The organism is Marinobacter sp. P4B1 (assembly GCF_001447135.1).
Classification (GTDB): Bacteria; Pseudomonadota; Gammaproteobacteria; order Pseudomonadales; family Oleiphilaceae; genus Marinobacter; species Marinobacter vinifirmus.
Map to the genome: position 1 here is coordinate 57672 of NZ_LLXM01000002.1, position 56490 is coordinate 114161.

Annotated in this window: 55 protein-coding genes (2 of these 55 running past the window's edge); 31 read left to right on the forward strand and 24 right to left on the reverse strand. The window is 59.4% G+C overall.

From position 1 onward, the window contains the following. From AQ621_RS01100 to gmk, 3 genes are all read right to left on the reverse strand, one after another. Window positions 1-1528, reverse strand: the 5' portion of a protein-coding gene (locus AQ621_RS01100) for a RelA/SpoT family protein (protein WP_058340010.1). Its footprint begins 614 nt before the window's first position; 1528 of the gene's 2142 nt are visible here — the first part of the coding sequence; its start codon is at window positions 1526-1528; the stop codon falls past the left edge of the window. Between the two features lie 175 nt (window positions 1529-1703). Continuing rightward, window positions 1704-1916, reverse strand: a complete 213-nt coding sequence (gene rpoZ, locus AQ621_RS01105; RefSeq protein WP_022988808.1) for a DNA-directed RNA polymerase subunit omega — start codon at window positions 1914-1916, stop codon at window positions 1704-1706. Between the two features lie 106 nt (window positions 1917-2022). After that, a complete protein-coding gene (gene gmk / locus AQ621_RS01110) occupies window positions 2023-2655 on the reverse strand; it encodes a guanylate kinase (protein ID WP_058339912.1) in 633 nt (210 codons plus the stop codon). A 148-nt stretch (window positions 2656-2803) separates the two neighbouring features. Here gmk and AQ621_RS01115 point away from each other — a divergent pair, with 148 nt between their 5' ends. The 3 genes from AQ621_RS01115 (at window position 2804) to AQ621_RS01125 (ending at window position 4466) form a co-directional block, all read left to right on the forward strand. Next, window positions 2804-3682 carry a universal stress protein gene (locus tag AQ621_RS01115; protein WP_058339913.1) on the forward strand — a complete coding sequence of 293 codons (879 nt, stop codon included), beginning with the start codon at window positions 2804-2806 and terminating at the stop codon, window positions 3680-3682. 146 nt (window positions 3683-3828) lie between these two features. After that, window positions 3829-4122, forward strand: coding sequence for a type II toxin-antitoxin system RelE/ParE family toxin (locus tag AQ621_RS01120; RefSeq protein WP_058339914.1), 294 nt, complete (start codon window positions 3829-3831; stop codon window positions 4120-4122). Window positions 4123-4136: 14 nt separating this feature from the next. Beyond that, on the forward strand, window positions 4137-4466 hold the full coding sequence (locus tag AQ621_RS01125) for a HigA family addiction module antitoxin (protein WP_058339915.1): 330 nt from the start codon (window positions 4137-4139) through the stop codon (window positions 4464-4466). 15 nt (window positions 4467-4481) lie between these two features. On the opposite strand, the gene AQ621_RS01130 is transcribed toward AQ621_RS01125, so the two are convergent. Continuing rightward, complete coding sequence (locus AQ621_RS01130) at window positions 4482-5351, reverse strand: YicC/YloC family endoribonuclease (protein ID WP_058339916.1); 870 nt, start codon at window positions 5349-5351, stop codon at window positions 4482-4484. Between the two features lie 146 nt (window positions 5352-5497). Between AQ621_RS01130 and rph the strand changes: the two genes are divergently transcribed. After that, window positions 5498-6214, forward strand: coding sequence for a ribonuclease PH (gene rph, locus AQ621_RS01135; protein WP_058339917.1), 717 nt, complete (start codon window positions 5498-5500; stop codon window positions 6212-6214). Between the two features lie 158 nt (window positions 6215-6372). On the opposite strand, the gene AQ621_RS01140 is transcribed toward rph, so the two are convergent. Then, a complete protein-coding gene (locus AQ621_RS01140; protein ID WP_058339918.1) occupies window positions 6373-7179 on the reverse strand; it encodes an exodeoxyribonuclease III in 807 nt (268 codons plus the stop codon). An 82-nt stretch (window positions 7180-7261) separates the two neighbouring features. Between AQ621_RS01140 and pyrE the strand changes: the two genes are divergently transcribed. Together pyrE and AQ621_RS01150 are read left to right on the forward strand one after the other, a co-directional pair. Beyond that, window positions 7262-7900: an orotate phosphoribosyltransferase gene (pyrE, locus tag AQ621_RS01145; protein ID WP_022987603.1), complete on the forward strand. Its 639-nt coding sequence runs from the start codon at window positions 7262-7264 to the stop codon at window positions 7898-7900. A 3-nt stretch (window positions 7901-7903) separates the two neighbouring features. Further along, entirely contained in the window at window positions 7904-8596 is a 693-nt protein-coding gene (locus AQ621_RS01150; RefSeq protein WP_058339919.1) for a DUF4124 domain-containing protein, read from the forward strand. Window positions 8597-8628: 32 nt separating this feature from the next. Here the strand turns inward: AQ621_RS01150 and AQ621_RS01155 are convergent, their stop codons facing one another. Both AQ621_RS01155 and AQ621_RS01160 read right to left on the reverse strand, forming a co-directional pair. Further along, window positions 8629-9045, reverse strand: coding sequence for a hypothetical protein (locus AQ621_RS01155; protein ID WP_058339920.1), 417 nt, complete (start codon window positions 9043-9045; stop codon window positions 8629-8631). Window positions 9046-9188: 143 nt separating this feature from the next. Continuing rightward, window positions 9189-9527 carry a DUF2782 domain-containing protein gene (locus tag AQ621_RS01160; protein WP_058340011.1) on the reverse strand — a complete coding sequence of 113 codons (339 nt, stop codon included), beginning with the start codon at window positions 9525-9527 and terminating at the stop codon, window positions 9189-9191. Window positions 9528-9612: 85 nt separating this feature from the next. On the opposite strand from AQ621_RS01160, the gene polA reads away from it, so the two are divergent. Beyond that, window positions 9613-12342 (forward strand): DNA polymerase I, encoded by a 2730-nt coding sequence (polA, locus tag AQ621_RS01165; protein ID WP_058339921.1) that lies wholly within the window; start codon window positions 9613-9615, stop codon window positions 12340-12342. A gap of 86 nt (window positions 12343-12428) precedes the next feature. Continuing rightward, window positions 12429-12791, forward strand: a complete 363-nt coding sequence (locus AQ621_RS01170; protein ID WP_058339922.1) for a hypothetical protein — start codon at window positions 12429-12431, stop codon at window positions 12789-12791. 37 nt (window positions 12792-12828) lie between these two features. Here the strand turns inward: AQ621_RS01170 and AQ621_RS01175 are convergent, their stop codons facing one another. The 3 genes from AQ621_RS01175 to AQ621_RS01185 form a co-directional block, all read right to left on the reverse strand. Continuing rightward, window positions 12829-14313 carry an OmpP1/FadL family transporter gene (locus AQ621_RS01175; RefSeq protein WP_082640825.1) on the reverse strand — a complete coding sequence of 495 codons (1485 nt, stop codon included), beginning with the start codon at window positions 14311-14313 and terminating at the stop codon, window positions 12829-12831. A gap of 143 nt (window positions 14314-14456) precedes the next feature. Then, window positions 14457-15578, reverse strand: coding sequence for a PilT/PilU family type 4a pilus ATPase (locus AQ621_RS01180; protein WP_022987596.1), 1122 nt, complete (start codon window positions 15576-15578; stop codon window positions 14457-14459). 17 nt (window positions 15579-15595) lie between these two features. Continuing rightward, window positions 15596-16630 (reverse strand): type IV pilus twitching motility protein PilT, encoded by a 1035-nt coding sequence (locus tag AQ621_RS01185; protein WP_058339923.1) that lies wholly within the window; start codon window positions 16628-16630, stop codon window positions 15596-15598. Between the two features lie 52 nt (window positions 16631-16682). Here AQ621_RS01185 and AQ621_RS01190 point away from each other — a divergent pair, with 52 nt between their 5' ends. From AQ621_RS01190 to AQ621_RS01235, 10 genes are all read left to right on the forward strand, one after another. Further along, entirely contained in the window at window positions 16683-17396 is a 714-nt protein-coding gene (locus tag AQ621_RS01190) for a YggS family pyridoxal phosphate-dependent enzyme (RefSeq protein ID WP_058339924.1), read from the forward strand. A gap of 61 nt (window positions 17397-17457) precedes the next feature. Further along, complete coding sequence (gene proC, locus AQ621_RS01195) at window positions 17458-18291, forward strand: pyrroline-5-carboxylate reductase (protein ID WP_058339925.1); 834 nt, start codon at window positions 17458-17460, stop codon at window positions 18289-18291. 22 nt (window positions 18292-18313) lie between these two features. Then, entirely contained in the window at window positions 18314-18898 is a 585-nt protein-coding gene (locus tag AQ621_RS01200) for a YggT family protein (RefSeq protein WP_022987592.1), read from the forward strand. Between the two features lie 218 nt (window positions 18899-19116). Next, the gene (locus AQ621_RS01205; RefSeq protein ID WP_058339926.1) at window positions 19117-21081 is read left to right on the forward strand and encodes a dynamin family protein; all 1965 of its coding nucleotides are present in this window, start codon (window positions 19117-19119) and stop codon (window positions 21079-21081) included. A 174-nt stretch (window positions 21082-21255) separates the two neighbouring features. Next, window positions 21256-22404, forward strand: coding sequence for a homoserine O-succinyltransferase MetX (metX, locus tag AQ621_RS01210; RefSeq protein WP_058339927.1), 1149 nt, complete (start codon window positions 21256-21258; stop codon window positions 22402-22404). Further along, the gene (metW, locus tag AQ621_RS01215) at window positions 22401-23003 is read left to right on the forward strand and encodes a methionine biosynthesis protein MetW (protein ID WP_022987589.1); all 603 of its coding nucleotides are present in this window, start codon (window positions 22401-22403) and stop codon (window positions 23001-23003) included. The genes metX and metW overlap by 4 nt, the downstream gene beginning before the upstream one ends. After that, window positions 23000-23449 (forward strand): DUF4426 domain-containing protein, encoded by a 450-nt coding sequence (locus tag AQ621_RS01220; protein WP_145840229.1) that lies wholly within the window; start codon window positions 23000-23002, stop codon window positions 23447-23449. Before metW ends, AQ621_RS01220 begins: the two co-directional genes overlap by 4 nt. 4 nt (window positions 23450-23453) lie before the next feature. Next, window positions 23454-24053 (forward strand): RdgB/HAM1 family non-canonical purine NTP pyrophosphatase, encoded by a 600-nt coding sequence (gene rdgB / locus AQ621_RS01225; RefSeq protein ID WP_058339928.1) that lies wholly within the window; start codon window positions 23454-23456, stop codon window positions 24051-24053. A gap of 4 nt (window positions 24054-24057) precedes the next feature. Next, window positions 24058-25206: a radical SAM family heme chaperone HemW gene (hemW, locus tag AQ621_RS01230; protein WP_058339929.1), complete on the forward strand. Its 1149-nt coding sequence runs from the start codon at window positions 24058-24060 to the stop codon at window positions 25204-25206. After that, window positions 25206-25757 (forward strand): hypothetical protein, encoded by a 552-nt coding sequence (locus tag AQ621_RS01235; protein ID WP_022987585.1) that lies wholly within the window; start codon window positions 25206-25208, stop codon window positions 25755-25757. The genes hemW and AQ621_RS01235 overlap by 1 nt, the downstream gene beginning before the upstream one ends. A gap of 33 nt (window positions 25758-25790) precedes the next feature. Here AQ621_RS01235 and trmB read toward each other — a convergent pair whose 3' ends face one another. The 3 genes from trmB to AQ621_RS01250 all read right to left on the reverse strand — a co-directional run bounded on the left by trmB (window position 25791) and on the right by AQ621_RS01250 (window position 28479). Then, complete coding sequence (trmB, locus tag AQ621_RS01240) at window positions 25791-26516, reverse strand: tRNA (guanosine(46)-N7)-methyltransferase TrmB (RefSeq protein ID WP_058339930.1); 726 nt, start codon at window positions 26514-26516, stop codon at window positions 25791-25793. A 97-nt stretch (window positions 26517-26613) separates the two neighbouring features. Beyond that, window positions 26614-28143 (reverse strand): YifB family Mg chelatase-like AAA ATPase, encoded by a 1530-nt coding sequence (locus AQ621_RS01245; protein ID WP_058339931.1) that lies wholly within the window; start codon window positions 28141-28143, stop codon window positions 26614-26616. An 84-nt stretch (window positions 28144-28227) separates the two neighbouring features. Continuing rightward, window positions 28228-28479: an accessory factor UbiK family protein gene (locus tag AQ621_RS01250; RefSeq protein WP_022987582.1), complete on the reverse strand. Its 252-nt coding sequence runs from the start codon at window positions 28477-28479 to the stop codon at window positions 28228-28230. Window positions 28480-28829: 350 nt separating this feature from the next. Between AQ621_RS01250 and glnK the strand changes: the two genes are divergently transcribed. Together glnK and AQ621_RS01260 are read left to right on the forward strand one after the other, a co-directional pair. Further along, a complete protein-coding gene (gene glnK / locus AQ621_RS01255; protein WP_011784068.1) occupies window positions 28830-29168 on the forward strand; it encodes a P-II family nitrogen regulator in 339 nt (112 codons plus the stop codon). 73 nt (window positions 29169-29241) lie between these two features. Beyond that, complete coding sequence (locus AQ621_RS01260) at window positions 29242-30513, forward strand: ammonium transporter (RefSeq protein ID WP_058339932.1); 1272 nt, start codon at window positions 29242-29244, stop codon at window positions 30511-30513. A gap of 72 nt (window positions 30514-30585) precedes the next feature. Here the strand turns inward: AQ621_RS01260 and AQ621_RS01265 are convergent, their stop codons facing one another. Both AQ621_RS01265 and speE read right to left on the reverse strand, forming a co-directional pair. Then, on the reverse strand, window positions 30586-30780 hold the full coding sequence (locus AQ621_RS01265; RefSeq protein WP_058339933.1) for a DUF6316 family protein: 195 nt from the start codon (window positions 30778-30780) through the stop codon (window positions 30586-30588). A 92-nt stretch (window positions 30781-30872) separates the two neighbouring features. Continuing rightward, complete coding sequence (gene speE / locus AQ621_RS01270; protein ID WP_058339934.1) at window positions 30873-31754, reverse strand: polyamine aminopropyltransferase; 882 nt, start codon at window positions 31752-31754, stop codon at window positions 30873-30875. 139 nt (window positions 31755-31893) lie between these two features. Between speE and speA the strand changes: the two genes are divergently transcribed. The 3 genes from speA to AQ621_RS01285 all read left to right on the forward strand — a co-directional run bounded on the left by speA (window position 31894) and on the right by AQ621_RS01285 (window position 35178). Beyond that, the gene (speA, locus tag AQ621_RS01275; RefSeq protein ID WP_058339935.1) at window positions 31894-33804 is read left to right on the forward strand and encodes a biosynthetic arginine decarboxylase; all 1911 of its coding nucleotides are present in this window, start codon (window positions 31894-31896) and stop codon (window positions 33802-33804) included. A 136-nt stretch (window positions 33805-33940) separates the two neighbouring features. After that, window positions 33941-34543, forward strand: coding sequence for a sigma-70 family RNA polymerase sigma factor (locus AQ621_RS01280; protein WP_058339936.1), 603 nt, complete (start codon window positions 33941-33943; stop codon window positions 34541-34543). Continuing rightward, window positions 34540-35178 (forward strand): ChrR family anti-sigma-E factor, encoded by a 639-nt coding sequence (locus tag AQ621_RS01285; RefSeq protein ID WP_058339937.1) that lies wholly within the window; start codon window positions 34540-34542, stop codon window positions 35176-35178. The genes AQ621_RS01280 and AQ621_RS01285 overlap by 4 nt, the downstream gene beginning before the upstream one ends. A gap of 43 nt (window positions 35179-35221) precedes the next feature. Here the strand turns inward: AQ621_RS01285 and AQ621_RS01290 are convergent, their stop codons facing one another. Further along, complete coding sequence (locus AQ621_RS01290) at window positions 35222-35959, reverse strand: SDR family oxidoreductase (RefSeq protein ID WP_058339938.1); 738 nt, start codon at window positions 35957-35959, stop codon at window positions 35222-35224. 209 nt (window positions 35960-36168) lie between these two features. Here AQ621_RS01290 and AQ621_RS01295 point away from each other — a divergent pair, with 209 nt between their 5' ends. Further along, entirely contained in the window at window positions 36169-37944 is a 1776-nt protein-coding gene (locus AQ621_RS01295) for an acyl-CoA dehydrogenase C-terminal domain-containing protein (RefSeq protein ID WP_058339939.1), read from the forward strand. 208 nt (window positions 37945-38152) lie between these two features. On the opposite strand, the gene AQ621_RS01300 is transcribed toward AQ621_RS01295, so the two are convergent. Continuing rightward, window positions 38153-38734, reverse strand: a complete 582-nt coding sequence (locus AQ621_RS01300; protein WP_145840230.1) for a helix-turn-helix transcriptional regulator — start codon at window positions 38732-38734, stop codon at window positions 38153-38155. 284 nt (window positions 38735-39018) lie between these two features. Here AQ621_RS01300 and AQ621_RS01305 point away from each other — a divergent pair, with 284 nt between their 5' ends. The 3 genes from AQ621_RS01305 to AQ621_RS01315 all read left to right on the forward strand — a co-directional run bounded on the left by AQ621_RS01305 (window position 39019) and on the right by AQ621_RS01315 (window position 43875). Continuing rightward, complete coding sequence (locus tag AQ621_RS01305; RefSeq protein WP_145840231.1) at window positions 39019-41040, forward strand: hypothetical protein; 2022 nt, start codon at window positions 39019-39021, stop codon at window positions 41038-41040. A gap of 141 nt (window positions 41041-41181) precedes the next feature. Next, complete coding sequence (gene tcdA, locus AQ621_RS01310) at window positions 41182-41988, forward strand: tRNA cyclic N6-threonylcarbamoyladenosine(37) synthase TcdA (protein WP_058339942.1); 807 nt, start codon at window positions 41182-41184, stop codon at window positions 41986-41988. 21 nt (window positions 41989-42009) lie between these two features. After that, window positions 42010-43875: a cation:proton antiporter gene (locus AQ621_RS01315; protein ID WP_058339943.1), complete on the forward strand. Its 1866-nt coding sequence runs from the start codon at window positions 42010-42012 to the stop codon at window positions 43873-43875. A gap of 27 nt (window positions 43876-43902) precedes the next feature. Here the strand turns inward: AQ621_RS01315 and AQ621_RS01320 are convergent, their stop codons facing one another. The 4 genes from AQ621_RS01320 to AQ621_RS01335 form a co-directional block, all read right to left on the reverse strand. Beyond that, on the reverse strand, window positions 43903-44883 hold the full coding sequence (locus AQ621_RS01320; RefSeq protein WP_022987571.1) for an NADP-dependent oxidoreductase: 981 nt from the start codon (window positions 44881-44883) through the stop codon (window positions 43903-43905). Window positions 44884-44968: 85 nt separating this feature from the next. Next, window positions 44969-45439: an acyl-CoA thioesterase gene (locus AQ621_RS01325; protein WP_036218660.1), complete on the reverse strand. Its 471-nt coding sequence runs from the start codon at window positions 45437-45439 to the stop codon at window positions 44969-44971. 32 nt (window positions 45440-45471) lie between these two features. Then, window positions 45472-46557: an SMP-30/gluconolactonase/LRE family protein gene (locus tag AQ621_RS01330; RefSeq protein ID WP_058340014.1), complete on the reverse strand. Its 1086-nt coding sequence runs from the start codon at window positions 46555-46557 to the stop codon at window positions 45472-45474. A 91-nt stretch (window positions 46558-46648) separates the two neighbouring features. Then, window positions 46649-47440 (reverse strand): alpha/beta fold hydrolase, encoded by a 792-nt coding sequence (locus tag AQ621_RS01335; RefSeq protein ID WP_058339944.1) that lies wholly within the window; start codon window positions 47438-47440, stop codon window positions 46649-46651. A gap of 371 nt (window positions 47441-47811) precedes the next feature. Here AQ621_RS01335 and AQ621_RS01340 point away from each other — a divergent pair, with 371 nt between their 5' ends. From AQ621_RS01340 to AQ621_RS01350, 3 genes are all read left to right on the forward strand, one after another. Further along, a complete protein-coding gene (locus AQ621_RS01340) occupies window positions 47812-48852 on the forward strand; it encodes an AraC family transcriptional regulator (RefSeq protein WP_058339945.1) in 1041 nt (346 codons plus the stop codon). Next, on the forward strand, window positions 48849-50285 hold the full coding sequence (gene cls, locus AQ621_RS01345; protein WP_058339946.1) for a cardiolipin synthase: 1437 nt from the start codon (window positions 48849-48851) through the stop codon (window positions 50283-50285). Before AQ621_RS01340 ends, cls begins: the two co-directional genes overlap by 4 nt. A gap of 69 nt (window positions 50286-50354) precedes the next feature. Next, complete coding sequence (locus AQ621_RS01350; RefSeq protein WP_058339947.1) at window positions 50355-51014, forward strand: GntR family transcriptional regulator; 660 nt, start codon at window positions 50355-50357, stop codon at window positions 51012-51014. On the opposite strand, the gene AQ621_RS01355 is transcribed toward AQ621_RS01350, so the two are convergent. Both AQ621_RS01355 and AQ621_RS01360 read right to left on the reverse strand, forming a co-directional pair. Then, a complete protein-coding gene (locus AQ621_RS01355; protein WP_058339948.1) occupies window positions 51008-53248 on the reverse strand; it encodes a patatin-like phospholipase family protein in 2241 nt (746 codons plus the stop codon). The two genes, AQ621_RS01350 and AQ621_RS01355, sit on opposite strands and share 7 nt — an antisense overlap. After that, window positions 53229-53840 carry a hypothetical protein gene (locus AQ621_RS01360; protein ID WP_058339949.1) on the reverse strand — a complete coding sequence of 204 codons (612 nt, stop codon included), beginning with the start codon at window positions 53838-53840 and terminating at the stop codon, window positions 53229-53231. Before AQ621_RS01360 ends, AQ621_RS01355 begins: the two co-directional genes overlap by 20 nt. 225 nt (window positions 53841-54065) lie before the next feature. Here AQ621_RS01360 and AQ621_RS01365 point away from each other — a divergent pair, with 225 nt between their 5' ends. Continuing rightward, window positions 54066-54431, forward strand: coding sequence for a hypothetical protein (locus AQ621_RS01365; RefSeq protein ID WP_058339950.1), 366 nt, complete (start codon window positions 54066-54068; stop codon window positions 54429-54431). A 12-nt stretch (window positions 54432-54443) separates the two neighbouring features. On the opposite strand, the gene AQ621_RS01370 is transcribed toward AQ621_RS01365, so the two are convergent. Continuing rightward, window positions 54444-56490, reverse strand: the 3' portion of a protein-coding gene (locus tag AQ621_RS01370) for an ATP-binding protein (protein WP_058339951.1). The gene runs 716 nt beyond the window's last position; 2047 of the gene's 2763 nt are visible here — the last part of the coding sequence; the start codon falls outside the window, past its right edge; its stop codon occupies window positions 54444-54446.

A 56490-nucleotide genomic window follows, 5' to 3' on the forward strand; every position in this document is an offset into this window, starting at 1 on the left:
CTTCGGTAATGTCCGAAAGCTTGGCGCCAAAGCCTTTCAGGGAACGCTTGAGCAGGGTACGGCCCAGCTCCAGGGATTCTGCACGCTTGCGGGTTTTCAATACGTGGCGGATGCTGCTGCGGGCCTTGCCGGTTACCACAAAGCTGAGCCAGGCCGGGTTGGGCCGGGCGCCGGGGGCGGTGATAACTTCCACCGTCTGGCCGCTTTGCAGGGGCTGGCTCAGAGAGGCCAGGTTGCGGTTAACACGACAGGCTACCGTGGCGTTGCCGATATCAGTATGAATGGCGTAGGCGAAATCCACCGGCGTTGCCCCGCTGGGCAGCTCCATAATCCGGCCCTTGGGAGTAAACACGTAGATTTCGTCCGGGAACAGGTCGACCTTCACGTGTTCGATGAACTCCATGGAGTCGTCGGCCCGCTCGCGCATTTCCATCAACCCTTTCACCCAGCGGTCCACACGGGACTGGTTGATGCTGGTAACGCCGGATTCCTCGTTCTTGTACATCCAGTGGGCAGCAATACCATTGTTGGCGATGTGCTCCATTTCCTCGGTACGGATCTGGATTTCAATGTTCACATGCATGCCGAACAACGTCGTGTGCAGCGACTGGTAGCCGTTCGCCTTGGGCATGGCTATGTAGTCTTTGAAACGGCCCGGCAGGGGCTTGTACAGGCTGTGTACGGCGCCCAGGATCCGGTAACAGTCGTCTTCCGTATCGGTGATGATGCGGAAGGCGTACACATCCATGATTTCATGGAAAGATTTCTGCTTGAACTTCATCTTGTTGTAGATGGAGTTCAGGTGTTTTTCCCGGCCCAGTATCCGGCCCGGCAGGCCGCGCTCTTCCAGCTTTTCCTGCAGTTTACCCCGGATATCGTCGATAATTTCCTTGTGGCTGCCCCGCAGCTTGGCCACCGCTTTCGAGATGTACTTGGAGCGCATCGGATACAGCGAGGAAAAGCCCAGGTCTTCCAGCTCGGTAGAAATAGAATGCATACCCAGGCGGTTGGCAATGGGGGCGTAGATATCGAGGGTTTCAGTGGCAATGCGCTGGCGTTTTTCGTAGGGCATGGGGCCCAGGGTGCGCATGTTGTGCAGGCGGTCTGCCAGCTTTACCAGGATCACCCGGATGTCCTTGGCCATGGCCAGGGTCATTTTCTGGAAGTTCTCGGCCTGGGCTTCGGCCCGGGAGCGGAATTCAATCTGGGTCAGTTTCGATACGCCGTCAACCAGTTCGGCCACGTCTTCACCGAACTGTTCGCTCAGGGCATCTTTCGGGATACCGGTGTCTTCGATAACGTCGTGCAGCATGGCTGCCATCAGGCTCTGATGGTCCAGCCTCAGGTTGGCAAGGATGCCGGCTACGGCCAGGGGGTGGGTGATGTAACGGTCGCCGCTTTTGCGCATCTGCCCTTCGTGGGCCTGTTCGGCGTAATAATAGGCCCGTCGCACCTGATTGATGCGATTGGTATCCAGATACGAGCTAAGCTCTCTGGCCAGATGTTCAACCGTTGGCTCTACCGACACCGCGCCTCCAATGTTTCTCTGAAAACCGGGGACAAAAAAGCCCGAATGCATGCATCCGGGCTTTTTTGTTGTCCTTCCGGCGGATTTCTATAGATACACTATAAAACCGCGCGGTCAGATTTCAATGCTTCTTAACGGTTGGCAGTAATTCTACGCACAACCGCAAGCGGGCATTTTAGTCTTCGTCGTCTTCGGTCAGCAGATCGCGAGTCACTTTGCCTTCGGCAATCTCGCGCAGGGCGATAACCGTGGGCTTGTCGTTCTCTTCCGGCACCATCGGCTCAGCACCCTTGGTGGCAATCTGGCGGGCGCGCTTGGTGGCCAGCATAACCAGCTGGAAGCGGTTATCTACGTTTTCCAGACAATCTTCAACGGTAACTCGTGCCATTATCTTCCCCGAACAAAAAGAATCACTGATTTAGCAGACCGCGTAGTTTACTGGCACCGGCTCAATTTGTATACAGTGGAAGCCACTATGCATGCCGGCACGCCAATCAGCCGCGGCCAGACAATCCCGACAGCAGGCTGGCGTGGCGAACTTGCTGCACGCCCATCTTCAGCCGGTGGCTGCGCGCAATCGCCAGGAGATCAGCCAGCGCCACACTGAAATCGTCGTTCACCACCAGGTAATCGAATTCTGCCGCGTGGCGACACTCTTCTTCTGCCTCCGCAAGCCGGCGCTCCACCACGTCTGGCGCATCCGTACCACGGCCAACCAGGCGCTGGCGCAGAACCTCGGCCGACGGCGGAACAATAAAGATGCTCACACATTCAGGAATCAGCCGGCGCACCTGTTCGGCACCCTGCCAGTCGATTTCCAGAATGACGTCCTGCCCGGTGGCCAGGGTTTCCCGCACCCATACTTGCGAGGTGCCATAGTAGTTGCCGAAAACGTCTGCGTGTTCCAGGAAGTCACCCCGGGCAATCATCGCCTCGAACTCGTCCCGGCTGACGAAGTGATAGTTCACCCCGTCCTGCTCGCCTTCCCGCATCGGGCGGGTTGTGTGAGACACCGAAACCCCCAGCCGGGAATCCTGGCGGAGCATTTCCGACACAAGGCTGGTTTTACCCGCACCCGAAGGGGCGGAAATCACAAACAGGGTGCCCTGCTCACCGGCCTGACTCATGGCGTGATGACTCCTGAACAACAGTTTGCGGCCACTACGGATGGCCAGAAAGCGGCAAATTATACGGGGTTTGACTTATCTCCGCACCCCGGGTGACTTTCTGCTGATAGTATTGGAACAAATTCCACGTTAGCTGACGGATACCGACATGGACAAACTGCTGATCATCATGGACCCCCAACACAAAGACCAGACCGCACTGACCCGCGGTGTTGAACTGGCCCGGGCAACCGGTGCCAGTGTGGAAGTGGTGGCGTTCGTGCATGACTACCTGGACGCCCTGCCGGGCGATCCGGAGGTACAGAACCGGGCCAAGAAGGCGCTGATGGACCATCGCCAGAAATGGCTGGAAAAGATGCTGGCGCTGGCCGACTGCAACGACCTGAAGATCAGTGCACGAACCGTCTGGGAAAAGCAGATTCACCTGTGGGTCATTGCCCAGTGCCAGAAAGAGAAAATCGGCGCCGTGGTCAAAACCGGAAACCGCTCGGAAACCTTCCTGTACACCCCGACAGACTGGCACCTACTGCGGGAATGCCCGGCGCCGGTGATGCTGGTGGCCGAGCAGAAATGGAACAAGGCCCGGCCGATCCTGGCAGCGGTGGACCTGAGCTCAGATAAAACGGTCAAAAAAGCCCTGAACAACCGGATTATCGACCAGGCCTGGCACCTGGCCAAAGCCCTGGGCACAGAGTTACACCTGGTGCACGCCCTGCATACCTCGGTGATCCTGGCAGACCTGGACATCATCGACCCGGTTGCCCACGCCCGCAAACGGGAGGCGGCACTGAAGCCCCACATTGAACACCTGTGTAACACCTGGCACCTGGCGCCCGAGCAGGTTCATATCGCATCCGGGCCGGCCCAGAAGGTGATCCCCAGCGTGGCCAACAAAATCAAGGCCGACATGATAGTGATCGGCACCACCGGCAAGACCGGACTGGCCGCCAGGGTGATCGGCAATACCGCCGAGAAGGTACTAACTCATTTGCGGACGGATTTGCTGGCTATCAAACCGGCGGAGTAACCACTACCCGCCAGGGGGTGATTCCATCGCAACAGCCCGGGGCGTATGGGCTGTGATGCTGGCCATACAACAGAAACTGCACGCAGACTCAGTTTGACGCACAAACCCATTGTGCATAGAATGCACAAAAAAACACTCAGAAAACTATGGCTATCGAATTCAGGGATGAATGGCTGGAAACTTTCTACGAGGAAGATAGTGGCCACAGAAAAATACCAGTGACTATTGAAAGCGCACTGTACAGGAAGCTCCAGATTCTTGATGCAGCAACGCAGGAGTCAGACCTCAGGGTTCCGCCTGGGAACAGGTTCGAACACCTGCTGGGCAGGCTCACCGGATGGTGCTCCATACGGGTGAACAAGCAATATCGTTTGATATTTCGCTGGGAAGACGGGATTGCCCGGGATACGTATCTGGACCCTCATGCTTACAGGGGCTAAGGGAGGTAAAAGTAATGAGAACGACAAAGCGTCGCCCAGTGACCGTCGGCCAGATGCTGGTAACAGAGTTTCTGGAACCAATGAACATCGAAATCCGGGAGCTGGCAGAAGCTATGGGCGTACACAGAAACACCCTGAGCCGGATCGTGCATGACAAAGGCGCCCTGACCGCGCCCATGGCTATCAAATTAGCAGCAGCGCTGGGGAATAGCCCGGAATTCTGGCTGAACATACAACACGCCGTCGAGATCTGGGACGTTCGGCATCGGGCTTATGCACAGGAAGCCGAAAACGTGCGGCGAGTGAAGGCCCACCCAAGCAACGCCAGAGCTGCCGCCAACTAATTACCCAGAGGAACCTTACTCCAGGTTCTGCACCTGCTCCCGCATCTGCTCGATCAGCACCTTTAAGTCCACCGCTGCGCGGGTGACGGCGGCATCGATGCTCTTGCTGCTCAGGGTATTGGCTTCCCGGTTCAACTCCTGCATCAGGAAGTCCAGGCGCCGGCCGATGGCATCGTCGTTTTGCAGGGTGTCGGTGACTTCACTGATATGGGCATCCAGGCGGTCCAGCTCTTCGGCCACGTCACTTTTCTGGGCCAGCATGACCATTTCCTGGGCCACGCGCTCCGGGTCCAGCTCTACCTTGGCTTTCTCAAAGCGATCCCGAAGGTTCTGCTCCTGGGCGGCCAGCAGCTGGGGCATTTTCTCCCGAACTTCCGCCACCAGCTTACCCATGGTGGTCAGGCGGTCCTCGAACAGTGGCCGCAGGCGCTCACCCTCTCGCTCGCGAACCGTCATCAGCTCCTTGACAGTTTCCGCGAACAGCCCCGCCGCCGCTTCCTTGGCCGCGCTGTAATCCTTCTCCGGCAACGACATCACCCCCGGCCAGCGGAGAATATCCAGTGCGTTGATGTGGGCCGGGTTATCCAGCATACGGTTAATGTGGTTGGCTGCCTCGTTCACCGCCTGGGCCATTTCATCGCTGATCTCGAAGCTCTGCACCTCGCTCTCCACCGACTGCAGGCGCATGGAGATATCCACCTTGCCCCGCTTCAGCCCCTGCTTGCGCAACTCCTCCCGAAACCGGTTTTCCAGTTCACGGAAAGCCTCCGGCAGGCGGAAAGACGGCTCCAGATAGCGATGGTTTACGGTACGGATCTCACAGGTGAGAGTACCCCAGTCACCCCGGGTATCCTTGCGGGCAAAAGCAGTCATGCTGCGGATCATAATGGCTCCAGTCGTGTTCAACAGAGTTTCGAGTTTAACAGGCAAACGCCCGGAGCAGCGAACCCGACCAAATGCTATACTCGGTGCCCTTTCAAAACGCCCGACCGGCAACAGCCGGACATTCATCTTCAAAAACAGGACACACTATGCGACCAAGCGGCAGAACGCCCGAGCAACCCAGAGACGTCCGCATCACCCGCAACTACACCCGCCACGCCGAAGGCTCGGTGCTGGTTGAGTTCGGCGACACCAAGGTTATCTGCACCGCCTCGGTAGAGAACAAAGTACCGCCCTTCCTGCGCGGCGAAGGCAAAGGCTGGATCACCGCCGAATACGGCATGCTGCCCCGCTCCACCGGCAGCCGCATGGGCCGCGAAGCCGCCCGTGGCAAACAAGGTGGCCGCACCGTAGAAATCCAGCGCCTGATCGGCCGCAGCCTGCGCGCAGCGGTAGACCTCGAAGCCCTGGGCGAACACACCATCACCATCGACTGCGACGTCATCCAGGCCGACGGCGGCACCCGCACCGCAGCCATCACCGGCGGCTGCGTTGCCCTGGTAGACGCCCTGAACCACCTGGTCACCAACAAACGCCTGAAGCGATCCCCGCTCAAGCAAATGGTCGCGGCCGTTTCAGTGGGTGTATACAAAGGCATGCCGGTAGCCGACCTGGACTACCCGGAAGACTCCGAAGCCGAAACCGACATGAACGTAATCATGACCGATCAGGGCGGCTTCATCGAAATTCAGGGAACTGCCGAAGGCGCACCGTTCGAACAAACAGAACTGGACGCCATGCTAGCGCTGGCAAGGAAAGCGATTAATCAGTTGTTTGAACTGCAGAAAGAAGCTTTGAGCGCATAGGCCTGACGGCCTACTGAAAGCTAGCGGGTTCGGAGGGGGGAAGCCTTTCCGGAACCGTCTCCGGCTAGGGATGGCCGGAGTCGAGCGCACAGGGATGTGCTTGTAGCGTGTTCCGGAAAGGCTTCCCCCTCCGGACACGCGACCGACTATCTCAAAGCTTAGAAGCCGATTTCGATATCGTAATCCATGATCACCGGCGCGTGGTCAGAAAACCGCGTGCCGTCATCAATCCAGCCATCGCGAATAGTCTTGCGAATCCCCGGCGTCAGCAAATGGTAATCCACCCGGATACCGGCCTTCTTGCGGGAACCCTCGGCCTGCTCCGGCCACCAGGTAAACTGGTTGCTCTGCTTGTTGATCTCACGGAATGCATCAATACAGCCCATCTCATCAAACAAACGATCCAGCCACGCACGCTCATGGGGCAGGAAGCCGGAAAAATCCGTCTTGTGGTAGAGCGGGCTGGCATCCGTTACATGGTGAGCCGTCTGCAGGTTGGCACAGAAGATAAACTGACGACGCTTCCGCAGGGTTTTCTGCATATGCACGCCAAAGGCTTCCATGAACTCGTCTTTGTGATCGAGAACGGTCAGATCGTCTTCACCAGTCAGCTCTTCTTCACGGCCCAGGGCACAGGGCGCCAGAACACAGGCTACGGATACCTTGTCGAAATCGGCCTGGATAAAGCGACCTTCACGGTCGGCCTGCTCATTGGCAAAGCCGTACATAATGGCTTTCGGGAAGTGACGGGTATAGATGCCCACACCGCCGTGCTCGTTCAGCTCCCCGTCGATGAAGTAGGCCTCATACCCTTCCGGAACCAGGTTTTTGTCTTCAACTTCGTAGGCACGCATCCGGTGGTCCTGAACACAGACAACATCAGCGTCCTGCTCTGCCAGCCAGTCAAAAAAGCCCTTCTCAACAGCCTGCTCCAAGCCATTGACGCTGATTGATACTACGCGCATACGTGTTCCCTGATTCGGTTTGTGTAGTATGATACCGGTTTTACGCTTTAATTAAAGATCCTATCCCGCCAGAAGCCTTGCCATGCATGACTATCAGCAAAAATTTATCGAATTTGCCATCCAGCGGAACGTTCTGCGTTTTGGAGAGTTCACCCTCAAATCCGGGCGCACCAGTCCGTACTTTTTCAATGCCGGACTGTTCAATACCGGCGACGACCTGCTACAACTAAGCAAAGCCTATGCCGCCGCGATAGAACGCAGTGGACTGGATTATGACATCATTTTCGGGCCTGCCTATAAGGGCATTCCGTTGGCTACGGTTACCGCCATGGCCCTTGCAACAGACGGTAACAGCAAACCTTTTGCCTTTAACCGTAAAGAGAAGAAAGATCACGGTGAAGGCGGTAATATCGTAGGCGCTCCCTTGCAGGGTAAAGTGCTGATTGTGGATGATGTGATCACCGCAGGCACCGCCATCCGGGAGTCCATTGATATTATCCGGGCCGCCGGGGCCGAGCCGGCAGGCGTACTGATTGCCCTGGACCGCCAGGAAAAAGGCAATGGCGAACTCTCGGCCATCCAGGAAGTCGAAAAAGAATTCGGCATTCCGGTCGTCAGCATCATCCGCCTTGAACAGGTACTGGACTACCTGAAGTCCAACCCGGAATTCGCCGGCCATGCGGAGAGCGTAGCCAGCTACCGGGACCGTTACGGAGTCTGATAAATGCAACACCGTGTGATCGCATCGCCGGTTCTCGCCGGTCTTGTCGCCCTGGGGCTCCTGGCCTCTGCCGGCGCGCAGGCGACCATGTATCGTTACACGGACGAAAACGGACAACTGGTGATCGGCAATACCATTCCCCAGGAAGCCACCAAGCGCGGCTATGAGATCCTGAGCGACAACGGCCGGGTTGTGAAAACCATACCCCGGGCGCTGACAGCCGAGGAAATCGCCGCGCGGGAAGCGGCCAGGCAAGCCGAAGAAGAGCGCCAGCGGCAGCTCGAGGCCCAGCAAGAGCTGGACCGGCAATTGCTGAAGCGCTTCAGCCATCCGGACCAGGCCATCCGGGCCCTGCGCCGGAAAATCCAGGAAATGAACAGCCTGATCCAGCTCAAACGCGGCAATATCAACGTGATTTCCGGGCAGCTGGATAACGAGCAAAGCCGCGCCGCCGATATGGAGCGGGCGGGGCGTGAAATCCCCGAAGCCACGCTGGAGAAAATCCGCAGGCTGGAAGCCCAGATTCGTGAGGTGGAGCGGGAAATCTCAGCCCAGCAGCAAGACATCGAGTCCGTGCGCAAGGCCTACGAGGAAGACGTTCTCAGGCTGGAAGAAATTACCGGGGAAAAACGAACCATTCCCCTGAACCCGGAAAGCGAAAATGCTGATCCGGAAACAACAGAGGGCGCTCAATGAGCGCCCTCTGCTTTTTACACTACCGGCCTTAATCAGGCTGAGGCAGTTTCTTTCTTGGCCGCAGGCTTGCGTGCCGCAGTTTTGCGGGCAGTCGGCTTCTTGGCGGTGACTGACTTCTTGGCGTCCTGGGCCGCCTCGGCCACATCTTCAGCGGCTTCGGATACGGCATCAGCACTTTCAGCCGCTTCTTTCTCCAGCTTGGCAACCAGCTCAGCTGCGAAGTTGCCGAAACGGCCGTTCAGGGAGCGCAGTTGCTCGAACAGGGTTTCGGAGTAGCCGTTGTAACGCTTGCGCAGGCTCTTCACGCTGTACTCGCGGGCTTCCGCTTCCAGCTTCTCGGCGTAGTCGAACGGCTTGGAGGCCAGCTTCTTCTGCTGCTCTTCCGCGGCGTTGATGCCCTTCTCTACGATGTCCTGCAGTTGTTCCTGGTAAGATTTAAGTTTACCCATGATGACTCTCCTGACGTTTCAGACGTTCGTGATTTTCCAACTTCGGCCGGCACTTCAGCGATCAGCGCAGCCGGCTTCTGGTAACTTTCACGGTCAGGTTACGGGCAAAAATTAGAATGTTCATACTAGAACTGCTCAGGTAATCACCAACGGAAGATTACCCAACTCGGAACCAGCAAGTCTGAATCGGTATCCTGCACCCAGCCACCGCCATCGGCAGGCACCAGGTAGTATTCCGGACCGATTTCCGGCACCACCTTGATCTCCATAAGCTGGCCGTTGACCCGGTACTCGTAGAAGACTTCGTTCTCGCCAGGGCGGATGACAATCTCCGGGCCACCTTCGGGCGGCTGGTAATCGGAAATCACCAGCGGCTCCTGTGGCGTGACCACCGGGACGGCATCCAGGGCCCCCTCATCCTGGGCCACAGCCGGCACACAGAAGCAGCCCAGCAACAGGGCGGAACAGGCGATTCGTTTCATTTTCGTGGTACCCTTTGGTTCATCTTTCTGGCTAGAGTTGCACAAGCCAACCCACGCTTCAATCAGAATCCGGACCCGTTTTGACATGACTGAGAAAAAGACCCCACCCGTGGTTCTGGTAGACGGATCTTCCTACCTGTTCCGTGCCTACCACGCCCTGCCCCCGCTCACCACCAGCAAGAACCATCCCACCGGCGCCATCAAAGGCGTGGTGAGCATGCTGCGGAGGCTGGAGCAGGACTTCCCGGAATCAAAAGTCGTGGTGGTTTTCGATGCCAAGGGCAAAACCTTCCGGCACGACATGTACGAAGAGTACAAAGCCAACCGGCCGCCCATGCCGGAAGACCTGGCCATGCAGATCGAGCCGATCCACAACATCGTACGGGCCATGGGCCTGCCGCTGCTGATCGTGCCCGGGGTAGAAGCCGACGACGTGATCGGCACCCTGGCCCACGAAGCCACCAGCAAGGGCATTGATGTGGTGGTGTCGACCGGCGACAAGGACATGGCCCAGCTGGTGAGCGACCACGTCACCCTGATCAACACCATGACCGAAACCGCCATGGACCGTGACGGCGTAGTGGAGAAGTTCGGCGTAACGCCAGAGCAGATCATCGACTACCTGGCCCTGGTGGGCGACAAGGTGGACAACATCCCGGGCGTGAACAAATGCGGCCCGAAAACCGCCGTAAAGTGGCTGCAGGCGTATAACGACCTGGATAACCTGATCGAACACGCCGGCGAAATCAAAGGCAAGATCGGTGAATACCTGCGCGAGGCTATCGACACCCTGCCCCTGAGCCGGGAACTGGCCACCATCCGCCTGGATGTGGAACTGGAATTCGGGCTGGAAGACCTCACCGAGCGGGAGCAGGATGACGACAGCCTGCTGGAACTGTTCAAGGAATACGAATTCCGTAGTTGGATTGCCGAGCTGGAGAACGCAGGATCTACCAGTGACAACAAGGCCGCTGCCTCCGAGACAGAGCCTGCCAAGGCCATTGAAAAACAGTACTCGGTGATCACCGAACAGGCGGAGCTCGACAAATGGCTGGAGCGTCTGAAAGCCGCCGACCAATTCGCCTTCGACACCGAAACCACCAGCCTGCGTTATATGGACGCCGAAATTGTGGGTGTGTCCTTTGCCATCGAGCCAGGCGAAGCGGCCTATGTGCCCCTGGGCCACGACTACATGGGCGCACCGGACCAGCTGGACCGCGACGATGTACTAGCCCAGTTCAAACCGCTGCTGGAAGACCCGAAACAGAAGAAGATCGGCCAGAACCTGAAGTACGACAAGAACGTGCTGGCCAACCACGACATCCACCTGGAAGGCATCAGCGACGACACCATGGTGGAGTCTTACGTGCTCAATTCGGTAGCCACGCGCCACGACATGGACAGCCTGGCCCGGGAGTATCTGGGCGAACAAACCATCACTTACGAATCCATCGCCGGCAAGGGCGCCAAGCAGCTTACCTTCAACCAGATTGACCTGGAAAAGGCCGGGCCCTACGCCGCCGAAGATGCCGACATCACCCTGCGCCTGCACCAGACCCTGAGCCCGAAACTGAAAGAAACCGGCAAGCTGGAACCCGTCTACCGGGAGATCGACCTGCCCCTGGTGCCGGTACTGTCACGCATGGAACAGCGGGGCACCCTGATCAGCGCCAGCACCCTGCGCCAGCACAGCCAGGAACTGGCTGAGCGCATGGCTGAACTGGAGAAGGAAGCCCACGAGGTAGCCGGCGAAAGCTTCAACCTGGGCTCCACCAAGCAGCTGCAGGCGATTCTGTACGACAAGTTCGGCCTGCGGGTGATCAAGAAAACCCCGAAGGGCGCGCCATCCACGGCCGAACCTGTGCTGCAGGAACTGGCCCACGAGCACGAACTGCCCCGGCTGATTGTGGAACACCGCAGCCTGAGCAAGCTCAAATCAACCTACACCGACACCCTGCCGGAGCTGATTCATCATCGTACCGGCCGTGTGCATACCTCGTACCACCAGGCGGTCACCGCCACCGGGCGCCTGTCGTCCTCCGAACCGAACCTGCAGAACATCCCCATCCGCACCGAAGAAGGCCGTCGCATCCGCCAGGCTTTTATTGCTCCGGAAGGCTACAAGCTGCTGGCGGCGGACTATTCCCAGATTGAGCTGCGCATCATGGCGCACCTGTCTGGTGACAAGGGCCTGCTGACCGCCTTCGAGCATGGCGAAGACATCCACAAAGCCACGGCCGCCGAAGTCTTTGGCGTGAGCCTGATTGAAGTCAGCTCCGACCAGCGCCGCAGCGCCAAAGCCATCAACTTCGGCCTGATCTACGGCATGTCTGCCTTTGGCCTGGCCCGCCAGCTGGGCGTGGAAAGAAAGGTGGCCCAGGAATACATCGACCGCTACTTCGAGCGTTACCCCGGCGTGCTGCGTTACATGGATAACATTCGCAAACAGGCCCACGACGATGGCTACGTGGAAACCCTGTTTGGCCGTCGGCTGTACCTGCCGGAGATCAATGCCCGTAACAAGCAGATGCAACAGGCCGCCGAACGCACCGCCATCAACGCCCCTATGCAGGGCACCGCTGCCGACATCATCAAACGGGCGATGATCGATGTTGACCAGTGGCTGCACGCCGAGCACCAGAATGACGCATGCATGACTATGCAGGTGCACGATGAACTGATCATCGAAGTGCGGGAAGACGCTGTGGAGAAAGTCCGCGAGGGACTGGTGAAACGCATGTCGGCTGCCGCAAAGCTGGACGTACCGCTGCTGGTGGAAGCCGGCGTGGGCGACAACTGGGACCAGGCCCACTAACCCGGCGCTCGCATGGCATAAAAGCTGCATCGGCCCCGGTGTCCGGGGTAACACCCGATGCAGTGACATCCATGCGAGGCCTTCCCATGAATTCCGCAACCATTGAACGCAACTGGCTGTTCGACCCTTCCCTGTTAAAACTGGTGCACCAGTGCCGGCGCCTGATCCAGTCCGAGTTCGGGGTAAAACTCCACCTTAACGAAGCCGACCTGGCGCAGAACCTGGCCAGCTATGCAGGCAGAAGCCGGTCAAAGAATCTGGTGTATACCTGGCAAGCACTGAAACAACGGGTGCCGGAACTGAACGAAGAAACGGAAGAGGAAAGTGTGACGCCGCGAATGTACCGGGGACAGCCGATTGCCGATGGCCGGCAGGAGAAGAGTTCTGTAGAGGGGGAACCCTGCCCCCGGCAGAAGAAAGTGATCTACCGGGGGCAGGTGGTGGGCTGATTTCAGAGGGAATCAGCCCTGAGTTGAGGTCAGCCGATTAGAAGGCTTTGCTGAACTCGATAGCGGCGCTCCAGGCGCTGAGGTCGTATTCGGCTTTGTAGTTAGTCTTAGAAGATGGAACGGCTGGCTGCTGATGTGAGTATTCACGATCATCTACATTCGCATCATCCGCGAAAATCAGAGTGCCAATGGCCGCGTCGACAGTCCAGCCGCTTTGCGCGTCTTTCCACTGAGTTCCCAGAGTCAGCCAGTGGCGATCTTCGGAAGGAATACGCGCTGTCACAAAGTTCTCGTTAACCGGTGATTCGTCAAAAGCGTAACCTGCCTTGAACGCCCAGGCTTCATTGGCTTGCCAGATACCACCAAGGTTGAACTGCCAGGTATTGTTCCACTTTTCCGTTACGTGGGTAATAGGATCACCGGCAGCGGGCTGGATAACCTGAGAAACCTGACCAGCTCCTCCTTCTGCACTGTATACGTCCAACTCCTCAAAACGACTCCAACGAGAATAGGTTGCACCGGCAAGCAGAGTGAACTCCGGGTTCAGCTGGTGGCGCACACCGACTGTGAGACTCTCAGGGATCGCCAGCGGCACTTCGGCTTTCTCCGTCAGTGTCTGCGGCCCAGTAACGCCCGGAATGCCCAAGAGCTCTCCCGGAAACTGACTAATTTCCAGATCGCCTTCAAGTTCAAACTCAGTCCCGGTCTGGGCTGTCAAACCGAATTGAGTAGCTTCTGACAACTCATACAAAAAGCCGACACGGAAGTTAATCGCAATATCATCCCCTTCCACATCGGAGTATGTATCGGGATACTGAGCCGCCAAGCCATTTGCTTGCGCCAGGATTTGTTGCTGTGCAGCCGCTGGCAACTGGTCCAGGCTGGTAGCACCAGCTGCCTGAACACCGCCTCGAACAACGGCACCGCGCAAGTCCTGATACTTCGTCAAACGGCCCTCGCCGTACATAACGTTGATGCCAACGCCCATGGATAGGCCTTTACCGTTGTTCACCGCGATCGAGGGACTAAAGGAGATCACCGTTAATTCAGTTTTGTCTGCCAGATAACGACCGGCAAAATCGTTCTCGTAATCTGCTGCCAGGCCATAAGGAGCGTGGATGCCAAACCCAACATCAATGGAATCGTTGATTTCGTGGGTCAGATAAAAGTTTGGCAGCACAGCAGGATCAGCAATGTCACCACCATTACCGGTGTATGCTCCCGGCTGACCAAGCGCGTCTGTTGACTGGACAGTCGAGCTCTTAGCCTCAGCATCAATATCCAAAACCGCCGCACCAAAAGAGATATTGGTACCAGACAGCTGGCTCATACCGGCCGGGTTGAACAGCACGGTGGTAGCGTTTTCGGGGTTGGCGGCAGCGCCGGCGTTGGCGACGCCCATCTGGCTGGCACTTTGTTCGTTCAGAGAGAAACCACCGGCCATAACGGTTGCTGGAGCAGCAACAGCGGCCAGGGTAGCAAAGCGGATTGCTTTTACGAGTGCATTGGTATTCTTGTGCATGGTGTCTCCTTATTAGTTTCGCGCGGAGTATACGCAGCACATGGCAACGGCCTCAAATGCCAAAGCTACTGATTCAACAGGCTAACCATCTACGACTTTTGTCTTAAATCAAAGCCCCGGAGCCGGGGCTTTGTACTGCGGAATTAATCGTGCTGGATCGAGAGTTTGTCGACGGTAGAGGACAGCTTGTCAGCCCCCTGGGCATCTGCGCCCAATTTGATCATCAAACGCAGGTCGTTGGCGGAGTCGGCATGGGCCAGCGCATCTTCGTAGGTGATCGATCCTTCAGAGTATAGACGGTACAGGGCCTGGTCGAAGGTCTGCATGCCGGATTCGTTCGACTTCGCCATCAGCTCTTTAAGCTTGTGTACCTCTGCCTTGCGGATCAGGTCAGCCACCAGCGGGGTGTTAATCAGGACTTCGATAACGGCCTTCCGGCCTTTGCCGTCCGGCGTGGGTACCAGCTGCTGGGCCACAATAGCCTTCAGGTTGAGGGACAGGTCCATCCAGATCTGGTTGTGCTGCTCGGGCGGGAAGAACTGGATAATCCGGTCCAGGGCCTGGTTGGCGTTGTTGGCGTGCAGGGTAGCCAGGCACAGGTGGCCGGTTTCGGCGAACTGCACGGAGTATTCCATGGTCTGGCGGGTACGCACCTCACCGATCAGGATCACATCCGGAGCCTGGCGCAGAGTGTTTTTCAGGGCCACTTCGAAACTTTCGGTATCAATACCCACTTCCCGCTGGGTAACGATACAGCCCTGGTGCTGGTGCACAAATTCGATCGGGTCTTCGATGGAAATAATGTGGCCGCGGCTGTTGCGGTTACGGTGCCCCAGCATGGCCGCCAGCGAGGTGGACTTACCGGTACCGGTGGCGCCCACAAACATGATCAGGCCCCGCTTGGTCATGGCCAGGTCCTTGACGATTTCCGGCAGGGCCAGGTCGTCAATCTGCGGGATCTTAACTTCGATACGCCGCAGCACCATGCCGCACAGGTTGCGCTGGAAGAAGGCGGACACACGGAAACGGCCGATACCCCGGGCGCTGATCGCAAAGTTGCATTCGTGGCTTTCGTCGAATTCGGCGCGCTGCTTGTCGTTCATGGCGCCGTACACCAGCTCGCGGGTCTGTTCCGGTGTCAGGGCGTTCTTGGTGACCGGCAGAACCTTGCCGTTCACTTTCATGCTGGGTGGTACGCCTGCTGTAATGAACAGGTCTGAACCGCCCTTCTCGACCATCAACCGCAACAGTTTTTCGAATTCCATCTTGCTACCTATTTATCTCAGAAGTTATCCGGCATCTTGGCCTTGGCACGGGCCTGTTCGCGAGAGATGAGGCCCTTCTGCAGCAAACGCTCCAGGCACTGGTCGAGGGTCTGCATGCCCAGGGAACCACCGGTCTGGATCGACGAGTACATCTGGGCAATCTTGTCTTCCCGGATCAGGTTACGAATAGCCGCAGTGCCAATCATGATCTCGTGGGCCGCAATCCGGCCGCCACCCATTTTCTTCATCAGGGTCTGGGAAATAACCGCCTGCAGGGATTCCGACAGCATGGAACGAACCATGGATTTTTCTTCCGCCGGGAATACGTCTACCACCCGGTCAATGGTCTTGGCCGCGGAGGTGGTGTGCAGGGTGCCGAATACCAGGTGGCCGGTTTCGGCGGCGGTCAGGGCCAGGCGGATGGTTTCCAGGTCCCGCAATTCGCCCACCAGGATGATGTCGGGGTCTTCCCGCAGGGCCGAACGCAGGGCTTCGTTGAAGCCCAGGGTGTCCCGGTGCACTTCACGCTGGTTCACCAGGCACTTCTTGGATTCGTGCACGAATTCGATCGGGTCCTCAATGGTGAGGATGTGCTCGTAGCGGGTGTCGTTGATGTAGTCCATCATCGCCGCCAGGGTGGTGGACTTACCGGAACCGGTGGGGCCGGTGACCAGCACCAGGCCGCGGGGCACCGAGGAGATATCCTTGAAAACCTGGCCCATGCCCAGATCTTCCATGGTCAGAACCTTCGAGGGGATGGTCCGGAACACTGCGCCGGCACCGCGGTTCTGGTTGAAGGCGTTAACCCGGAAACGGGCCACGCCGGGCACCTCGAACGAGAAGTCGGTTTCCAGGAACTCTTCGTAATCCTTACGCTGCTTGTCGTTCATGATGTCGTAGATCAGCCCGTGCACTTCTTTGTGCTCCATGGGCGGAAGGTTGATACGGCGAACATCGCCATCAACACGAATCATCGGGGGCAAACCGGAAGACAGGTGCAAATCCGACGCACCCTGTTTGGCCGAGAAGGCAAGCAGTTCAGTAATATCCATAGGATTCCTCGGAGGGCTTTTTCTTTTAGTCCAGAAGCGGCAAACTCACACTATGAGCAGCATAGCAGACAACATCGGGAGCGTAACCCGACGCATACAAAAAGCAACACTGAAGGCGGGGCGCGACCCCGACAGTGTGCGCCTGTTGGCAGTCAGCAAGACCCGGCCACCGGAAGACTTGCGCGCCGCATTCGAAGCCGGGCAACAGGCGTTCGGTGAAAACTACCTTCAGGAAGCGCTCGACAAGATCGGCGCGCTGGAAGACCTGGATGGCATCGAATGGCACTTCATCGGGCCTATCCAGTCCAACAAAACCCGGCAGATTGCCGAGGCCTTTGCCTGGGTGCACAGCGTGGATCGCCTGAAGATTGCCCGCCGGCTGAGCGAACAGCGGCCGGAGTCTTTGCCGGCCCTGAACATTTGCCTGCAGGTGAACATCAACAACGAAGACAGTAAGTCAGGCTGCACGCTGGACGAACTGCCGGAGCTGGTGTCTGCAATCAGTGACCTGCCAAACATCAGACTGCGCGGGCTGATGGCCATTCCGGACCCGGACCAGCCGGAATCGGAGCTGCGGCTGAGTTTCCGAAAGCTGGCCGGCACCCTGAAAAACCTGAAACAGGACTACCCGGACGCCGGCCCGCTGGATACCCTTTCCATGGGTATGTCTGACGACCTGGAACTGGCCATTGCCGAAGGTGCCACCTGGGTTCGGGTGGGCACCGCCCTGTTCGGAGCCCGGGCGAAGCAACAGAGCCTGAGCTGACCGGCCCGGTTCCTGCTATCATCCGGATCAACGAATCCATCGACCAAGCCCGGAGTTTACCGTGAGCAACTCATCCACCATTTCCTTTATCGGTGCCGGCAATATGGCCAGCGCCATCATTGGCGGCATGCTTGATAACGGCTACCAGGCCGGGAACATCTGGGTCAGCGCGCCCGACGACAGCCACCTGCAGGCCCTGCGCGACCGCTTCGGCGTAAGCGTGACCACCGACAACCGCTACTGCGCCCAACAGGCCGACATGGTGGTGCTGGCGGTGAAACCCCAGGTGATGGCCGAGGTTTGCCGGGATATCGCCCCGGTGGTGCAGAACACTCGCCCGCTGATGGTGTCTATTGCCGCCGGCCTGGGGTCTGACACCCTGGACAGCTGGCTCGGTGGTGGCCTGCCCCTGGTGCGGGTAATGCCCAATACGCCGTCACTGGTTGGCAAGGGCGCCGCCGGCCTGTTCGCCAATGCGGCGGTAACAGCCGAACAGAAAACCATGGTGCAGTCGGTATTTGAAAGCATCGGCTCTGCCCTGTGGGTAGACGATGAAGAACAACTGCATGGCGTAACCGCGCTGTCCGGCAGTGGCCCGGCCTACTTCTTCCTGATGCTCGAAGCGCTTGAAGCGGCCGCCACCGAAGCCGGCATCGCCCCGAAAACTGCCCGGGAACTGGCCATCCAGACCATGGCTGGTGCCGCCGAGATGGCTGCCCGCAGCGAACACGACCCGGCCCAGCTAAAACGCAATGTGATGTCGCCCGGCGGCACCACCGAGCGGGCCATCAATACCTTTGAAGACGGCGGCATGCGAGACCTGGTGCAGAAAGCCTATAATGCCGCCTTCGAACGCTCGCAAGAAATGTCCAAAGAACTGGCAGACAAACAGTAACCGATAACGGAGACACAGCTTCATGCTGGCAGACATTGTCATTACCATCCTGCTGATCGCGTCCACCTTCTACATGACCATCGTGTTGCTGCGCTTTCTGCTGCAACTGGCGCGGGCGGATTTCTACAACCCCATTTCCCAGTTTGTGGTGAAGGCCACCAACCCGCCGCTGCGGCCCCTGCGCCGATTCATTCCCGGCTGGGGCGGCATTGACGGCGCCGCGCTGGTACTGGCCGTCATTATCCAGGCCATCACCTTCTTCCTGATCCTGGTCGCCCTGAACGGTGGCATCCCCGCCATCAACCCCATCACCCTGCTGGTGTGGGCGGTGCTGAACGTGCTCAGCCTGATTGTGAAGATCTACTTCTGGTCAGTTATCGCGGTGGTTGTGGTGAGCTGGATTGCGCCCCAGAGCGGTCACCCGGCTATCCAGCTGGTGGCGCAGATTACCGAGCCGGTAATGCGGCCTGTGCGCAACATGATGCCATCCATGGGCGGGCTGGACCTGTCTCCGATCATCGTGTTCCTGATCCTGAACGTGATTACTGTGGTGATCGATCACATGAAGGTGGCTGCCGGCCTCGGCTCGATCGGCCTCGGGATGTAAAACAGGTCTCGAAAATACATTTTGTTACACAAAAGTCGGAACGCAGACTTTTTGAGAGCCGGAAGATCAACCTTTTGATTTTCCGGCTTTTTTATTTTGTCATCCCGGGCCTTCCGCCTTGATCCGCGACAGGTTCGGGCGCCAAAAACCGGCAAAGCGGTTATGATTAACGGCATTTAATCTGGGAGCACCCGGAAGTCGCGCAGAAGGATAAACCGATGAAAATGCAGGGAACTCTGTCGCAGCAGGTTGAGGCCTATCATAACTGGAAGAAGGAACTCATCCGGCAGATCGGCCGCTACCGGCTGTGGCTGCAGGACAACGACCTTTTCTCAGAAGACGTCAGCACCCGAATCCGTAACGGCCTGGAGCTGCTCATTGAAGATGAGCTGACCATCGCCTTTGCCGGGGAATACTCCCGGGGCAAGACCGAGCTGATCAATGCCCTGTTCTTCTCCGGCTATGGCCAGCGCATGCTGCCGTCCCAGGCGGGCCGCACCACCATGTGCCCCACTGAACTGTTCTACGACCGCAGCGCCAACCAGAACTACCTGCTGTTGCTGCCGATCGAAACCCGCACCGGCGAGCTCTCCCTGCAGCAACTGCGCAAGCAACCGGAGCACTGGGTCAGGCACGACTTGGACGAGCACGACCCCGAAGTGATGCGAGAAGTGCTGGCCGAAGTTGCCCGCACCAAGAGCGTAACGCCCCAGCAGGCCCGTAAACTCGGGTTCGATGAAGACATGCTGGAGCACGACCGCAGCAACCCCGGCAACGTACTGGTACCGGCCTGGCGTAACGCCCAGATCAGCATTCGCCACCCGCTGTTCGAGCGCGGCCTGCGTATTCTCGATACCCCGGGCCTGAACGCACTGGGTTCCGAGCCGGAACTGACCATCAGCATGCTGCCCCGGGCCCACGCCATTATCTTTGTGCTCAGTGCCGACACCGGCGTAACCGCCAGCGATATGGCGATCTGGAACGAGCACATCGACACCGAGTACGCCGACCACCGGGCCGGCCGCTTCGCGGTACTGAACAAGATCGACGTACTCTGGGACGACCTGCAGGGCGAGCAACATACCAACGATGCCATCGAACGGGTGCGCGGCTACACCGCAGACCACCTGGGCATCCGCCAGCAGGACGTGATTCCGCTGTCTGCCAAGCAGGGCCTGATCAGCCGTATTCGTAATGACGATGCCCTGTTTAAACGCTCCAACATCGACCAGCTCGAGCAACTGATTGTCCGCCGCATCCTGATGCACAAGGAAGAGCTGATCACCCAGAACCTGATCAACGATCTCCTGGGGATGCTGCAGAACAGCCAGGCGGCCATGCAAATCCGGCTGTCGGCCCTGGAAGAGGAACGCACGGCCTGCACCGGCGCCACCGTAGACAAGGCCTCCATTGCCCGGCTCGCCGAACGGGCCCACAAGGATTACGACTTCTACTACAAGAAGCTGATTACCCTGCGCTCATCCCGGCGGCTGATGGACTCCCAAGGCGAGATGTTGCGCAAGCTGGTGAGCGAGGAACGTTTTGAAGCCCATGCCGCGAAGGTACGGCTGAAAATGTCGAAGAGCTGGACGACCGCGGGCATGAACGCGGCGATGGATCACTTCTTCGAGCTACTGGAAACCGACCTGACCAACCTGCTCAGCGAAGGCCACCTGGCGGAAAAAATGGTTGGCGCCATCTACCGTCGCTATAACGAAGACAACCGGGCACGGCACCTGGAGCCTATCCCCCTGCGGGCCGGCCGCCATGTGATCGCGGTGCGGGAATTGCGCAAGAAAGCCAGGCGGTTCAGGGTCAGCCCCAAGAACCTGCTGACTGAGCAATCCCTGCTGGTACGCCGGTTCTTCAACGTGATGGTGGGTGAAGCCCGCACCCTGCATGCCCGGGTGCGAGCGGACGTGGAACGCTGGCCCCATGAGGCCCTTCTGCCGATCATGCAGTACTCCATGGAGCAGAAGCAGTTGCTGGAGCACCAGATCCGCCGCCTGCGCGATATGGTGCGAACCGACCGCGACACCCGGAGTGAACGGGAGCGGCTGGACCACACCATTGCCGACCTGCGCAAACAACTGGAGCTGGCCGATGCCATGATGCGGCAAATCCGAAAACCGGCCCCCACCCTGCTGCAGCAGAAGGTGGTAAATATTTCCGGCGCTGTCTGACATACCGGAGCCCGGGCAGCACACCCCCGGGCTCCGGGCTTTGCTCGCCGGCACCGCGCCGGTTGCAGCAACCACCCCCCGCCTTTAAACTGCAGTGCTGGCGCGTTTTTTTTCCGCGCACCCCATGGCCTCTGGCCAGAACCTTGTGGACCGGATCAGGAACTCAACACACCCATGCCCGATTCCCTGCCCTCGGATTCCGTTGGCCTTGTCAGCCCGCAGACCATCCATTTTAACGCCCCGATCGACCTGGCTTGCGGTCAGTCCCTCGAGAACTACGACCTGGTGGTGGAAACCTACGGCACCCTAAATGCCGATGCGAGCAACGCGATCCTGATTTGCCATGCCCTGAGCGGGCACCACCATGCCGCCGGCTACCATTCGATGGAAGAGCGCAAACCCGGCTGGTGGGACAGCTGCATTGGCCCCGGCAAACCGATAGATACCAACCGCTTCTTTGTGGTCAGCCTGAACAACCTTGGCGGCTGCCACGGCAGCACCGGGCCCGGTTCCGTCAATCCTTCCACCGGCAAACTCTACGGCCCGGACTTTCCGGTTATTACCGTAGCAGACTGGGTAAAAAGCCAGGCCCGACTGGCCGATCATCTCGGCATCCAGCAATGGGCGGCGGTTGTGGGCGGCTCCCTGGGCGGCATGCAGGCTTTGCAGTGGAGCCTGGATTTCCCGGAGCGGGTGCGGCATGCAGTGGTGATTGCCTCGACCCCCCGGCTCAGCGCCCAGAACATCGCCTTCAACGAAGTGGCCCGCCAGGCCATCACCTCGGACCGGGAATTCCACGAAGGCCGCTACTACGAACACGACGTCCTACCTCGCCGCGGGCTGATGCTGGCGCGCATGGTCGGCCACATTACCTACCTGTCCGATGCGTCCATGGGTGAGAAATTTGGCCGGGAACTGCGGGAAGAGGCCTACAAGTTCGGCTTCGATGCCGAATTCCAGGTGGAAAGCTACCTGCGCTACCAGGGCGAGCGTTTCTCCGAAAGCTTCGATGCCAACACCTACCTGCTGATGACCCGGGCCCTGGACTACTTCGACCCGGCCTACGAACACGGCGGCGACCTGTCAAAAGCCCTGGCACCGGCACAGTGCGAATACCTGGTGCTGTCATTCAGCACCGACTGGCGGTTCTCGCCTGAACGGTCGGAAGAGATGGTGAATGCCATGATCTCCGCCCGCAAGAAAGTCAGCTACGCGGAAATTGATGCACCCTGGGGCCACGATGCGTTCCTGATCCCGACACCCAGATACACCGACATCTTCACGGCCTACATGGACCGTGTTGCCAGGGAGGTTGGCGCATGAGACCAGACCTCGAAATCATCCAGCAATGGGTTGAACCCGGCCACCACGTGCTGGACCTCGGCTGCGGCGATGGCACCCTGCTTGATTTCCTTCAGCGGGAACGGGGCGCCAGCGGCTTTGGCCTGGAGATCAACCCGGACCACATCACCACCTGCATGGGCAGGGGCGTGAGCGTGATCGAGCAGAACCTGGACACCCAGGGCCTGGATAACTTCGATGACGGCATGTTCGATGTGGTGTTGATGACCCAGGCCCTGCAAGCCGTTCGCCGGCCAGACAAAGTCATCGAAGAAATGCTGCGGGTAGGCCGGGAAGGTATTGTCACCTTCCCCAACTTTGCCCACTGGCGACTGCGCTGGGGCCTGGCCCTGAGCGGCCGCATGCCCGAATCCAACGCGCTGCCGTATAAGTGGTATAACACGCCCAATATCCGGCTGTGCACCTTCAAGGATTTCGAGGCGCTGTGCCGCCAGAAGGGTATTCGCATCAAGAGCCGGCGGGTGGTCGACGGCCAGCACCAGAACAGCTGGCTGGCCAGGCTGTGGCCGAACCTGCTGGGAGAAATAGCCATCTACCGCATCACACGGGAGAACCCATGATGATCACACGCACTGTTTTAAAATTGGTGTTTATGGCCTTTGCCCTGTTGGTAGCCGTTCAGGCCCAGGCGGGGGAAAAGGATTTTGGCGACTACCAGGTTAACTGGAGCGTTTTTCCCAGCACCTTCCTGGACCCGGAAGTTGCCAAGGCCAACAAACTGCAGCGCAGCAAGGGCATCGGCATCGTCAACATTTCCATCATGGCCGAGAACGAACACGGCCAGCCTGCGCCTGTGGGTGGCCAGGTTGAAGGCCAGGTGTCCAACGACATCCAGCAGGTAAACTTCCTGGCGTTCCGGCGCATCCAGGAAGGCGATGCGGTGTACTTCATCGCCCAATACCAGTACCGGTCCGGCGACCTGATGACTTTCAACATTACCGCCCGCCCCACCGGCCACCAGCAGGACCTGCCGGTGCGGTTTTCCCACACGCTGTTTAACGACTGAACCTATGTCACAGAAACTCGTCATCGCCAGTAACAACAAGGGCAAGATTGCCGAACTGACCGACCTGCTCGGCCCACTCGGGCTTGAGCCCGTTGCCCAGGGCGCGCTGGGCGTGGGTGAAGCTGAAGAGCCGGCGGTCACCTTCGTGGAAAACGCCATTCTCAAAGCCCGCCATGCTGCCCGGGAAACCGGTTTGCCCGCACTGGCGGATGACAGCGGGCTGGCAGTGGATGCCCTTGAAGGCCAGCCTGGCGTGCGCTCTGCCCGCTATGCCGGCGCCAATGCCACCGATGCCGACAACGTGCAGGCCCTGCTGGCCGCCCTGAAAAACGTGCCTGAGGCAGAACGCAGTGCCCAGTTCCACTGTGTGCTGGTATACCTGCGCCACGCCGACGACCCCACACCGGTTATCTGCCACGGCCGCTGGCCCGGCAGAATCCTGGCCGAGGCCCGCGGTGAAGGCGGCTTTGGCTACGACCCGGTGTTCTACGCCCCCGAATTCGACTGCAGCGCCGCCGAGCTGACCCGGGAGCAAAAAAGCAGCGTCAGCCACCGTGGCCGCGCCCTGGCCAGCCTGCTGGAACAGTTAAAGGCGGAGGCCTGACGGCATGACCGCCACCTCCCCCGTGGCGGTCTGCCCGCCCCTGAGCCTGTACATCCACGTACCCTGGTGCGTGCGCAAGTGCCCCTACTGCGATTTCAACTCCCACGCCATCCGGGGCGATATCCCGGAAGCGGCGTACCTGCAGGCCATCCTGGAGGACCTGGAGCCCGACCTTGCCTACCTGCGCAGCCGCCCCATCGAAAGCGTGTTTATCGGTGGCGGCACCCCGTCACTGATGACCGGGGACTTCTACCAGCAGCTGTTTACGGCTTTACGCCAGCGTATGGACTTTAGCGACAACGCCGAGATTACCCTTGAGGCCAACCCCGGCACCCTGGAAGCCGGCCGCTTTGAGAGCTTTCGGGAAGCCGGCATTAACCGGCTGTCGATCGGTGTGCAGAGCTTCAACCCGGAGCACCTGAAAACGCTGGGCCGTATCCATAATGCCCAGGCCGCCCACGAGGCCATCGAAGCGGCCCGAGCCGCCGGCTTCGACAATTTCAATATCGACCTGATGCACGGCCTGCCGGTCCAGACCCCGGAACAGGCGATAGGCGACTTGCGAGAGGCCCTGAGCCACAACCCTGCGCACTTGTCCTGGTACCAGCTGACCATCGAGCCCAATACCGAGTTCTTCTCCCGGCCGCCACCGCTGCCGGATGACGACCGGCTTTGGGCCATCTACCAGCAGGGCTCGGAGTTTCTGCATGCTGCCGGCTTCACCGACTATGAAGTGTCTGCCTGGTCCCGGCCCGGCCGGGAAAGCCGCCATAACCTGAATTACTGGTTGTTCGGCGATTACCTGGCCCTGGGTGCAGGTGCCCACGGCAAGGTCAGCCTCGAAGACGGGCGCATCATTCGTTACTGGAAAACCCGGCAGCCGGACGCCTACCTGAACCGTATCGGCAGCCGCACTTCAGGCACCGAAGCCATCGAGCCGGAAGACCGGGCGCTGGAGTTCATGATGAATGCCCTGCGCCTGAAACAGGGGGCTGATGAGCAACTGTTCAGTGAACGAACCGGTTTACCCCTGAGCACGGTTGCGGTACAACTTGGGTCATTAAGAAAACAGGGTTTGTTGACCCCGCACCGGATTCAGGCAACGGAGCAGGGGCAGAGGTATCTGAACAGCCTGCTGGAGCAATTTCTCTGATGGTTACCGTACAGCGTCCACCGTTCCTGCCGGTAAAACCCATGCGTTCGCCCATGAAGGCGTCCCTGGTGCTGGCCGTCGGCCTGTTTCTGGTCATCGCGGTGCTTAACCAGTCCCTGAAAACCGAAGCCGCGCCCCAGGGCATTTTCAGCTTCCAGCTGGCGGCAACGGCTGAACAGAGCGGTGCCATACTGCAGAGTTGGGGGCAGGAGAACCTGGCTTTTGCCAAACTCTCGCTGTGGCTCGGGCTGTTGTTCACCGTGGCCTGGCTGGCATCCCTGCTTCAGCTGACCCGGCACTTTACCCGGGACCGGCCGGGTATCCGGGAACGCAAGGTGGCGCGCTGGGTGCGGGTGCTGTTTGTAATTGCAGGATTGTGTGACGTAGCGGAAAACTCGGTGCTGCTGAACAACCTGGCAACGCCGACCGATGCCATGAGCAGCTCCGCTGCAATCCTGGCGCTGGTAAAGATTACCGGAGTGATGCTGGGTATTGCGGGACTGGTGGTGATCCGGGCGGCGCGCCGGCACCCCCTCAGCCAGCCTGGCTAAGCAGAGTGGCGGAGGAAGTACCGGGGCAGCAGATCAGTTGGTGCGATAGAACAGCAAGTCCCAAACGCCGTGGCCGAGCTTCTCGCCACGCTTCTCGAACTTGGTGATCGGGCGGTCATCCGGGCGCGGAGAATAGCCACCCTGCTCCTGGGTGTTGGCGAAGCCTTCGGAATCGTTCATCACTTCCAGCATGTGTTCCGCGTAGTTTTCCCAGTCTGTGGCCAGGTGCAGTACACCACCCACCCGCAATTTATGACGGATGCGCTGAATAAACTCGGGCTGGATCAGCCGGCGCTTATGGTGCTTCTTCTTGTGCCACGGATCCGGGAAGAAGATCATCACCCGGTCGAGGGATGCATCCGGCAGGCACAGGTCGATCACATCATTGGCGTCGATGTTGTAGACCCGCACGTTCTCCAGGCCACGGTCTTCCACATCCTTAAGCAGTGCGCCTACGCCCGGCAGGTGCACTTCCACGCCAATAAAATCCTGCTCCGGCGCGGCTTCGGCCATATCCGCCAGCGACTTGCCCATGCCGAAGCCGATCTCCAGGTTCAGCATGTTGTCGCGGCCGAACACCTCGCGGGGGTCGATCATGCCGTTGTCACGGCTCAGGCCGTACTTGGGCCAGCTGCGGTCAAAGGCCTTTTTCTGGCCTTCAGTCATCCGGCCCTGACGCAGTACAAAGCTGCGCACACCACGGCGGGTGGTAATCGGGTTTTCGCCGGAAGTCTCCTTCGGGTCGTTCTGGTCGCTCATCTGTTATCCTCACGCGCCTTCGCGGATGTGTTATCAGGAAATTGCCGACAGTTTAACAGACTCCGCAGGGCCAGACCTGCTCCCGGACAGGTGAAACTCAGGCTGAAACCACCGGGCCCTGATTCTGCTGGCGATCAAGCTGACGGTAGCCCAGGGCTTCCATCAGATGGTTGCGGGCGATGTCCGGCTCGCCATCCAGGTCTGCCAGGGTGCGGGCCACCCGAAGAATCCGGTGCAGGGCCCGGGCCGAAAGCCCCAACCGCTCCATGGCGGCCGACAACAATTTTTCGCTGCCGGCATCCAGCTGGCAGGACTGGTGCAGCAGATTGCCTGCCAGGGCGGCATTCAGGCTCCCCCGCTCCGTTTGCGCCGCCCGGGCTTTCAGCACCCGTTCCCGTACGCTGGCACTGCTTTCTCCTGCTTCACCAGAGCCCAGCAGCACCTCGCCGGTCTGCACGGGCACCTCCACATGCAAGTCAAAGCGGTCCAGCAACGGGCCGGAGATCTTCGAGCGGTATCGCATCACCTGCGCCGGCCCGCACTGGCATTCAATGGTGGGATGGCCGCTGTAGCCGCAGGGGCACGGATTCATGGCGGCAACCACCTGGAACCGGGCAGGAAAGGTTACCTGCCGGGCAGCCCGGCTGATGGCAATCTCGCCGCTTTCCATCGGTTCCCTCAGTACTTCCAGTACCCGCCTCTGAAATTCCGGCAGCTCGTCCAGGAACAATACGCCCCGGTGCGCCAGGGAGATTTCTCCGGGTCGGGGGCTGCTGCCGCCCCCGACCAGGGCCACCGCTGAGGCAGTATGGTGCGGCGCCCGGAACGGTGGCTGGCGCCAGCCACCGGGCTTCACCGGCAAGCCCGCAACGGAATGCACGCTGGCAACTTCCATGGCCGCGGCATCATCGAGCGCGGGCAGAATGCCGGGAAGCCGGCTGGCCAGCATGCTTTTGCCGGTGCCCGGCGGGCCGAAGAACAGCAGGTTATGACCACCGGCTGCGGCCACTTCCAGCGCTCTCCTGGGTACCTGCTGGCCCCGGACATCCGCCAGGTCGGCGCCGGCATACTGCCCCTGCGGCTCAGGATCTTCTGTCCGGGGCACCGGTACCAGCCGCGCCCGGCCCGACAAATGCTCGCACACCGTCAACAGGTGACTGGCCGCCAGCACATCGCCGTTACTGGCCAACGCGGCTTCATCGGCATTGTCCTGGGGCAGGAGCAGTGAACGCCCCGCCTCCCGGGCCGCCAGCACCGCCGGCAATATCCCTTTAAGTGGCCGCAACGCACCATCAAGGGACAGCTCGCCAATACACTCCAGGTCTTTCAGGCTTTCGGCAGGAATCTGGCCGGAGGCCGCCAGGATACCCAGGGCAATGGGCAGGTCGAAGCGGCCGCCTTCTTTGGGCAGGTCCGCAGGGGCAAGGTTTATGGTGATTCTACGGGCAGGGAATTCAAACCCGGCATTGAGCAGCGCGCTGCGCACCCGGTCTTTGCTTTCGCGCACGCCGGTTTCAGGCAGCCCGACAATCGACAGCGCCGGCAAACCACCGGACAGGTGCACTTCCACGGTAACGGCAGGGGCAGACACGCCAATGCTGGCGCGGGAATGGACAATAGCTAGCATGACAACCTTCCTTGGTAACAGACAAATGGCCCCCGGTTACGAATCGGGGCCGCCGGGCAGGCATCCTGCGCCCGGCTGTTTCATTTACGACTGCAGCTTCTGCTCCAGTTCGGCTACCCGTTTTTCCAGCGCTTCGACTTTTTCGCGGGTTTTCATCAACACCGCCTGCTGGGCATCGAATTCTTCCCGGGTCACCAGCTCAAGGCGGGACAGCACGGTCATAACGGTAGCCCGCGCCTGGGTCTCAAAATCTTCCCGGGCGGCACGGGCCATGTCGGGAACAAACTGGCCAAACTGGCCCTGCAACTGTGCAAAGAAATCCTGTGGCCCTTTCATCGAAAACCTCGCATATAACACTTCGTTCAAATCGGATTGCCGGCCAATTCAGACTATTGGCCATGGGGTAACCGGGTTTGCGGGAGTGTATCACACCGCAGGCCCTGCCATACTGTACCCGGTCGGCATTATAATGGCCGCCGGATGGCCACCGGGCCTGCGCATTTTTGGACCGCAGCCCCGTAGCACGCACCACAACGGTGCAGGCGCTTGCGCCATTCTGGAACCAGGTATTTTTAACTTATTGATAACAAATACCTTTTTTGCGTTGGCACACCCGATGCTATAGACCTCGTACGCAATCCGCACAATTGATGTGCGAGGTGGCAGCATTTACCAAGGAGAAAGCAATGAAACTTGTGACAGCGATCATCAAGCCTTTCAAATTGGATGATGTCCGTGAGGCACTATCCGAGATTGGCGTTCAAGGCGTAACCGTTACTGAAGTTAAAGGCTTCGGACGGCAGAAAGGCCACACCGAACTCTATCGTGGCGCGGAATACGTAGTGGATTTCCTGCCCAAGGTGAAGGTTGAAATCGCCATCGGCGACAACCTGCTGGACCAGGTTATCGAAGCCATCACCAAGGCTGCCAATACCGGCAAGATCGGCGACGGCAAGATCTTCGTGACCGAACTGGAACAGGCGATCCGTATCCGGACCGGCGAAACCGGCGAAGAAGCGGTGTAAACCCGGCCTGATCCCCGAATCAGCCAACGCAAAAAACCTATAAACCTGAAGAGCCTTGTGCGGAGGGCTTCCTATGGAAACCAATCTCTTTCACCTGCAGTACGCTATAGATACCTTCTATTTTGTCATGTGCGGCGCATTAGTTATGTGGATGGCGGCTGGCTTTGCCATGCTCGAATCCGGCCTGGTGCGTGCCAAGAACACAACCGAAATCCTGACCAAGAACGTGGCCCTGTTCGCCATTGCCTGCACCATGTACATGGTATGCGGATACGCCATCATGTATGGCGGCAACGTGTTCCTCACCGGCATTGCCGATGTGGATGTAGACGGCGTTCTGGGTGACTTCGCTACCCGTGAAGACGGCTTTACCGGCGGCTCTATCTACTCCGGTGCAGCAGACTTCTTCTTCCAGGTGGTGTTTGTGGCTACCGCCATGTCCATCGTCTCCGGTGCGGTTGCCGAGCGTATGAAGCTCTGGGCCTTCCTGATCTTCGCGGTGGTCATGACCGGTGTGATCTACCCGCTTGAGGGGGCATGGACCTGGGGTGGTAAAGACGTGTTCGGCCTGTACAACCTGGGCGACCTGGGCTTCAGCGACTTCGCCGGCTCCGGCATTGTACACATGGCTGGTGCTGCAGCTGCCCTGGCCGGTGTTCTCCTGCTGGGTGCCCGTAAAGGCAAGTACGGCCCCAACGGCGAAATCCGCGCCTTCCCGGGTGCCAACATGCCGCTGGCGGCTCTGGGTACCTTCATTCTGTGGCTGGGCTGGTTCGGCTTCAATGGTGGCTCGGTGCTGAAACTGGGCGATATCGCCAGCGCCAACTCCGTAGCCATGGTATTCCTGAACACCAACGCTGCCGCCGCCGGTGGTGCCATTGCCGCCCTGCTGACAGCGCGCCTGATGTTCGGCAAGGCTGACCTGACCATGCTGCTGAACGGCGCTATCGCCGGCCTGGTGGTGATCACTGCCGAGCCGTCCACTCCCAGCGCACTGACCTCCACTATCTGGGGCGCACTGGGCGGTATCCTGGTGGTGCTGAGTATCGTGACCCTGGACAAGCTGCGCATCGACGACCCGGTCGGCGCCATCTCGGCCCACGGTGTGTGCGGCTTGCTTGGCCTGCTGCTGGTACCGGTGACTAACGGCGACGTAACCTTCAGCGGCCAGCTGATCGGCGCCCTGACCATCTTTTTCTGGGTGTTCGTAGCCAGCCTGGTTGTCTGGGGCATCCTGAAGGCGGTCATGGGTATCCGGGTAACCGAGGAAGAAGAGTACGAAGGGGTAGACCTCGCGGAATGTGGCATGGAAGCCTATCCGGAGTTTGTCAGCGGCAAGCAGTAATCCCGCTGCAAACCCAAATGCAAGAGGGGCGCCGGTTGGCGCCCCTCTTGTTTTGCTGGATGATTGGCGGAACTAACCCACCCCCTGAAACAGGGCATCTTCGGCATGGCGAAGATACAGCAGCAATTCCATTTCCGCTTCGCGGACATCGTCGAAAGGCCCTTCTACGGTGCCTTCACGGGTCTGGAAATACCATTGCCCGTTAACCAACGAATACCGCTCGCTCCGGAACCAGTGACGTTCCTGTTCACCGCTACGGACATCCATAACAACTCCTTCTGACTGCTAAACGGAAGACTGGCCATTAGATGACCATTGCAACCAGTTTAGACCAACCCCGGAGCCTGTCCAATTTTTAATCAACCCTCTTCCGGGTGCACCTCATCTTCCAGGGCATCTACCATGAACTGGGGCATGGCCAGGGCACCGTGGTGAATACCAGCGTTGTAGTAACGGGTTACGAACGGGCGGTTGTTGGCGTCTTCCTCGCGGAAATACTTCAGCGGGTTATCCTTGCTGCCCATGGTGCAGCTCCACCAGCCGGTGGGATAAACCGGCTGCGGGAACGGAAGGGTCTGCACGTGGCCGAAGCCGGCCTTGCGCATATCGGTGTGGATATCCTTGATGATGCTGTCGGTGTGTAACAACGGCGATTCGCTTTGCTGAACGATGATGCCGCCATCGCGCAACGCGGCCATGGCATCGCGATAGAAATCCAGGGCAAACAGGCCTTCGGCCGGGCCGACCGGGTCGGTACTGTCGATAATCAACACATCGATGCTGTTGGGCTCGATGTCCCGCATCCACTGGATACCGTCACCAAAGAAGAAATTGGCGCGGGGGTCACCATTAGCTTCACACAGCTCCGGGAAGTATTTTTCCGACATGCGCGTTACCCGCTCGTCGATTTCCACCTGCCAGGCTTCTTCCACACCCGGGTGCTTGAGCACTTCTTTCAGGGTGCCACAGTCGCCACCTCCCACAATCACCACTTTTTTCGGGTCTTTGTGAGTGAACAGGGCCGGGTGGGTCATCATCTCGTGGTACAGAAAGTTGTCCCGGGTGGTGAGCATCACGCAGCCGTCGAGCACCATCAGGTTGCCGAAGGTTTCGGTTTCGTAGATTTCCAGCTTCTGGAACGGGGTCTGTTCCTCGTGAAGCTTACCTTTAACCTGCAGGGAAAAGGCGGTGCCCTGGTCCTGGAATACCTCGGTAAACCAGCCTTCGTTCAATGCTGTCATGTCTGTCTCCCACTGTGTGCCACTGCATTGCGCCCGGGCATCTGAAAAGAGGCGTATTGTAGGGGCAGCGGTCAGCTCCTACAATGCAGCCTGACGCCGCTTTGCCGGCCACCCCGGGTTTCCTGACAGGATAGCAACAATGGCTGAAACCACCGCATCGCCGGCCCACAAGGTTTACAACATCGCCCACTGGAGCGACGGCTATATCTCCGTCAATCCGCAAGGCCAGGTGGAAATCCGGCCAGACCGCGGCCGGAGCGAGGCCAGTATCAACCTGCCAGACCTCACCGCCTCGCTGGCCGATGCCGGCATTGCCCTGCCGGTGCTGATCCGCTTTACCGATATCCTGCACGACCGGGTCAACAAGCTGTGTGGCGCGTTCAACAAGGTGACCGAAGAACACGGCTATCAGGGCCGTTACACCGCAGTGTATCCCATCAAGGTAAACCAGCAGCGCCGGGTGGTGGAAGAACTGCTGGCGGCTGAACCTGCCGCCTCGGCCAACCAGGTGGGGCTGGAAGCCGGCAGCAAGCCGGAGCTGATGGCGGTGCTGGCGTTATCGCGCCAGAGTGGTTCGGTGATTATCTGCAACGGCTACAAAGACCGGGAATACATCCGCCTGGCGCTGATTGGCCAGAAGCTGGGGCACCGGGTATTCATTGTGGTGGAGAAGCAGTCCGAACTGCCGCTGATCCTGGACGAAGCCAAAAAACTCGATGTGGCCCCGCTGATTGGTGTGCGGGCCCGGCTGGCAACCATTGGTAAAGGTAACTGGCAGAACACCGGCGGTGAAAAATCCAAGTTTGGCCTGTCCGCCAGCCAGGTGCTGGATGTGGTGCACACCCTGAAACAGGCCGGCGCCCTGGACACTCTGCAACTACTGCATTTCCACCTGGGCTCACAGATCGCCAACATCCGCGACATCCAGACCGGCCTGAAAGAATGCGCCCGCTTTTACAGCGAGCTGCGACAGCTGGGCGCGCCCATCGGCACCGTGGATATTGGCGGCGGCCTGGGTGTGGACTATGAAGGCACCCGTTCCCGCAGCAGCTGCTCCATGAACTACACGGTGTTCGAATACGCCTACAACGTGGTGCACGTACTGCAGGCAGAATGCGACCGCCAGGGTTTGCCGCATCCGGACCTGATCAGCGAGTCCGGCCGGGCCCTGACCGCCCACCATTCGGTGCTGGTGACCAACGTCATCGACCGGGAAGAACCGGACCACCGTGAACCCGCAGCACCCGCCGAGGAAGCACCGGCGCCCCTACAGGATCTGTGGCGGGACCTGGAAAGCCTTAACGACGACGATTCCCCGCGCTCCCTGGCCGAGATCTACCACGACGTGTTACACGCCATGACCGACGTCCATGCCCAGTTCGCCCATGGCCTGTTGTCACTGCAGGAACGGGCCCAGGCAGAAACCCTGTACACCAGTTGCTGCCGCCTGCTGCGCGGCCAGCTGGACAGTGCCAACCGTGCGCACCGGGAAATCATCGACGAACTGAACGAAAAACTGGCCGAGAAGCTGTTCGTAAACTTCTCCCTGTTTCAGTCCCTGCCGGACGTGTGGGGCATCGACCAGATTTTCCCGGTGATGCCGATCAACGGCCTGAACCGGCCCCTGAACCGGCGGGCCGTCATCCAGGACATTACCTGTGATTCCGATGGCCGGATCGACCAGTACGTGGATGGCCAGGGTATCGAAACCACCCTTCCCCTGCCGGAACATAATCCGGATGAGCCACTGCTGATGGGCTTTTTTATGACCGGCGCCTACCAGGAAATTCTGGGCGACATGCACAACCTGTTCGGCGACACCCATTCGGTGGATGTGCGGCTGGACGAACAAGGGAACTACAGGATCGGCAAACCCATCACCGGCGATACCGTCGCCAAGGTGCTGCGCTATGTGAACTTCGAGCCGGACGCACTGTTGCAGGCCTACCGGGAAAAATTCCGGGCCAGCACTCTCGAACCCGGCCTTCAGCAACAGCTGCTGGATGAGCTGACAGCAGGTCTGGAAGGTTACACCTACCTGGAAGAATAACTTTCAGCATTAATTTCGCCCGGAGCAATCCGAACCTTTCGGGCTGGCGTAAAAACACTCACTGACAACACTGTGGTGAGTGCATAGAATGATTAGATTAGCCAGCTCAAATCATGCGACCGTCAAGGAGCGTCCGGTGACGACACTGGATAAGCAACCCGCCAAAGGCGAGGGCCGCAGCAAGGATCCGTGGGGAGCCCTGCTGGAAAAAGTCGGCAAGAGCCAGGATCGGGCCGCGTATCACGCCCTGTTCGAGCACTTTGCACCACAGATCAAGTACTACGCCATCTCCAACGGCCTGGCCAGCCATGCCGAGGAACTGGTGCAGGAGGTCTTTATTTCGATCTGGCGCCGCTCGTGCCTGTACGACTGGAAAAAGGCAGCCGCGTCTACCTGGATTTTCACCATCGCCCGTAACCAGCGCATCGACATGCTGCGCAAAATGCAGCGCACCAGCGCTGAAATGGCCGTGGAAACCGAAGATTTGTGGCAGATTCCCGGCGAAAACGAAGATGAACCGGTAACCTCCCTTCATCGTCTGATGTCTGAGCGGCGCATTCGCGAATCCCTCAGCCAGTTACCGGAAGAGCAGATTACCGTGATTGCCAAGGTATACATGGAGCATAAGTCACACCAGATGGTGGCCGACGAGCTCGATATCCCGCTGGGTACCGTTAAGAGCCGGGTACGCCTGGCATTGAACAAGCTGAAAGTGATTTTGCAGGACCAGAACGTATGACACGGCACCACCCCGACAGCCTGAGCCTGATGGAGTACAGTGCGGGCAACCTCACGGAGCCCCACGCCCTGTGCATCCGTTTGCACCTGGACCAGTGTGCTCACTGCAGAAGCCGGGTAGACACTCTGAACAGCCTAGGCGCCGTGATGATGGCCGAACAGCCCAAAGTCAGTGTGTCTGATACCAGTTTCGAGCAGCTGATGTCCCGTATCGACAGCGCGCCGGAGCCGGTTTCCCCAATCGCAGAAGCGCCGCGCATGAGCCCGCTGCAGAAGCTGCTGGGCGACGACATCAACGACCTGCCCTGGAAACGTCAGCTGGGTGATGTCAGCGTGCTGGACATCACCGAGAAGTTCCCTGGCCAGGGCGAACGTGTGGTGCTGCAAAAACTGGTAGCAGGTGGCAAGGCTCCGGCCCACACCCACCGCGGCACTGAAACCACCATCGTGCTGCAGGGTGCTTTCTCGGACCAGAAAGGCGTGTTCAATCAGTGGGACTTCGTCGTGCTGAACGAGGAAGACGAACACAAACCGGTAGCCGTTGGCTGCGAAGACTGCATTACCCTGTCGGTTCTGAGCGCACCGCTGAAGCTTACCGGCACCTTTACCCGCATTCTGAACCCGTTTATTCGATGACCTTTACCGCCGCAGCCCGTCTGCGGCGGCTTTTTCCCCGCTTTTACCAAGGCAAGTCGCTGCCATCCCAGCTGATAAAGCGGCCGTTATCATGCTCCTGCAAGGCTTCAATAACCCGGTACAGATTGTCTGCCGTGCCCTCAGGCTCGTGCACCGTCAGGCTCGCCAGAGACTGGCTGAACGGCTCACTCAGCCCCGACCGGGTGGTTCCCGGATGCAGCGCCACGCAGGCTACAGGCCGATAACGCCGGGGCAGCTCCACCGACAGGTTTTTCACCAGCATATTCAGCGCCGCTTTCGAGCAGCGATAGGCATACCAGCCACCCAGGTGATTATCGCTGATGGAACCCACCTTGGCTGAAATGGCAGCAACACGAGTTAGCTGCGCCCCCCGGAACCAGGGCGACAACGCCTGCACCAGAAGCCCGAACCCGACACAGTTCACCTGGAAGGCCCTGGCCAGATTGTCTGCGTCCAGATCCTCAAGGCGCTTCTCCGGAAACATGCGGTCGTCGTGCAGCAACCCGGCGGCGTAGACCAGCCGGTGAATGCCTCCGGAATCCGCCAGCGTTTGTGCCAGTTCATCATCCACCTCCAGCGGCACTGCAGGCTCCGCGTCCCAGGGCCGCAGCTGCAGTCCTGGCGGCTTCCCCATCGCTTCCGTTGCCTTGTCCGGATTCCGGCAAAGCCCAATCACCGGTTGCCCCGGAAACTCATCCAGATACTTCAAGGCCAGTGCCTGGCCAATCGCGCCCGATATACCGGCAATGATGGTTGCCATTCTGCTCTCCCCAGTTGTGATCAGAATTGTGATGAAGGCTGTGATCAATCCGATTCATTCCAACCATACGAAAAAACCATCCAATCGGGCTCGCCTGCAGCAAACCAAAACATTCAAACAGCCGTATGAATGACCACATCGACTTTGTACCCACCGTGCAAGGCGAATACCGGTAGCCCGAGCTACCCACCGATAACAGGAGAGAGTCCATGCAATATCAGGCACCCGCCAATGATCTTCGCTTTTTGCTGTTTGATGTCCTTGGTGCAGACAAGCTGCACGAGCTGGAAAAATACGCCGATGCCACGCCCGACCTGATCTCGGCGGTGATCGACGAAGCCGGCAAACTGGCCGCGGAAGTGATCCAGCCCACCAACCAGGTTGGCGATCGCCAGGGCTGCAGCTACGACCCGGAGACCAAGCTGGTCAAAACCCCGGACGGCTTCAAGGCCGCTTACGACAAATTCGTGGAAGGTGGCTGGACCGCACTGGACGCACCCATCGAGTTCGGTGGCCAGGGTCTGCCCCACACCCTGAAGTTTGTGGTGGATGAAATGGTGTGCTCCACCAACCTGTCGCTGGGTATGTATCCGGGCCTGACCCACGGTGCCATCAGCGCTCTATATGCCCACGGCTCTGACGAGCTGAAGCAGACCTACCTGGAGAAACTGATCTCCGGCGAGTGGACCGGCACCATGTGCCTGACCGAGCCCCAGTGCGGCACCGACCTGGGCCTGATCCGCACCAGGGCAACCCCGAACGACGACGGCAGCTACGCCATCGAGGGCACCAAGATCTGGATTACCGGCGGCGAACACGACCTGGTCGACAACATTGTGCACCTGGTACTGGCCAAGCTGCCGGGCGCACCGGATACCACCAAGGGCATTTCCCTGTTTGTGGTGCCCAAGTTCCTGCCGGATTCCGGCGAGCGCAACCCGGCCTTCTGTGGTGGCCTTGAGCACAAGATGGGCATCAAGGGTTCCGCCACCTGCGTGATGAACTTCGAAGGCGCCAAGGGCTGGCTGGTGGGCGAGCCCAACAAGGGCATGAGCGCCATGTTCACCATGATGAATGAGGCCCGCCTGATGGTAGGCATGCAGGGGCTGGGGCTGGCTGAAATGGCCTACCAGGAAAGCCTGGCCTTCGCCAAAGAGCGCCTGCAAAGCCGCTCCCTGAGTGGCCCGAAGAATCCCGACGGCCCGGCAGACCCGATCATCGTACATCCGGATGTACGCCGCATGCTGATGCGCCAGAAGGTACTGAACGAAGGCATGCGTGCGCTGGCCCTGTTTACCGGCCACCAGTTGGACCTGTCAGTGGCGCACCCGGACGAACACGTGCGGGAAAACGCCGACGACCTGGTTCAGTTACTGACACCGGTGGTCAAAGCCTTCCTGACCGACGAAGGCTACAACAACGCCAACTGGGGCCAGCAGGTGCTGGGCGGCTCCGGCTTTACCCAGGACTGGCCGCTGGAACAACTGGTGCGTGATGGCCGGATCGCCCGCATTTATGAAGGCACCAACGGCATCCAGGCCATGGACCTGGTGGGCCGCAAGCTGGCCCTGAAAGGTGGCCAGCTGGTACGCGCCCTGTTTGCCGAGCTGACCGGCTACCTGAAGGACAACCCGGAAGCACCCTACCGGGAAGAACTGAAAGGCGCCATCAAGGGCCTGGAACAAGCCACCCTGTGGCTGGCCCAAAACGCCCCGAAAGACCCGGAGCAGGCCGGCGCCGCAGCCACCCCGTACCTGCGGTTGATGGCCCTGACCGTGATCGGATACCTGTGGTCGCGGATGGCGGGCGTTGCCGGCCAGCAACTCGAAGCCGGCGAAGGCAACAAGCCATTATTGGAAAGCAAGCAGGCCTCGGCCCGCTTCTACTTCGAAAAGCTGATGCCGGAAACCGACTGGCTGCTGAAAGACATCCAGAGCGGAAAGGACAGCCTGATGTCGCTTTCCGATGAGCACTGGGTGGCCTGAGCGGCCACAAATGCCGGCCAGACCAAAAATCTGGCCGGAAATGACCGGTAAATGTCCATTCATGACCTTTATCAAGACATGTTTCCGGTCAATAATGAATGCGTTGATTAGTGTCTCTGAACTAGTCCAACCCGCCTCCTTGTGAGGTTGGTACCTTCTTGAAGCCGCGCTTTGCGCGGCTTTTTTTGTGGGTCAGTCGCTGGACCTTTCAGCAAATCACACAGGTTCGCGCAAGCACTGAAATCAGCTCACCCTGACGCCTTGTCCCGGTTTTTCGAAGCAAGCCCCGGAGGTGATACTTGATGGTTTCCCGTGACCGGCCAAAGCTCTCTGCAATTTCAGTCAAACTACGGCCTTTAACCAATTCACCCGCGACCCTGACCTCTGCACTCGTCAGACCAAACATTTCTGTAAGCAAGTCTGAATCGATCGCAGGTAAATCACTCCAGTCATATAGAGTGATCAAGGCGCCAACACCCGGAACATTCTCAGTCACCATGGTCTCAGCCAGCAGAGGAGTAATCACCAAAGTACAGTGCTGGTCATCATAACGAAGCTGAAGCACCTGATCTTTCCGCTCCGCCTGGACAAGCGAGGACTCCACTGCTGCGGACAACATCGTACTCAGCTCTCGGGCCTTGCCAGTACCAAAAGCGCTCAGGGTTCCATCAGGGTTCTGTCTTATGCCAACGCCGCGATTGAGCATATCTGTCGCAGCTGCATTGCGGAACACAATACAACCGAACTCATTACAGACCAGGATACCCCGGCTCAGAGGCACTGATTTCACGAAACTTTTACTCGTTGCAGGGAAAGCATTCGGGTGTCCACCCCATACCTCAACTCAGACTCAACATGTCGCCTATCCTGACAATCTAGTTCACACCCGAAACAATATCCATTCACAACTGTTACATCATTGCTACAGAAAACCGTCATTCCCCTACCCATATGGGTGGGCTCCATCACAAAACCCTGTGCTATAGAACCTCTACCCTCTGGTTTTGAGGGTGAAGCCGGTGAAAGGAAAAATTCAAAACAAGAATCCGGCACTCACCAGATCAAGGAGTTGTTATGCAACGTATTAACAAAGTGATTTTAGCTACAGCCGTGGCGTCAGCATTAGCTCTGACGGGCTGTAATAATGACGGGGCTTATATCCCGGGAGAATCAACGCAAGGTGATGGAACAACAACATCAGGAGAGTCGATCTCCGGCACAGCTTCCGCACCGGGCGGCATGGTTGCCCAGTTTGAGACTCAGGGATTCCTTGAAATCGCATCGAACTTCTTTATTCCTGCGGCAGTTGCCGAGATCACCGGACTTGAGCCTATTCAGGGTGCCGACGTCGAACTCATACGTGTCGACAACGAGGGCAACCAGGTCGGCGATGTCCTGGCCCGAACTGCAACATCGATTACCGGCGACTACCGTTTGACACTTCCACAGGGCGTTAACCTGGCTGGCAACCTGATCCTGCGAATTACCGGCGCCAACCACTCCCTTAGAGCGCAGGTGGTAGAAAAGACCATCGATATTAACCCCGCTTCCGAATTCGTGCTGCGCAAATTCATCGAAACCGGTGCCGACCTCGAACAACTGGTCGTTGAAGATGTGGTCAAGCTTTCCGGTAAGGTGAAAGAGTTTGACCTTGCCGCAGGGGCCAACCTGGATGAAATGTTCAATACACTTGAGCAGGAAGTCGGTGCCTTCGTTGAGACCGAAGTAGCCACCATCTCCGCTGCAGGCGCCGATGTCAGTCTGATCGCCGGTGATTACGCTAACGCAGCACTGGCCTTCCAGCTCCATGATGACGATGGCCGCGATGGTTATGGCACCTTTGCCCACGACATGTGGCTTGGTCAGTTCAAGTTCGCTGACGGGGGTTCCGGCACCGTAAATATGACCTATCTGTCGGAGGACAGTGTTTACGGCAACTTGAATGGGCAGTCCATCGCAAACAGTTATGTTTATTACGAAGCCAGCCCGTCAGATGGCGAGGATCCGGAGACTTTCCCCGGATCCTTCAACACCAAGGGTGTTCTGTCGGTTCAGGGCGAGTTTGAAGAAGAGATTGGCGATGCCGATTACCCTTATGGATGGCGGTATCCGGCGACTACTTACGTATTCCAACAAGTCGCGGACAAAGGCCTGTTCTTCGGTTTGACCCACGAAGCCGCCGTTCGATATGGCCTGACCGATTCGTACGACGCGCTTGATCCAAACAACCGACAGGGCGATGAAGTATTTCGCTCGCTGGAAGTCTTCGCTCGCAAGCCTGCTAACCTGACAGATGCCGATCTCAGTGGAGACTACGGACGAGTATACTTTGGCTCCCAGTTTTACCCCGGGTCATTGGAGCTCAGAGCCGAGACCAACACGGTCACCTTTAGCTCCGGCTTCAGCGCGGACTTAAATGCGGGCCTTGCCCACACTATATTCGTTGACGGTAACGGCGCTGACTATGCTGACCAGGACGTCGCGGCAGAAACCGGAATTAGTCTGAACATTGCAGCCGATGGCACAATTGCAGGCGATTCCGGTGCAGTCGGCTTTGTGAGCGAGGATGCAAGCTACCTGGACTTTTCCGAGAGCTATGGCAGTTACGTTGACGGCACATCAACACCATCGGACTTCGCAGAATTCAATAAGACGATGATGGTCAAGCTGCCCAGCAGCGTACCTGATCTGTCCGCTAAAAAATATCGGCTGATGATGGTGAGCTCGGCACTTGAGGGCGGTTCGACAGGTTTTATCGCCATGTTCGCAAGTCAGTTCAACACATATATGACCATGAACAGCAATACTGCAGGTTCCGTCACAGGCAACTTCTCTGAAATCAGCAAGAACGAAGGTTTGGGCTCTGATATCACGGCGAGTGTTGATAAGGTCAGCGCAGTCGAGTTCAGTATGGAGGTCGCCTCGAATGGGGCAACGACCATAACCGTTGCCGATGCGGACGGTGATACCAAGTTCGAAGGCTTCTTCAACGAAGATGCCAGCCTTGGGGTGTTCACGGTTGGCTATCTCCAGACCGACGCTCAGAATTATGACGAACTGGGGCTCGCAGTACTGGTGGACGTCACCGGCAAGTAAACCAGGCCCTTACTACCGGCGAGCCCCAACCGGGGCTCGCCGAATTCTAATTTCTCACCTCATAGCCCCGGTCGCAGGCACTGCGTTACAATTCAGCAGCATCCAACCCTTCTTACCCAGGTGACCAGCTAAGAGCCGCGAATGAATTCACATGTCCCGCCGACCGACGACTACGCTTTCCGCTTCGGCGGCATAGAGCGCCTCTATGGCCGCAAAGCCCTGAACGCTTTCCGCAATGCCCACATCGCCATTGTCGGCCTCGGCGGCGTGGGTTCCTGGGCGGCGGAATCCCTGGCGCGCAGTGGCATTGGCACGATTACCCTGATCGATATGGACGACATCTGTGTCTCCAACACCAACCGCCAGTTGCACGCGCTTCAGGGCCAGTATGGCCGCACCAAGACCGATGCCATGGCTGAGCGGCTGCGGGCCATCAATCCTCAGGCGGATATCCGGGTGCATTTTGGTTTTCTGACCGCTAAAAACGTGGCCGAACTGATTACCGAAGACATGACCGCGGTGGTGGATGCTATCGACAGCGTGAAGGCCAAGGCGGCGCTGATTGCCCACTGCCAGAGGCGCAAGATTCCGATTGTCTGTGCCGGCGGTGCCGGTGGCCAGATGGACCCGACCCAGATCCAGGTGGCGGACCTGAGCAAGACCACCCAGGATCCATTGCTGGCCAAGGTTCGTAATATGCTGCGTCGGGAATACGGCTTTTCACGAAATCCCAAGCGGCGTTTTGGCATTGAGGCCGTATACTCTCTGGAGCAGCTAACTTATCCGGCGGCCGATGGTGAAGTGTGCCTGCAGAAGCCCGCCACAGACGGCCCGGTAAGGCTGGATTGTGCCTCGGGTTTTGGCGCCGCCAGCCCGGTAACCGCCAGCTTCGGATTCTTTGCCGCGTCCCGGCTGCTGAACAGAATTGCACGCAAAGCCAACCTTTAATTAACCAACCGGAACCCGCTTATGGCCATTAGTACCACCCTGATCCTCGCAGGTATCGGCCTTACCTCCCTGATTTGCCAATGGGCTGCCTGGCGGGTACGCATGCCGGCCATCCTGTTTCTGCTCGCTGGCGGCATCATCGCCGGCCCGGTGACAGGCTTTCTGCATCCGGAAGATATTTTTGGCGACATCCTGTTTCCGATGATTTCGCTGGCGGTGGCCATCATTCTGTTCGAAGGCAGCCTGACGCTCCGGTACGAGGAAATCAAAGGCCACGGCAAGATGGTGCGCAACCTGATCCCGGTCGGCACCATTGTTACCTGCATTATCGGCACCCTGGCCGCCCGCTGGATCCTGGAGGTGTCCTGGGAAGTGGCCCTGTTGTTTGGCGCCATTTCCGTGGTAACCGGGCCAACGGTGATTGCACCGCTGCTACGGGCGGTGCGGCCCACCTCCAAGCTGGCCAATATCCTGACCTGGGAAGGCATTATCATTGACCCGGTCGGCGCCCTGCTGGCGGTGCTGGTGTTCGAAGGAATTGTGTCCTGGGGCCAGGGCAATGTCTTCAGCCACTCCCTGTATATTTTCGGCAAAACCCTGCTGGTGGGTTTCCTGATCGGCGCGGCAGCCGGTTACCTGAATGGCCTGGTGCTTCGCAAGCACTGGATTCCCCAGTACCTGCACAATGCCGGCACGCTGACCTTCATGCTCGGTGTGTTTGCCATTTCCAACGAGATGGCCCATGAGTCCGGCCTGTTGACCGTGACGGTAATGGGCATCTGGATGGCCAACATGAAACAGGTGCCGATCGACAGCATCCTGGAGTTCAAGGAATCCCTCAGCGTACTGCTGATCTCGGCCCTGTTTATCATCCTTGCCGCCCGGGTAGAATTTACCGCCATTGCCGACCTGGGCTGGGGCCTGGTGGCAGTGCTGGCCTGCCTGATGCTGGTGGCCCGGCCTGCCAGTATCTTTCTGTCGGCCATCGGTACGTCCCTCACATGGCGAGACAAACTTTACCTGAGCTGGATTGCGCCCCGGGGTATCGTGGCAGCTGCTGTCTCCGCCCTGTTCGCTTTCCAGCTGGAACGGATCGGCTATGAGAGCGCCGGCGTGCTGGTGCCGTTGGTGTTCATGCTGATCATTACCACGGTGGTGATCCAGAGCCTGACGGCACGGCCGGTCGCCAAGCTGCTGGGCGTACAGGAACCGCCGGCCCATGGCTTCCTGATTCTGGGTGCCAACCCGGTAGCCCGCCTGATTGCCCAGGCCCTGAAAAAACACGAAATTCCGGCCATGCTGACCGATACCAACTGGGAAAACGTGCGCCAGGCCCGCATGGAGAACCTGCCGGTGTATTTCGGCAACCCGGCCTCGGAACATGCTGCAAAACATATGGACCTGACCGGCATCGGCAACCTGCTGATCCTGTCGCCGTACAAACAGATGAACAGCCTGGCCACTTATCACTTCCTGGACTGGTTCGGGGAGCACTCGGTATTCGGGTTGACAGAAGGCGACCAGGACCAGCGCGCCCGCCTGCAAACCGCCGGCAAGGTACAGCAGACCCGGGGTCTGTTTGACGGTGTGAGCTATGCCAAGCTGGCCAGCCTGGTGAGCCAGGGCTATACGGTGAAGACCACCCAGCTGAGCGAGGAGTTCAGTTACGAGCAGTTCCTGAACCAGTACCAGAACGAAGCCCTGGTGCTGTTTGTGATGGACGGGAGGGAACACATACATCCGGTGAAAGCGATGGATGACCTGGAACCGGAAGACGACTGGGTTCTGATCAGCCTGGTGCCACCACAGCCCCAGAAAGAACGGAAAGAGCGGGCATCCGATACCGGCGACCAGAAACCCGCCAGCAACGAAGAGCAGCAGGCCTGACGGCCTGCTGAATCCAGCGGGGACAGATCAGCGGCAGTCGAGCACCAGCTTGCCCCGCACGTGGCCTGCTTCCAGCAGGTCGTGGGCGTCGCGGGCCTGCTCGAGCGGGAATACCCGGTCAACGTGCACCCGCACATCGCCGTCTTCGATCAGCTCGGCAATTTCTTCCAAGTGGAAAACGTCCGGCCGGGTTTTCATACCATGGGCTCTTACGCCCATGGCTTCCGCGGCACTGACCACCTCATCGGCGGTCACCGTGGGAATGGTCACCAGCACACCGGATTCCGACAGGGTCTGCAATGACCGCTTGCCGGTTTCACCACCGATCAAATCCAGCACCACATCCAGTCCGTAGCACTCGTCCGCAATGTCGGTGGTGTGGTAATCAATCACTTCATGCACGCCCAGCTCGGCCAGGAAATCCCGGTTACTCGCAGACGCTGTGGCAATCACATGGGCACCGCGTTCCAGGGCGAACTGCACGGCAAAGTGGCCAACGCCTCCAGCCCCGGCGTGGATCAGAATCTTCTGCCCGGACTCCAGCCCGGCCACTTCAAACAACGCCTGCCAGGCCGTCAGCGCCGCCAGCGGCACGCCCCCTGCGGTAACCAGGTCCAGCTCTTCCGGCACGATGGCCAGTTCGTCAGCCCGGGCCACGGCATACTGGGCATAGGCCCCGCCAGATTCGGCAAAGCCGATCATGCCCATCACCCGGTCCCCTGGAGCCAGGGTGGTCACGTCATCAGCCACGGCCACTACCTCACCGGCGGCATCGTAGCCCGGGGTCCACGGCATGCGGCCTTCGATCTGAGTGGCGACAAAGCCCAGGCCTTTGCGGGTTTTCCAGTCGATGGGGTTCAGGCCGGCGCCGTGGACTCGAATCAACACTTCGCCTCCGGCGGGCACAGGTACCGGAGACTCCGTTACCTGCAGAACATCACTGCCCCCAAACCGGTCATAGACCACGTGGCGCATCGGCACAGCGTCAGTTGCTTCAGAGGATTCCATGGGTGTCTCCAGACAACAATGAGTCAAGCGCCTGAACAGGCGCGCAGTTTCAGCTTCAGACTAGCAGAATTTCACCCGGCGGGCTTTATAGGGGCAAACCACGACCACCCGGCACCAGGGCACCGGAGAGGATTTCGGCAAAGGCTTTCGGTGCCCGGGACGGCCGCTGGCTCTTCATATCCACGCAGGCATGGGTTGAAAGCCCCCGCAGCAGGGTTTTGCCATCGGCCACGCGAATCAGCTGGAACTGACGGGCCGAGCGGAACCGGCCGTCCCAGTCCGTCAGCCAGGTACCCAGCACCAGCTCGTCGCCGGCATTGGCAGACAACAGGTAATCCACCTCGGTGTGGGTGATGGCCATGGCCTTGCCGGTTTCTTCGTGCAGGGCCCAGGTCATCCCCAGGCTTTCGATGTGGGCCCAGCTGACGTCTTCCATCCAGCGCACGTATACCACGTTATTGGCGTGGCCGAGGCGGTCGGTGTCTTCTTCCCGCACGGTGATGGGCAGGATGAACGGATCCGGCAGATCCCAGTTGTGTGCTTCTGATTCGCTCATGGCTGTTTCATCGCTCAAGGCTGTTTCATCGCTCAAGGCTGCTCCCCCAGACCGGAAATAGCCTGCAAAGGTAGCCGGCCGATGCGGTCATTGTGAAGTGAACCAAAGTATAGAAAGCCGTTGTGCGGGTTCACCGAGGTGATTTCCTGCAAATGGCTGCCGGTCGTGTCGTGCAGGCTGGTGAGCATACGGCCGCGGTCATCAAAGGCCACTACCAGGCCGTATTCCTCCGGCTCGGGCTGGAAGCCGGCAGGCAGGCGAGCAACCAGGTTCTTCATCCAGGGCCGGCGGTGCATGGCGTCCACCTGGGGGTTACGCAGGGTCGGGAAGGCAACCCAGTAACGGCCCCGTTCATCCACGGCCAGGTTGTCCGGGAAACCGGGCAGGTTGTCTGCAAACACTTCGGTACGGCCGGCTTTCGGGCCGTTGATCCAGTATTTCAGGATGCGGTATTTCCAGGTTTCGTTTACCAGCAGGTAGTCACCATCCGGAGATACCGCCACGCCATTGGCAAAATACAGGTTACGCAGCAGTACTTCGGTTCTGCGGGTTTTCGGGTTGTAGCGCAGCAAGCGACCGTGGGGCCGCATTTCCAGCAGGTCCAGGATGTAATCCGGCTGGCGGAAGCGGGAGCTGGCATCGGTAAAGTAGATACGACCATCCGTGGCGACAACCACATCGTCGGTGAACCGGAACGGTGTGCCTTCCGCCTCCCGGGTGAGCACGGTAATCTCACCGTCCGGCGCTATCGACAGCAAGCCCTTCCAGGCATCCGCCACAATCAGGTTACCCTGGCGGTCAAACACCATGCCCAGTGGCCGGCCTTCGGTCTGCAGCCAGGTTTCCACCCGGCCGTCAGGAAATACCCGAACGATTTTGCCGTCCTGGGTGCCGGTATAGAGCACGCCGTTGGCATCCACCGTGGTGTCTTCCGGGCCGTACACCTGGCCCCGGGCCAGCAGATCGGCCTGTCGCAGCTGGTTATTAGGCGCCAGGATTCCGGTCAGGGCCGGAGGCTCGGGCGGCTCCCAGGCCTTGCTGTCGACAGGGGATGGTGTCAGCAGAAAGCTGCCCACCAACACAAAGAGCACCAATAGTCCGGTCAGTAACCATTTCATCATGCACGCCCGATCCGTTTTATGATTCTTCGTTTGGGACCACTCACCTTAGCAGACATCCACCGGTTGCCGGCAATGGCCGCGTCACACCTTACTGCTCCAGAAACCGCCGGCACAGGGTGGCGAAGGTATCGGCTTTTTCGGCGTGCAGCCAATGGCCGGTGCCTTCGATAATTTTCAGTTCGGCGTTCGGAAACAAGCGGCGGATGGTGTCCTGGTGTTTTTCCTGGATGTAGGCGGAGTCTGCGCCCTTGATAAAGAGCACCGGCCCTTCAAACGGGCCATCACCTTCCGGTGCGTCCGCCAGGTTCTGGTAGCAGGCATCGATCACCGGCAGGTTCAGGCGCCAGCGGAAGATGATATCGCTGTCGGTCTGTTCTTCGGCCGGAATACGCTCCAGGTTCTTGAGCAGGAACTGGCGCACACCGGGGATTTCCACGAATTCTGCCAGCCGCTCGTCTGCCTGTTTGCGGGATTTGACCCCGTTCAGGTCGAGGCTTTTCATACCTTCGAGGATGTCGTCATGGCGGGGGTGGTAGGTCACCGGGGCAATGTCCGCCACGATGATGGCTTTCACCCGCTGCGGATAACTCAGGGCCACCTGCATGGCCACCTTTCCACCCATGGAGTGGCCCAGAATAGTGGCCTGACCCAGCCCCTGGGCATCCATGTAGGCGATGATATCGGCGGCCATGGCCGGATAGTTCATTTCATCACTGTGGGGAGAACTGCCGTGGTTGCGCTCGTCCAGCGCGTGAATCTGCCAGTTATCTTCCAGCCGGCGGGCAATGCCGCCCAGGTTCTCGAGGGATCCGAACAATCCGTGCAACAGGATCAGCGGCTCTCCCTGGCCGGAAATACGGTGATTCAGTTCAACGCCCATACGCAGGCAACCTCCGGTTATCTGAATGAACCGGATACACTACCACCGCCAGTGCACGGGGCAAGGGGAATTTCAGGCAGAAAAAAACCGGGCAAAGGCCCGGCTAAATGGTCACAGACATTACGACTGAGAAATCAGCAATAGAAGATGCTGTCCAGATACTCAGCCAGCGCCACAATGTTTTCGCGCTCGCTCTGGGTACGGGGAACAAAGATTTCCTGTGTCATACAACACCTCCAATTGGCGTTAAGGCTACTTCAACCTGATGCCACACATGCTATCGTTTAAGGTGTTGATACCCGTTGACCAGCTGTGCCAATCGTTTGACATTTTGTATCAGCCTGAACCGAACCGCGGAGCCAGCGAATACCATGCATCCCCAAGCGGATCCAGCAACAACGCCCCATGTGGCGGCCTCCAGCACCCTTGCGCTGGTGCATTACCTCGAAAAACGGGGGCTGCTGGACCGTGCCCGGGTGGAAGACATCGCAGGCGTGCGCCTGGAAGAACTGGATGACCCGGACCTGCGCATTCCCGCCGGCATTCACTACCAGCTATGGGAACTGGCCGAGCAACTGACCGCAGACCCCGGCGTGGGCCTGCACGCCGGCCAGGTGATCGACCCGGAACGCATGGGGCTGGTAGGCCATGTCTTCTTCAATTGCGACACCCTGGGAGAAGCTGTTGTCCAATACGTACGGCTGCACCGGCTGATCAATGAATCGGTGACGCTCAGCTTCGAGCAGACGCCGGAGCAGGCCATTCTGACCTGGCAACCGGATAACCCGGCCCACTACTGCCGGCAGGACATGGACCGCACCCTGGCCGCCGCCCTGTGCCGCACCCGGCACTTTATTCATCGGGGCATCGAGGCAGACTGGGTGGAAATTGCCCACCCGGAACCGGATTACGCCGCGGAATACCAGAAGCTGTTCGGCGGCCAGGTCCTGTTCGGCTGTGGCATTACCCGCATGGCCTTTGCCAGCAAGCACCTGGGGCACCGCATTCCGCACCGCAACCCCTATGTGTATTCGGCGGTACTGAAACAGGTAAACGCCGTACTGGCCCGGCTGCAAACCCGCCGGTCATTCAGCCGCAAAGTACGCCGGCTGATCTCCCGGCAAATGGCGACCGACCGTATTGACGCCGACACCCTGGCCAGGCAATGCCACATGAGCCGGCAAACCCTGTACCGCAGGCTGAAAAAAGAAGGCCTGAGCTTCCACGACCTGGTGGAACAGGTCCGCAAAGACAAGGCGCTGCGCTATGTTGCCGACGATCAATATGCCCTGGGCGAAATTGCTTTCCTGCTCGGGTTCTCCGAACTCAGCGCCTTCAGCCGCGCCTTCAAGCGCTGGACCGGCATGGCGCCTGCGCAATACCGGGCCAGGCACCAGGAGGCAAGCGCATGACCGGTGATACCCTGTCCTGGCTCGCTATCCCACTGGCGTTGCTGTACCTGGCCGCCATCGCCTGCATCTATCGCATTCTGCTGACCTACCGTACCTCCCAGGGCGCCATTGCCTGGATTATTGCCCTGCTGGGCCTGCCCTACCTGGCCGTGCCGGCGTTCCTGCTGTTCGGGCGTATCCGCTTTGGCGGCTACGTAAAGGCCCGGCGCATGGGCAACAAGGATTTGTCTGACCTGCTGGATACCTTTGAGAACCAGAGTACGTCGATTGCCAAGCCCGGCGACCGGCACTTCAGCGATGAACTGCAGGTGCTGTGCAAACTCAGCCGGCAGCCGTTTACCAGCGGTAACCGTTGCACACTGCTGCGGGATGGCGAGGCCACCTTCGAGGCCCTGTTCGAAGCCATGGAACAGGCCTCCCGCTACATTCTGCTGGAGTTTTACATGGTGCGCTCCGATAAGGTGGGCCATCGGATCAAGGAAATCCTGGAGCGCAAGCTGGCGGAAGGTGTGTCGGTGTGGTTTCTGTACGATGACATCGGCAGCGTCTCCCTGTCCCGCCGCTGGCTCAACGAACTGAGCGCCGCCGGGGCACGGGTTGCCTCCTTTGGCGACGGCAACATCCGCCGCCGGCGCTTCCAGATCAACTTCCGCAACCATCGCAAGCTGCTGGTGTGTGACGGCCACACCGGCTTTGTCGGTGGCATCAACCTGGGCGACGAATACCTGGGAACTGCCATGGACCAGGAGCCCTGGCGGGATACCCACTGCCGTATCGACGGGCCGGCGGTCATCGGCCTGCAACTGGCCTGGCTGGAAGACTGGAACTGGGCCAGCAACGACCGCCCCGAGCTGGAATGGGCGCCGGCAGAGCCACCTCCGGGGCAGCAGGAAGTGCTGGTACTGCCCTCCGGCCCGGCCGACACCTGGGAAACCTGCACCCTGTTTTTCCTGAACTGCATCAACAACGCCCGAACCCGCCTGTGGATCGCCTCGCCCTACTTCGTGCCGGATTTCCAGATCATGAACGCGCTGCAGCTGGCGGCACTGCGTGGCGTGGATGTACGCATCCTGATTCCGGAGAAATCCGACAGCCCGCTGATCCGGGTAGCGGCCTATTCCTACCTGGTGCAGGCCAGCCAGGCCGGCATCGGCATCTATCGTTACCAGCCGGGCTTCATGCACCAGAAGGTGGTACTGGTGGACGACCGCTATGCGGCCCTGGGCACTGCCAACATGGATAACCGCTCCATGCGCCTGAACTTCGAGATCATGGCCATTAACACCCACCCGGAGTTCATCGGGCAGGTAGAGCAGATGCTGGAAGACGACCTGAAACAGTGCCGGCTGATGACCGAAAGCGACTACCAGGACCGCTCACTTCCGTTCCGCCTGGGCTGTCGTGCCGTACGGTTGCTGGCACCGCTTCTTTGAACTGGTTCTCAGTGCAGGCTTGTGCCAATATGACCGCCCGAAAACCGGCAAGACAACAACCGATACTCCATGACCGCATTCAAACCCCGTGAGACCCTGACCGAGCAGGTCGCCCGCCACATTGAAAACCTGATTGCCTTTGGCCAGCTCCGTTCCGGCGAGCGCATCTACGAAAGCGCCATGGCCAAGGAAATGGACGTAAGCCACGGCTCCATCCGCGAAGGCCTGCTGCTTCTGGAAAAACGCCACCTGGTCAGGAACGTACCCCGCAAAGGCGCCTTCGTAACCCCGCTGGACGAGCACTTCGTCAGAAGCCTGTACGAAACCCTGGAGCTGTACCTGACCCACACCGGCCGCAAACTGGTACGGCAGTGGCAGCCCGAAGACATGGCCCGGCTGGAATCACTGCACAGCCAGATGCAGGCTTGCTACCAGAACAACGACCTGATGGCGTTCCTGGAGCTGGGCATCGAGTACACCAAGGCCTCGCTGGCCTACGCAGACAACTACTTTATTGTCTCTGCCATTGAAGACCTGTGGCCATCGGCCAAGCGCTGCGCGTTTGTAGCCTTCCGCCAGGGCGGGAAGCAGGTTCTGGAAGACAACCTGAAGCATATGGAAGAATCGATCCAGGCCATTCGTGACCGGGACGAAGAGGCCCTGGCTTCGCTGCTGCACAGCTACGCACAACAGCAAAGCGACCAGGTACTGGCGGCGCTGGATCAGTAGAACAGCTGGGTAAACGAGAAGCCGATGTTCAAGTAGGCGGTCCAGTCATCTTCATTATTATAGGCGCCGGCCAGCTGCACCGGGCCCAGGAAGGTATTCACCCCGGCAAACAGGCTCCAGGATCGTACCAGGCCAGACCAGCGGGCATCGTCCATGGTGTCCCAGGCGTTACCGGTTTCAAAGCCCACGCCGGCGAACCAAGGCATCACCGGCCCGCCGAATTCCCGCCGGGCATAGGCCGACAATAGTGCCGCATCGTTACCGGTGATTTCACCCGGCGCATAGGCCGACAGCTGCCGGAAGCCACCCAGGCGGGCCGCATTCTCGATACCCGGCTCACCACTGACCACCTGCCGGGTGTACGCCAGGCCGGTGAGGTTGAACCGGCCCCAGGTGCCGGTGCCCAGGAGCATGCCGGTCACCGAATCGAACTCCCGGTCAGAACCCAGCCCGTCTCGCTCAAAACGGCCCCGGATACCAGCAAAGGCACCGGATTTCGGGTAAAAGGTATCGCTCAGGGAGTCGTGAACCAACTGCACACTGGCGTAGCCCTGATGAACATGGCTGGAAGGTGCCACCGACGCACCCAACTCATCATCCACTGACGCCAGCCCGCGCACGTAGCCCAGGCGCACCTCACCGTTGCGGCCCAGCTCCATACCTACTGCCAGGTCTATCTGGCGGAAGCCTACATCAATCTCGGCAATCCGCTCGCCATCCTGGTACACGCTGTAATCATCCTGGCGGTATTCCACGCCCAGCACCGCGAACCGGTCATAGCCGTAATCCAGCGGCTGGTACCACTGGGTGCGCACCCAGGGCTGGGTCCCCAGCTGCAGGGCAGTCTGCCACTCGGCCCCCAGCTGGTTCAGTTCGGTCATACGCAGGCCCGCGGCCAGGTTAAAACGGGTGTCGCCGTCAAAGTTGTCTTCGTAGTTCAGGCCAAACGACAGGTAGTTCGGCCCCCAGCTTTTCTCCCGGGCCCGCACCATCAGCACCGGTCCCTCTTCAGACGGGCGCATCGACCAGGACACTGTCTCGTAATAGCCGAGGCCGTAGATGCGTTTCAGGTCATCTTCCAGCTGTTCGACATCCAGTGGCTCACCGGCTTGCTGGTGAATCCGCTCGCGCAGGAATTCACTGGCCAGGCGGTCACCCTGTGTGAACTCGATCCGGGCGATCGGCCCCGGCTGCCACATGCCGCCTTCGACCGAATCCCGCCAGGCCTGCCAGGCCGGGCCGGAAACCGCCAGCCGGTTCAGCGCCACCGCATGTTCGCGGGCAGCGGTCGCGCCCAGCTCGAACAGTACCGGGCCGTCAAAAAAGTCGGCAGAGGAGTGCCCTTCCAGGTCCGGCCGGATGAGTATGTCGCTGTCGGTCAGCCGGGCCAGCTGATCGTCGGTATTACGGCGGGTCATCATGGTGGTCAGCTGGCCAACCACCGAAAAGGCTTCCTGCATTTCCTCGTTGGTCAGCAGCGGGTCGGTGATATCCACGGCAATGATGATATCGGCGCCCATGTCCCGGGCCACGCTAACCGGCAGGTTGTTGGCTACACCACCGTCTACCAGCAGCCGGCCGCTCCGTTCTACCGGCGCGTAGACTCCCGGTATGCTCATACTGGCCCGGATGGCTTCCGCCAGGTCGCCACTGCCGATCACCACTTCCACCCCGGTTTCCAGGTCGGTGGCCACCGCCCGGAACGGGATCGAAAGCTCATCGAAATCCTCCACCAGCGCGGCATTGCGGGTGAGTTCGCTCAGGATAAAGCCCAGATTCTGGCCGGTCACCAGGCCGCCACCCAGCCGGATACCGTCCATGCTCACCCCCAGGCCGGGGGCCAGCGGCAAACGCCAGTCATCCTGCTTGCGCCGGACCGGCTTGTAGGCCCGGCCGGGGTCGTCCCGGAAACTGGATAGCCAGTCCAGCTCGATAAACCGGCGTTCTATTTCCTCCACCGGCATGCCGGAGGCATACAGGGCCGCCACGGCGGAGCCGGCGCTGGTGCCCACCACCAGGTCTACCGGCACCTTCATTTCTTCCAGCGCACGCAACACTCCCACATGGGCCATGCCCTTGGCGCCGCCGCCACTGAGCACAAGGCCCACCTTGGGGCGAACCTCGGGCCGCGACTGGCCCCAAGCTGGCGCTGCCAGCATGGCCAGCAGCGTCAGCGCAATGGCGAACAGCTTCGGGGGGCTCAAGATCGGGCGATCAGTGCTTTTTCTTGTCATCGTCGGCCAGGGAAAGGTGGGAGATATCCGGCACAACCGGCGGCGGAACCACCCGGTCTACGCCAAGGTCGGTACCGGGTGGCGCCAGGGTCCAGTCGTCCAGGTGCTCAAACATGGGGGCTTCCGCTTCCCGGTGCTCCACCAGCGTGACTCCGGGCGGGTCCAGGCTCAGGCCGGAACCGGCCAGGATGTCATCCACTTTTTCACCGGCAACGGGCAGTCGGTCACCGGGTTCCGGTTCCGGCGCTTTACCGGTTCGGGCGGGAGCATCCTGCGCGGCACCGGTAGCTGCCGGCGCCGGGCTGGCGGGGCGTTCCGGTGCCGACGGTGCCGGTTCCTGCCGGGGCTGCGGCCTGGATGGCGCTGCACCGGCCATCGGTTGCACATAGGCCACCATGCCATGCTTTTTCAGAACCGCCTGGTATTTTTCGGCCTGTACCTGCTCAAGCTTGTTGCGGATAACCACCGGCTGACCACTGAACATGCGGTCGAGCTGCTCGACACTGGCCTTGAACAGGGCCTTTGCGTTATTGCGAACCGCAGCAGGGTCGGTGCCCGGCACGCACTCCCCTTTGAACACAAGCTGGAACATAGTTTTGCCTCGTTATTTTTCGCAGACCAATGCGCCAATGATAGCTGAAAACCATCGCCGGAACAGACCAGCCCGGTGAGCCCCGGCAAATGCCTGCAGATTGCAAACAATTGAAAAATCCGGTGGGTACCTGAGGAAAATTGCCAAATCCTCTGCAACAATCTAACTTAATAATCTGTTACATTGCGTTACACGGATTTAAGGCGCGACCCAAGGAGAATAACCATGCGTGCCCTGTTGCCATCCCTTGCTTCCGCCGCGGTCATCGCACTGACGGCACCCGCAGCTCAGGCAGAAAACCTGGATGTTCTGATGAGCGGCGTTTTCGCGGACAACGAAGCCACCTACATCGGCTTTGAAAGCATCGAGCGGGAAGACATTCCTGAACTTGCGGCAGTGGATCGCAAATACCTGGTGGTGGACTTCCGCTTCACCGGCCAGGAGCCGGCCAGCGAACAGCTTCAGGCCAGCGTACACAAAGTCTGCATGACCCTGCTTAAAGACCGCGACCTGATCCGCTCATTGTCGGATTCCGGTTACGACATGGTGTCGGTTGCCTTCGACCGCCAGTCCCAGTTCGACTGCCTGTAAGCCAGAGCCGCCTCAGCTCTGGCCCAGCAGGCGCGGGAAGGCTTCCAGCGCGGTGTTAACGGCATCCAGGTTGAAGGCTTCCACATCCGACAGCAACTTCTCACCGTACTGGGTCACCGACGGCGACCGATAGCGCTGCCCCCACTCGACGACTCTCAGGGCAAAGTCTTTCATCTGTTCCGGGTCGCCACTCTCGCGAACATCTTGCCATTCGTTGCCGAAGTCTTCCGCCAGTTTTTCCCGCAACCAGCCCCGCTCCTGCATGCTCATGGTCTGGGCCAGTAACCGCTCCGATTCTTTCGGCGTACCGTCGTCTTCCACCTGTTCAACGGTAGCCTCCACCCGGGGCAATACCACCGAGAAGGTCGACCCCACGTCCGACTCACTCTCCACCGTCAGCTCGCCGCCCATCATCTCAACCAGTTTACGGCTGATTGCCAGGCCCAGCCCGGTGCCACCGTAACGCCGGGAGCTCTGGCCTTCCTGCTGTTCAAAGGCATCAAAAATGCGCTCCTGCTGGTCTGGTGCAATGCCAATGCCGGTATCCGCCACCGTCACCACCAGCCGGTAATACCGGGTTTCGGAGTCTTCCCCGCCCGGTTCGTCAAGCTCGCTGGCCACGGCCCGAACGGTGACCCCACCCTCGTGGGTGAACTTGATGGCGTTACCCACCAGGTTGAACAGCACCTGCCGCAGCCGGGTTTCATCCAGCATCATGGCCGCCGGCATTTTCTTGCCAACGCTCACTTCCAGGGTAATGCCCTGCTCGGTGGCGCGCAGATCGAAGATGTGGCGGACATCACTCAACAGCCGGCGTACCGACACGGGGCCAAAGTCCAGGCGCATCTTGCCGGCTTCAATCCGGGACAGATCCAGGATGTCGTTAATCAGCATCAGCAGGCTGCGGCTGCCGGCACGAATGGCGTTGAGGTAGTTACGTTGCTGGGGGTCGGTAACCGAGTTATACAGCAGGTCACTGTAGCCGATTACCGCGTTCATCGGTGTCCGGATTTCATGGGACATATTAGCCAGGAATTCGCTTTTGGAGCGGCTTGCGGCTTCGGCCTGCCGCGCCAGCCGCTCCGCCTCCAACTTGGCTGCCCGCAGCTCGTCTTCACTGCGCCTCAGGGCATTCTCGGACCGGATCCGCTCGTCGACTTCCAGCGACAGCTTTCGGTTCCAGTACAGGAAGATCAGCACCACCACGATGGCGATCAGGATAATCCGGCGCACCACGGTGTAGTCGGCTTCCTGCTCGATATCCAGGTGAATCCAGCGGTTGTACACCGCCTCGGTTTCCGATGCCGGCAAACCACTCAGGGCCTTGTTCAGTATCCGGTGCAGCTGCTGGGCCGACTGTCCCACGGCTAACCGCAGGTCATACTGGTACGGGGTGATGCTGGTAATACGCAGATTGGTCAGCCCCAACCGGGCGACGGTGTAACTGACCGCCGGGATGTGGGTCACCATCACGTCCAGGTCGCCGTTAGACAGCGCCAGCAAGCCTTCTTCCACAGTTTGCTGAGGATAAATATCCAGGTTCGGATGATTGATCAACAGGTAATCATGGCTGGCCTGGCGATTGACCACCCCCACCCGCTCGTCACGCAACTCCCGCAAATCCCCGATAAACCGCCCGGTGTCCCGAATCGCCAGGGCAATGGGCACGTTCACATAGGCCCGGGTAAACAGGAAATCCTGCTCGGTACGGGGTGTTCGGGACATGCCCGGCAGGATATCCACTTCACCGGATTTCAGCTGTTCTTCCGAGGCACTGCGGCTATCCACCGGGACATATTCGAAGCGGATGTCCAGATCCTGTTCCAGGCGCTTGAGCAGGTCGACCACCAGCCCGGCGGGCCGGCCGTCCTGCTGGAATTCGAAGGGCGGCCAGTCTGACCGGACGCCCACCTTCAGCCCGGGATTGGCTTTCAGCCAGGCCCGCTCGGAGCTGCTCAGGGACTGGTTACCGGCGTCCATCTCCGGTGCGCTGGCCTGCAGCCAGGACTGCCGGATGCTGCGATGTTCCTGGTGGCCGAGGGCGGTAATGGCGCGGTCG

Excerpts from the sequence above, each read along its gene's own strand:
- rph (WP_058339917.1), top strand. The coding sequence starts at position 5,498 with ATGCGACCAAGCGGCAGAACGCCCGAGCAACCCAGAGACGTCCGCATC.
- rpoZ (WP_022988808.1), bottom strand. The coding sequence starts at position 1,916 with ATGGCACGAGTTACCGTTGAAGATTGTCTGGAAAACGTAGATAACCGC.
- AQ621_RS01245 (WP_058339931.1), bottom strand. The coding sequence starts at position 28,143 with ATGCTAGCTATTGTCCATTCCCGCGCCAGCATTGGCGTGTCTGCCCCT.
- pyrE (WP_022987603.1), top strand. The coding sequence starts at position 7,262 with ATGCATGACTATCAGCAAAAATTTATCGAATTTGCCATCCAGCGGAAC.
- AQ621_RS01175 (WP_082640825.1), bottom strand. The coding sequence starts at position 14,313 with ATGCACAAGAATACCAATGCACTCGTAAAAGCAATCCGCTTTGCTACC.
- cls (WP_058339946.1), top strand. The coding sequence starts at position 48,849 with ATGACCGGTGATACCCTGTCCTGGCTCGCTATCCCACTGGCGTTGCTG.
- trmB (WP_058339930.1), bottom strand. The coding sequence starts at position 26,516 with ATGAGCGACCAGAACGACCCGAAGGAGACTTCCGGCGAAAACCCGATT.
- AQ621_RS01260 (WP_058339932.1), top strand. The coding sequence starts at position 29,242 with ATGGAAACCAATCTCTTTCACCTGCAGTACGCTATAGATACCTTCTAT.
- AQ621_RS01205 (WP_058339926.1), top strand. The coding sequence starts at position 19,117 with ATGAAAATGCAGGGAACTCTGTCGCAGCAGGTTGAGGCCTATCATAAC.
- AQ621_RS01325 (WP_036218660.1), bottom strand. The coding sequence starts at position 45,439 with ATGAGCGAATCAGAAGCACACAACTGGGATCTGCCGGATCCGTTCATC.
- AQ621_RS01265 (WP_058339933.1), bottom strand. The coding sequence starts at position 30,780 with ATGGATGTCCGTAGCGGTGAACAGGAACGTCACTGGTTCCGGAGCGAG.
- hemW (WP_058339929.1), top strand. The coding sequence starts at position 24,058 with ATGACCGCCACCTCCCCCGTGGCGGTCTGCCCGCCCCTGAGCCTGTAC.
- AQ621_RS01220 (WP_145840229.1), top strand. The coding sequence starts at position 23,000 with ATGATGATCACACGCACTGTTTTAAAATTGGTGTTTATGGCCTTTGCC.
- AQ621_RS01315 (WP_058339943.1), top strand. The coding sequence starts at position 42,010 with ATGGCCATTAGTACCACCCTGATCCTCGCAGGTATCGGCCTTACCTCC.
- speA (WP_058339935.1), top strand. The coding sequence starts at position 31,894 with ATGGCTGAAACCACCGCATCGCCGGCCCACAAGGTTTACAACATCGCC.
- AQ621_RS01130 (WP_058339916.1), bottom strand. The coding sequence starts at position 5,351 with ATGATCCGCAGCATGACTGCTTTTGCCCGCAAGGATACCCGGGGTGAC.
- AQ621_RS01335 (WP_058339944.1), bottom strand. The coding sequence starts at position 47,440 with ATGGGCGTTGAACTGAATCACCGTATTTCCGGCCAGGGAGAGCCGCTG.
- AQ621_RS01320 (WP_022987571.1), bottom strand. The coding sequence starts at position 44,883 with ATGGAATCCTCTGAAGCAACTGACGCTGTGCCGATGCGCCACGTGGTC.
- AQ621_RS01160 (WP_058340011.1), bottom strand. The coding sequence starts at position 9,527 with ATGAAACGAATCGCCTGTTCCGCCCTGTTGCTGGGCTGCTTCTGTGTG.
- AQ621_RS01115 (WP_058339913.1), top strand. The coding sequence starts at position 2,804 with ATGGACAAACTGCTGATCATCATGGACCCCCAACACAAAGACCAGACC.
- speE (WP_058339934.1), bottom strand. The coding sequence starts at position 31,754 with ATGACAGCATTGAACGAAGGCTGGTTTACCGAGGTATTCCAGGACCAG.
- tcdA (WP_058339942.1), top strand. The coding sequence starts at position 41,182 with ATGAATTCACATGTCCCGCCGACCGACGACTACGCTTTCCGCTTCGGC.
- metW (WP_022987589.1), top strand. The coding sequence starts at position 22,401 with ATGAGACCAGACCTCGAAATCATCCAGCAATGGGTTGAACCCGGCCAC.
- AQ621_RS01150 (WP_058339919.1), top strand. The coding sequence starts at position 7,904 with ATGCAACACCGTGTGATCGCATCGCCGGTTCTCGCCGGTCTTGTCGCC.
- AQ621_RS01190 (WP_058339924.1), top strand. The coding sequence starts at position 16,683 with ATGAGCAGCATAGCAGACAACATCGGGAGCGTAACCCGACGCATACAA.
- AQ621_RS01250 (WP_022987582.1), bottom strand. The coding sequence starts at position 28,479 with ATGAAAGGGCCACAGGATTTCTTTGCACAGTTGCAGGGCCAGTTTGGC.
- AQ621_RS01185 (WP_058339923.1), bottom strand. The coding sequence starts at position 16,630 with ATGGATATTACTGAACTGCTTGCCTTCTCGGCCAAACAGGGTGCGTCG.
- AQ621_RS01155 (WP_058339920.1), bottom strand. The coding sequence starts at position 9,045 with ATGGGTAAACTTAAATCTTACCAGGAACAACTGCAGGACATCGTAGAG.
- polA (WP_058339921.1), top strand. The coding sequence starts at position 9,613 with ATGACTGAGAAAAAGACCCCACCCGTGGTTCTGGTAGACGGATCTTCC.
- AQ621_RS01365 (WP_058339950.1), top strand. The coding sequence starts at position 54,066 with ATGCGTGCCCTGTTGCCATCCCTTGCTTCCGCCGCGGTCATCGCACTG.
- glnK (WP_011784068.1), top strand. The coding sequence starts at position 28,830 with ATGAAACTTGTGACAGCGATCATCAAGCCTTTCAAATTGGATGATGTC.
- AQ621_RS01285 (WP_058339937.1), top strand. The coding sequence starts at position 34,540 with ATGACACGGCACCACCCCGACAGCCTGAGCCTGATGGAGTACAGTGCG.
- metX (WP_058339927.1), top strand. The coding sequence starts at position 21,256 with ATGCCCGATTCCCTGCCCTCGGATTCCGTTGGCCTTGTCAGCCCGCAG.
- AQ621_RS01290 (WP_058339938.1), bottom strand. The coding sequence starts at position 35,959 with ATGGCAACCATCATTGCCGGTATATCGGGCGCGATTGGCCAGGCACTG.
- AQ621_RS01235 (WP_022987585.1), top strand. The coding sequence starts at position 25,206 with ATGGTTACCGTACAGCGTCCACCGTTCCTGCCGGTAAAACCCATGCGT.
- AQ621_RS01125 (WP_058339915.1), top strand. The coding sequence starts at position 4,137 with ATGAGAACGACAAAGCGTCGCCCAGTGACCGTCGGCCAGATGCTGGTA.
- AQ621_RS01350 (WP_058339947.1), top strand. The coding sequence starts at position 50,355 with ATGACCGCATTCAAACCCCGTGAGACCCTGACCGAGCAGGTCGCCCGC.
- AQ621_RS01360 (WP_058339949.1), bottom strand. The coding sequence starts at position 53,840 with ATGTTCCAGCTTGTGTTCAAAGGGGAGTGCGTGCCGGGCACCGACCCT.
- rdgB (WP_058339928.1), top strand. The coding sequence starts at position 23,454 with ATGTCACAGAAACTCGTCATCGCCAGTAACAACAAGGGCAAGATTGCC.
- AQ621_RS01340 (WP_058339945.1), top strand. The coding sequence starts at position 47,812 with ATGCATCCCCAAGCGGATCCAGCAACAACGCCCCATGTGGCGGCCTCC.
- AQ621_RS01140 (WP_058339918.1), bottom strand. The coding sequence starts at position 7,179 with ATGCGCGTAGTATCAATCAGCGTCAATGGCTTGGAGCAGGCTGTTGAG.
- AQ621_RS01355 (WP_058339948.1), bottom strand. The coding sequence starts at position 53,248 with ATGACAAGAAAAAGCACTGATCGCCCGATCTTGAGCCCCCCGAAGCTG.
- gmk (WP_058339912.1), bottom strand. The coding sequence starts at position 2,655 with ATGAGTCAGGCCGGTGAGCAGGGCACCCTGTTTGTGATTTCCGCCCCT.
- AQ621_RS01295 (WP_058339939.1), top strand. The coding sequence starts at position 36,169 with ATGCAATATCAGGCACCCGCCAATGATCTTCGCTTTTTGCTGTTTGAT.
- AQ621_RS01305 (WP_145840231.1), top strand. The coding sequence starts at position 39,019 with ATGCAACGTATTAACAAAGTGATTTTAGCTACAGCCGTGGCGTCAGCA.
- AQ621_RS01120 (WP_058339914.1), top strand. The coding sequence starts at position 3,829 with ATGGCTATCGAATTCAGGGATGAATGGCTGGAAACTTTCTACGAGGAA.
- AQ621_RS01330 (WP_058340014.1), bottom strand. The coding sequence starts at position 46,557 with ATGAAATGGTTACTGACCGGACTATTGGTGCTCTTTGTGTTGGTGGGC.
- AQ621_RS01170 (WP_058339922.1), top strand. The coding sequence starts at position 12,429 with ATGAATTCCGCAACCATTGAACGCAACTGGCTGTTCGACCCTTCCCTG.
- AQ621_RS01200 (WP_022987592.1), top strand. The coding sequence starts at position 18,314 with ATGCTGGCAGACATTGTCATTACCATCCTGCTGATCGCGTCCACCTTC.
- AQ621_RS01180 (WP_022987596.1), bottom strand. The coding sequence starts at position 15,578 with ATGGAATTCGAAAAACTGTTGCGGTTGATGGTCGAGAAGGGCGGTTCA.